Source organism: Corynebacterium suranareeae (genome assembly GCF_002355155.1).
GTDB lineage: Bacteria > Actinomycetota > Actinomycetes > Mycobacteriales > Mycobacteriaceae > Corynebacterium > Corynebacterium suranareeae.
Window position 1 is genome coordinate 806,139 of sequence record NZ_AP017369.1, and the last position, 57,671, is coordinate 863,809.

At 51.2% G+C, this 57,671-nt stretch carries 52 protein-coding genes (2 of these 52 cut by a window edge); 20 read left to right on the plus strand and 32 right to left on the minus strand.

The window, feature by feature from the left end; translation table 11 throughout:
• A protein-coding gene (locus N24_RS03875) for a hypothetical protein (RefSeq protein ID WP_096454504.1) crosses the window boundary here: on the minus strand, nt 1-405 show its 5' portion. The gene continues 39 nt to the left of window position 1, outside the view; only the first 405 of its 444 coding nucleotides appear in the window; its start codon is at nt 403-405; its stop codon lies off the left edge, out of view.
• Between the two features lie 65 nt (nt 406-470).
• Nucleotides 471-1,439: a hypothetical protein gene (locus N24_RS03880; RefSeq protein ID WP_231910855.1), complete on the minus strand. Its 969-nt coding sequence runs from the start codon at nt 1,437-1,439 to the stop codon at nt 471-473.
• A gap of 224 nt (nt 1,440-1,663) precedes the next feature.
• Here N24_RS03880 and N24_RS03885 point away from each other — a divergent pair, with 224 nt between their 5' ends.
• Nucleotides 1,664-2,455, plus strand: coding sequence for a hypothetical protein (locus tag N24_RS03885; protein WP_096454506.1), 792 nt, complete (start codon nt 1,664-1,666; stop codon nt 2,453-2,455).
• Between the two features lie 8 nt (nt 2,456-2,463).
• Nucleotides 2,464-4,044 (plus strand): Y-family DNA polymerase, encoded by a 1,581-nt coding sequence (locus tag N24_RS03890; protein WP_096459683.1) that lies wholly within the window; start codon nt 2,464-2,466, stop codon nt 4,042-4,044.
• Nucleotides 4,045-4,048: 4 nt separating this feature from the next.
• On the opposite strand, the gene N24_RS03895 is transcribed toward N24_RS03890, so the two are convergent.
• Complete coding sequence (locus N24_RS03895) at nt 4,049-4,669, minus strand: AMIN-like domain-containing (lipo)protein (RefSeq protein WP_096454508.1); 621 nt, start codon at nt 4,667-4,669, stop codon at nt 4,049-4,051.
• Nucleotides 4,670-4,831: 162 nt separating this feature from the next.
• Between N24_RS03895 and N24_RS03900 the strand changes: the two genes are divergently transcribed.
• Nucleotides 4,832-5,695, plus strand: coding sequence for a sucrase ferredoxin (locus N24_RS03900; protein WP_096454510.1), 864 nt, complete (start codon nt 4,832-4,834; stop codon nt 5,693-5,695).
• A gap of 8 nt (nt 5,696-5,703) precedes the next feature.
• On the opposite strand, the gene N24_RS03905 is transcribed toward N24_RS03900, so the two are convergent.
• The 7 genes from N24_RS03905 to N24_RS03935 all read right to left on the minus strand — a co-directional run bounded on the left by N24_RS03905 (nt 5,704) and on the right by N24_RS03935 (nt 13,306).
• Nucleotides 5,704-6,567, minus strand: coding sequence for a prenyltransferase (locus N24_RS03905; protein ID WP_096454512.1), 864 nt, complete (start codon nt 6,565-6,567; stop codon nt 5,704-5,706).
• A 2-nt stretch (nt 6,568-6,569) separates the two neighbouring features.
• Nucleotides 6,570-6,953 (minus strand): lycopene cyclase domain-containing protein, encoded by a 384-nt coding sequence (locus N24_RS03910; protein ID WP_096454514.1) that lies wholly within the window; start codon nt 6,951-6,953, stop codon nt 6,570-6,572.
• A complete protein-coding gene (locus N24_RS03915) occupies nt 6,950-7,399 on the minus strand; it encodes a lycopene cyclase domain-containing protein (RefSeq protein ID WP_096454517.1) in 450 nt (149 codons plus the stop codon). Before N24_RS03915 ends, N24_RS03910 begins: the two co-directional genes overlap by 4 nt.
• Before the next feature lie 3 nt (nt 7,400-7,402).
• On the minus strand, nt 7,403-9,049 hold the full coding sequence (locus N24_RS03920; protein WP_096454519.1) for a phytoene desaturase: 1,647 nt from the start codon (nt 9,047-9,049) through the stop codon (nt 7,403-7,405).
• Nucleotides 9,046-9,963 carry a phytoene/squalene synthase family protein gene (locus tag N24_RS03925; protein ID WP_096454521.1) on the minus strand — a complete coding sequence of 306 codons (918 nt, stop codon included), beginning with the start codon at nt 9,961-9,963 and terminating at the stop codon, nt 9,046-9,048. Before N24_RS03925 ends, N24_RS03920 begins: the two co-directional genes overlap by 4 nt.
• Complete coding sequence (locus N24_RS03930; RefSeq protein ID WP_096459686.1) at nt 9,960-12,098, minus strand: MMPL family transporter; 2,139 nt, start codon at nt 12,096-12,098, stop codon at nt 9,960-9,962. Before N24_RS03930 ends, N24_RS03925 begins: the two co-directional genes overlap by 4 nt.
• 89 nt (nt 12,099-12,187) lie before the next feature.
• A complete protein-coding gene (locus N24_RS03935; RefSeq protein ID WP_167382020.1) occupies nt 12,188-13,306 on the minus strand; it encodes a polyprenyl synthetase family protein in 1,119 nt (372 codons plus the stop codon).
• A gap of 191 nt (nt 13,307-13,497) precedes the next feature.
• Here N24_RS03935 and N24_RS03940 point away from each other — a divergent pair, with 191 nt between their 5' ends.
• Nucleotides 13,498-14,085, plus strand: coding sequence for a MarR family winged helix-turn-helix transcriptional regulator (locus tag N24_RS03940; RefSeq protein WP_096454525.1), 588 nt, complete (start codon nt 13,498-13,500; stop codon nt 14,083-14,085).
• 17 nt (nt 14,086-14,102) lie between these two features.
• On the opposite strand, the gene N24_RS03945 is transcribed toward N24_RS03940, so the two are convergent.
• Nucleotides 14,103-14,753, minus strand: coding sequence for a lipocalin family protein (locus N24_RS03945; protein ID WP_096454527.1), 651 nt, complete (start codon nt 14,751-14,753; stop codon nt 14,103-14,105).
• Nucleotides 14,754-14,910: 157 nt separating this feature from the next.
• Here N24_RS03945 and N24_RS03950 point away from each other — a divergent pair, with 157 nt between their 5' ends.
• Complete coding sequence (locus N24_RS03950; protein ID WP_096454529.1) at nt 14,911-16,434, plus strand: SDR family oxidoreductase; 1,524 nt, start codon at nt 14,911-14,913, stop codon at nt 16,432-16,434.
• On the opposite strand, the gene N24_RS03955 is transcribed toward N24_RS03950, so the two are convergent.
• On the minus strand, nt 16,427-17,836 hold the full coding sequence (locus tag N24_RS03955) for a cryptochrome/photolyase family protein (protein ID WP_096454531.1): 1,410 nt from the start codon (nt 17,834-17,836) through the stop codon (nt 16,427-16,429). The two genes, N24_RS03950 and N24_RS03955, sit on opposite strands and share 8 nt — an antisense overlap.
• Before the next feature lie 65 nt (nt 17,837-17,901).
• Between N24_RS03955 and N24_RS03960 the strand changes: the two genes are divergently transcribed.
• On the plus strand, nt 17,902-18,657 hold the full coding sequence (locus N24_RS03960; RefSeq protein ID WP_096454533.1) for a glycosyltransferase family 2 protein: 756 nt from the start codon (nt 17,902-17,904) through the stop codon (nt 18,655-18,657).
• A 46-nt stretch (nt 18,658-18,703) separates the two neighbouring features.
• On the opposite strand, the gene N24_RS03965 is transcribed toward N24_RS03960, so the two are convergent.
• The 5 genes from N24_RS03965 to N24_RS03985 all read right to left on the minus strand — a co-directional run bounded on the left by N24_RS03965 (nt 18,704) and on the right by N24_RS03985 (nt 24,968).
• Nucleotides 18,704-21,010, minus strand: coding sequence for an ABC transporter permease (locus tag N24_RS03965; RefSeq protein ID WP_231910858.1), 2,307 nt, complete (start codon nt 21,008-21,010; stop codon nt 18,704-18,706).
• Nucleotides 21,011-21,129: 119 nt separating this feature from the next.
• The gene (locus N24_RS03970) at nt 21,130-21,849 is read right to left on the minus strand and encodes an ABC transporter ATP-binding protein (protein ID WP_096454537.1); all 720 of its coding nucleotides are present in this window, start codon (nt 21,847-21,849) and stop codon (nt 21,130-21,132) included.
• A 291-nt stretch (nt 21,850-22,140) separates the two neighbouring features.
• On the minus strand, nt 22,141-22,818 hold the full coding sequence (locus N24_RS03975) for a methionine ABC transporter permease (protein WP_053544230.1): 678 nt from the start codon (nt 22,816-22,818) through the stop codon (nt 22,141-22,143).
• Nucleotides 22,815-23,825, minus strand: coding sequence for a methionine ABC transporter ATP-binding protein (locus N24_RS03980; RefSeq protein WP_408607601.1), 1,011 nt, complete (start codon nt 23,823-23,825; stop codon nt 22,815-22,817). The genes N24_RS03975 and N24_RS03980 overlap by 4 nt, the downstream gene beginning before the upstream one ends.
• 243 nt (nt 23,826-24,068) lie before the next feature.
• Entirely contained in the window at nt 24,069-24,968 is a 900-nt protein-coding gene (locus N24_RS03985) for a MetQ/NlpA family ABC transporter substrate-binding protein (protein WP_096454541.1), read from the minus strand.
• Nucleotides 24,969-25,113: 145 nt separating this feature from the next.
• Here N24_RS03985 and N24_RS03990 point away from each other — a divergent pair, with 145 nt between their 5' ends.
• Genes N24_RS03990 through N24_RS04005 form a run of 4 tightly spaced genes read left to right on the plus strand, consistent with a single transcriptional unit; the run spans nt 25,114 to nt 30,875 of the window.
• Entirely contained in the window at nt 25,114-28,281 is a 3,168-nt protein-coding gene (locus tag N24_RS03990; RefSeq protein WP_096454543.1) for an error-prone DNA polymerase, read from the plus strand.
• A 60-nt stretch (nt 28,282-28,341) separates the two neighbouring features.
• A complete protein-coding gene (locus tag N24_RS03995; RefSeq protein ID WP_096459689.1) occupies nt 28,342-28,791 on the plus strand; it encodes a PH domain-containing protein in 450 nt (149 codons plus the stop codon).
• Complete coding sequence (locus tag N24_RS04000; protein WP_096454545.1) at nt 28,788-30,194, plus strand: PH domain-containing protein; 1,407 nt, start codon at nt 28,788-28,790, stop codon at nt 30,192-30,194. Before N24_RS03995 ends, N24_RS04000 begins: the two co-directional genes overlap by 4 nt.
• 9 nt (nt 30,195-30,203) lie before the next feature.
• Complete coding sequence (locus N24_RS04005) at nt 30,204-30,875, plus strand: metal-dependent transcriptional regulator (protein WP_096454547.1); 672 nt, start codon at nt 30,204-30,206, stop codon at nt 30,873-30,875.
• On the opposite strand, the gene N24_RS04010 is transcribed toward N24_RS04005, so the two are convergent.
• Nucleotides 30,859-31,653: a metal-dependent hydrolase gene (locus N24_RS04010; RefSeq protein WP_197702421.1), complete on the minus strand. Its 795-nt coding sequence runs from the start codon at nt 31,651-31,653 to the stop codon at nt 30,859-30,861. The two genes, N24_RS04005 and N24_RS04010, sit on opposite strands and share 17 nt — an antisense overlap.
• Before the next feature lie 158 nt (nt 31,654-31,811).
• Between N24_RS04010 and N24_RS04015 the strand changes: the two genes are divergently transcribed.
• The 3 genes from N24_RS04015 to N24_RS04025 all read left to right on the plus strand — a co-directional run bounded on the left by N24_RS04015 (nt 31,812) and on the right by N24_RS04025 (nt 34,181).
• Nucleotides 31,812-32,588 (plus strand): SIR2 family NAD-dependent protein deacylase, encoded by a 777-nt coding sequence (locus N24_RS04015; RefSeq protein ID WP_096454549.1) that lies wholly within the window; start codon nt 31,812-31,814, stop codon nt 32,586-32,588.
• Nucleotides 32,589-33,074, plus strand: coding sequence for a nucleoside deaminase (locus N24_RS04020; protein ID WP_096454551.1), 486 nt, complete (start codon nt 32,589-32,591; stop codon nt 33,072-33,074). It begins immediately after the preceding gene.
• 93 nt (nt 33,075-33,167) lie between these two features.
• The gene (locus tag N24_RS04025; RefSeq protein WP_096454553.1) at nt 33,168-34,181 is read left to right on the plus strand and encodes an iron-siderophore ABC transporter substrate-binding protein; all 1,014 of its coding nucleotides are present in this window, start codon (nt 33,168-33,170) and stop codon (nt 34,179-34,181) included.
• A gap of 114 nt (nt 34,182-34,295) precedes the next feature.
• Here the strand turns inward: N24_RS04025 and N24_RS04030 are convergent, their stop codons facing one another.
• Nucleotides 34,296-34,769 (minus strand): tRNA (cytidine(34)-2'-O)-methyltransferase, encoded by a 474-nt coding sequence (locus N24_RS04030; protein ID WP_096454555.1) that lies wholly within the window; start codon nt 34,767-34,769, stop codon nt 34,296-34,298.
• A 45-nt stretch (nt 34,770-34,814) separates the two neighbouring features.
• Between N24_RS04030 and N24_RS04035 the strand changes: the two genes are divergently transcribed.
• Both N24_RS04035 and N24_RS04040 read left to right on the plus strand, forming a co-directional pair.
• Nucleotides 34,815-35,669, plus strand: a complete 855-nt coding sequence (locus N24_RS04035; protein ID WP_096459694.1) for a bifunctional methylenetetrahydrofolate dehydrogenase/methenyltetrahydrofolate cyclohydrolase — start codon at nt 34,815-34,817, stop codon at nt 35,667-35,669.
• Nucleotides 35,670-35,674: 5 nt separating this feature from the next.
• Nucleotides 35,675-36,025 carry a DUF3017 domain-containing protein gene (locus N24_RS04040; RefSeq protein WP_096454557.1) on the plus strand — a complete coding sequence of 117 codons (351 nt, stop codon included), beginning with the start codon at nt 35,675-35,677 and terminating at the stop codon, nt 36,023-36,025.
• 22 nt (nt 36,026-36,047) lie between these two features.
• Here N24_RS04040 and N24_RS04045 read toward each other — a convergent pair whose 3' ends face one another.
• From N24_RS04045 to N24_RS04060, 4 genes are all read right to left on the minus strand, one after another.
• Nucleotides 36,048-37,418, minus strand: coding sequence for an SPFH domain-containing protein (locus N24_RS04045; RefSeq protein ID WP_231910861.1), 1,371 nt, complete (start codon nt 37,416-37,418; stop codon nt 36,048-36,050).
• Nucleotides 37,419-37,608: 190 nt separating this feature from the next.
• A complete protein-coding gene (locus N24_RS04050) occupies nt 37,609-38,433 on the minus strand; it encodes a DUF3500 domain-containing protein (RefSeq protein WP_096459697.1) in 825 nt (274 codons plus the stop codon).
• Nucleotides 38,434-38,664: 231 nt separating this feature from the next.
• Nucleotides 38,665-39,798 carry a homoserine O-acetyltransferase MetX gene (gene metX, locus N24_RS04055; RefSeq protein ID WP_096454559.1) on the minus strand — a complete coding sequence of 378 codons (1,134 nt, stop codon included), beginning with the start codon at nt 39,796-39,798 and terminating at the stop codon, nt 38,665-38,667.
• Nucleotides 39,799-39,938: 140 nt separating this feature from the next.
• Complete coding sequence (locus tag N24_RS04060; protein WP_096454561.1) at nt 39,939-41,252, minus strand: O-acetylhomoserine/O-acetylserine sulfhydrylase; 1,314 nt, start codon at nt 41,250-41,252, stop codon at nt 39,939-39,941.
• A gap of 346 nt (nt 41,253-41,598) precedes the next feature.
• On the opposite strand from N24_RS04060, the gene N24_RS04065 reads away from it, so the two are divergent.
• From N24_RS04065 to N24_RS04085, 5 genes are all read left to right on the plus strand, one after another.
• Nucleotides 41,599-43,875, plus strand: coding sequence for a carbon starvation CstA family protein (locus N24_RS04065; RefSeq protein WP_096454563.1), 2,277 nt, complete (start codon nt 41,599-41,601; stop codon nt 43,873-43,875).
• A gap of 3 nt (nt 43,876-43,878) precedes the next feature.
• On the plus strand, nt 43,879-44,082 hold the full coding sequence (locus tag N24_RS04070; protein ID WP_096454565.1) for a YbdD/YjiX family protein: 204 nt from the start codon (nt 43,879-43,881) through the stop codon (nt 44,080-44,082).
• Between the two features lie 490 nt (nt 44,083-44,572).
• A complete protein-coding gene (gene prpD, locus N24_RS04075; RefSeq protein ID WP_096454567.1) occupies nt 44,573-46,087 on the plus strand; it encodes a 2-methylcitrate dehydratase PrpD in 1,515 nt (504 codons plus the stop codon).
• Nucleotides 46,087-47,010, plus strand: a complete 924-nt coding sequence (prpB, locus tag N24_RS04080; protein ID WP_167382022.1) for a methylisocitrate lyase — start codon at nt 46,087-46,089, stop codon at nt 47,008-47,010. Before prpD ends, prpB begins: the two co-directional genes overlap by 1 nt.
• Before the next feature lie 29 nt (nt 47,011-47,039).
• The gene (locus tag N24_RS04085; RefSeq protein WP_096454569.1) at nt 47,040-48,191 is read left to right on the plus strand and encodes a bifunctional 2-methylcitrate synthase/citrate synthase; all 1,152 of its coding nucleotides are present in this window, start codon (nt 47,040-47,042) and stop codon (nt 48,189-48,191) included.
• Here N24_RS04085 and N24_RS04090 read toward each other — a convergent pair.
• The 9 genes from N24_RS04090 to N24_RS04130 form a co-directional block, all read right to left on the minus strand.
• On the minus strand, nt 48,188-49,255 hold the full coding sequence (locus N24_RS04090) for an Ldh family oxidoreductase (protein WP_096454571.1): 1,068 nt from the start codon (nt 49,253-49,255) through the stop codon (nt 48,188-48,190). The genes N24_RS04085 and N24_RS04090 overlap by 4 nt on opposite strands.
• 81 nt (nt 49,256-49,336) lie before the next feature.
• Nucleotides 49,337-50,059, minus strand: a complete 723-nt coding sequence (locus N24_RS04095) for a GntR family transcriptional regulator (protein ID WP_096454573.1) — start codon at nt 50,057-50,059, stop codon at nt 49,337-49,339.
• A 143-nt stretch (nt 50,060-50,202) separates the two neighbouring features.
• Nucleotides 50,203-50,907, minus strand: a complete 705-nt coding sequence (locus N24_RS04100; protein WP_096454575.1) for a hypothetical protein — start codon at nt 50,905-50,907, stop codon at nt 50,203-50,205.
• 76 nt (nt 50,908-50,983) lie between these two features.
• Nucleotides 50,984-53,200, minus strand: a complete 2,217-nt coding sequence (locus N24_RS04105; RefSeq protein ID WP_096454577.1) for an NADP-dependent isocitrate dehydrogenase — start codon at nt 53,198-53,200, stop codon at nt 50,984-50,986.
• 83 nt (nt 53,201-53,283) lie between these two features.
• On the minus strand, nt 53,284-54,183 hold the full coding sequence (locus N24_RS04110; protein WP_096454579.1) for a siderophore-interacting protein: 900 nt from the start codon (nt 54,181-54,183) through the stop codon (nt 53,284-53,286).
• 14 nt (nt 54,184-54,197) lie between these two features.
• On the minus strand, nt 54,198-55,004 hold the full coding sequence (locus N24_RS04115; protein ID WP_096454581.1) for an ABC transporter ATP-binding protein: 807 nt from the start codon (nt 55,002-55,004) through the stop codon (nt 54,198-54,200).
• Nucleotides 55,001-56,029 carry a FecCD family ABC transporter permease gene (locus tag N24_RS04120; RefSeq protein WP_096454583.1) on the minus strand — a complete coding sequence of 343 codons (1,029 nt, stop codon included), beginning with the start codon at nt 56,027-56,029 and terminating at the stop codon, nt 55,001-55,003. Before N24_RS04120 ends, N24_RS04115 begins: the two co-directional genes overlap by 4 nt.
• Nucleotides 56,026-57,021: a FecCD family ABC transporter permease gene (locus N24_RS04125; RefSeq protein WP_096454585.1), complete on the minus strand. Its 996-nt coding sequence runs from the start codon at nt 57,019-57,021 to the stop codon at nt 56,026-56,028. Before N24_RS04125 ends, N24_RS04120 begins: the two co-directional genes overlap by 4 nt.
• 6 nt (nt 57,022-57,027) lie before the next feature.
• Nucleotides 57,028-57,671: the 3' portion of an iron-siderophore ABC transporter substrate-binding protein gene (locus N24_RS04130; RefSeq protein WP_096454587.1), read on the minus strand. The gene runs 403 nt beyond the window's last position; only the last 644 of its 1,047 coding nucleotides appear in the window; its start codon lies off the right edge, out of view; it ends in the stop codon at nt 57,028-57,030.

Genomic DNA, 57,671 nt, shown 5'->3' on the forward strand with positions numbered 1-57,671 from the left:
CCTGCTGCCATCGACATGGGGGAAGGTTAAATACATCCAGCCGGTCGCAGCTAAGAAAACGAGGATGGTTGCCCACAGTGGAGCGCCTGAAATAATCGGGGCAATCATTAGCGCTAGCCATGTGAAAAATAGTGGAATGACCTGGCCAATAGTGGGGACGGGTGAAATATTATTTTGGAAGCGGTACATTCTCATCTCTCCGCGGTAAGGATGCGCGAAAGCGATAAGCAGTGCGAGCGCCAGGCCACCGCCGGTGATGGAAAATTTCACTGCTGGGGCCAGATCAGTGGTCAAAGAAGCGATGGCAGCACCTACTAAAACAGAACTACTTAACCTCACGCTCATTGGCGTTGGGATTGGGGTGACGTGGGACTTCATATCGTTGTAGCTGCTCATCGGATCCATAAGTTCTAGAGTATCGCCTTCTGAAATCTCATATGCTGTAGGAGTGCATTCTTTGCAATATCGGCTTATGGTCCGTAGACCCATTGGCCACCTGAACACATCATCATGTTTCCCGATGCATCTTGTCCACCAGCTTCGTATCCTTCGCATACTCCACCTGGCGAAGCAGTTCCTATTCCGAGTGGTTCTGGACCATAGACCCAGATAGGGTTGGGAGTACCAGCATAAATGCAGACCAAAGTTGAACCATCTGCTGCTTGGCTTGGCTGCTGGAGCATTGAGGCAGGGCAAGATGCGCCATAAGCAGGTGCTGCGGGAGCTGGCGCTATAGCAGTATCAATGGTGTTCTGTGAGATTGCAGTTTCCTGTACTGGAGCTTGTTGAGGGGTGCTCGGATCGATTGGTGCTTCTTCTTGTGGGGTAGTTGTTCCAGAGGTCGGTTCTGAATTGTTTAAATCATTGAGTTCAATCCAAGTTAGTTTTCCTTCGCCAAGTTCACTATGAGTGAATCCAAATTGCTCCGCAGTAGCATCTTTAGGGATTTGGAATACCCAGGTCATTGGTGCGTCGAAACCTGATCCCAAATTATGGTTACATTCTGGATTGCCAGGGATTAGGAATAAATCCCTGATGGGTTGGTATACAGCCTCTTGATTAGTGGAGATTTCTGCGTGGACAGTTGAACCTGTGTGAGCACAAGTGATGTCCATATCTGCCCCACTCTCGTTTTTTAAGGTGGTTTCGATTACGACGAAGATTCCGTCTTCTCTAGACATCTCGGGTTGGATATCGCCAGAAGGTCTGTCTAGAGATTCCATCTCTACAGAGTTTGTTGTGAAGGCGGAATTGATAGTGATCGTCACACCGTCTGCTGATACTGCGGAATTCATTTGAGGTAGAGATGAGGTTGTTTCTGGTGTAGCACTCGACACTGTAGTTTCCGGTACATCAGTGTCTACCGTAGAGGAGCACGCAGATAAGCCTAGACCCAAGGCGATTAGTGCCGTGGCGAAGGTACGGGAGTGCTTAAACATGATTCGACTTTTTCCTCAGCCTTTATTTGATTTCGTTCAAGTAAAAATTCAATCTAACAGGTTTCGCTTCCATAGAAGTTGAAATGGTTTTTGAAAAGTAGATAAGGGGGTAAGGCTTGATTTGGGGGCGGTTGTGCATACTTAACAACCGCCCCTTTTCTCACATCTGCCCCTCTCGAACAGGGCTGTTGCGAACCGCTGAAGATGAGTGTTTACTAGAACTCATGAGTGGAACAGGTGTTCGAAAGATGTGGGGAGATGGCGCTCCAGTGTCGCTCCCTGACCTTTCGGATTTAAGCAGAGCGGAGCGCATTGATGCGTTGCGTTCACGCATGTCCACCATGGGTGCTGCGGTGCCAAAGTTTGAGTCCTCGGTGGAGGAAAGTCTTTCACAAAAGCAGGACTTCCTGGCTGATAAGCAGGGCATCGTTGCAGTTCCTTCCACTTTTTCTGATCTTTTCCCTGGAGGTGGTTTGCCGCGTCGTGCGGTTACTCAATTGGTTGAACAGCCACTCGTGGTGGTTGAGTTCCTGGCTCATATTACTGCCCATGGTGGACACGCTGCGGTGATTGGGTGGAAGGATTTGGCTTATGCTGGGGTGATTGATTCCGGAGGTGTGTGCGAGAACATCATTGCCATTCCAGATCCTGGTACAGAGCCGCTGAATGTGGCAGCGGTGCTGTGCGAAGGGCTAGACATCGTCGTGTATAAAGGCCCAGAGATTTCACTGTCACCAACCAGGGCTAGGCCACTGCTGGGAAAGTTAAGGCAGGGGACTGCCGCGTTGGTGATGGTGGGCACGAAGGTAGCATCGCCGGCGGTATCGGTGGATGCGGAGATCATTAATTATGTTGGAATTGGTGCAGGTCGTGGGCGTATTCGTGGGGTTGAGATGCAGGTGCGGACTGTGTCGAAAACTCACGGTGCGCGCAGCAGAAAGGTGATGATCAGCAGACCTCAAGATGCGGCATTGCTTGAACCTGAACAGCCGACAACACTGCGGGCGGTTCCATGACGCGGGTGATGGCATTGTGGTTTCCGGATTGGCCTGTGCAGGCGGTGCATTTGGACGATGATGTCCCTGCACACAACAAACCTGTGGCGGTTGCTGCGCATTATCGCATCCAGGTGTGTGGCGTGGCTGCGCGTAAGCGTGGGGTGCGTCGTGGGATGAAGATTCGGCAAGCGCAGGCTTTATGCCCTGAGCTGGATGTTGTTGATGCGGATGCTGATCGTGATGCGCGGATGTTCGAAGGCATCGTCGCATCGCTTGGTGAGGTCGCCTCCAGCGTCGAGGTGCTTCGCCCAGGCCTCGTGGTCATCGATGCGGGAGCCGCCGCGCGCTACCACGGTTCAGAGGATATTGCGGCACGCATGCTTATCGACGCCGCCCTTCGCCAAGGCATCGACGTTTTCGCCGGAGTTGCCGATGACATCACGACAGCCGTCATCGCGGCGAGAGCGAATGGTGGGACGGTGGTGAAGAGGGAGGCGTCGAAAAGCTTCTTACAACAGCAACCCCTGGGCGTGCTGGTGGCCGAGGAAGCGCTGGGTTGTGATGCGGAGGTGGTGCGTGCGCTGGCAGATCTGGGTATGCGCACGCTCGGTGAGCTGGCGGAACTACCGGTGGAAGCGGTGGCGACGCGTTTTGGCAACGCCGGTTTGCGGTGCCACAACATTGCTCGCGCCAGGCACGCGCGCAACGTCGCGCCGCCGATCACGCACGCGGATTGGGAGGTGTCGCATGTGCCGGAGGAGCCTATTTTGCGTATCGACGCCGCCTCCTTCGTTGCGCGAAAGCTTGCCGCGCGCCTTCACCAACTGCTGAGCAAAGGTGGTGTGGTGTGCCAATTACTCAAGGTCACAGCAGATTTCAGTACGGGCGATACGGTGAGCAGAATTTGGCGTACTGGTGAACCTTTAACGGAACAAGCAACCGCTGATCGCGTGCGTTGGCAATTGGACGGTTGGTTGACTGCGCGCGGTGCGCATGCCGATGATGTGAATGAACAGGATGGGATTGTTGCGCTGTGGCTGATTCCTTTGGAATGCGTGCCACCGGATATGGCCAGCGGTGGGTTGTGGGATACAGGGCACAGCCAGCAACATGTGGCCAAACAAGTCATTGAACGTGTGCAATCAAGCTTGGGTGTGGATGCAGTGTTGCAGCCTGTTCCAGCTGGTGGCCGGGGTGTTGAAGAGCGTATTCATTTTGTTCCCTATGGTGAAAAACGCGATGCTATCCGAAACCCCACAGGTTCGTGGCCAGGGAAAATACCAGGTCCGCTGCCTGCTCGGTTGGGTGGTGGAATCAATCACCCGGCCTCACAAGTAAGCATGATTGATACGGAAGGTCAGCGGATTTATGTCACCGCAGAGGCATTGTTGAGTTCGTCGCCGTATGCCTTGTCGTGGGGGCCAACCCGTTATTTGATCACCGCGTGGGCTGGACCGTGGCCGGTGGATGATAGGTGGTGGGAGAAAACAGGCACAAAATATGCCCGCCTCCAAGTGGTGGGGCGGGCTGTATCTGAAGAAAGGCAGTTGAGCGCGTGGTTGCTGATGTGGAAAGAAAATAAGTGGCGAATTGAGGCCACATATTAGAAAACTACTGCGCTAGAACATCCACAACGAGGCGGTGAGGATCCTGCAGCTCCGTGATGGAGTAGGGGTGCTTGCCGTTTAGGCCGATGACAAACTGGGAGCGGCCCTCAAAAGTACCGGCGCTGACAACCTGGGTGACAATGCTGCCGGAACCATCCACGGTGCCGATCTCTGGATCCTCAAGGCCCAAATCGAAAGGATAAACAGTGCCGTCGATATTCACGTTCAGTGCAGTATCGCCCGTGAAGTTGATGGTGTTTCCGCTGCCCTGCTGGGTGGGGTTGGAAGTGTAATCAATAAACCAACCAGGGCTGCCTTCACCGGTGAGATCAAACACCACGCGGTCAAAACCATTGTGGGAACCAATCCGAACACCAGTGACCATGAGCTGTGCAGGGGCCTCAGGTCGAAGAGTTTTCATAGCAACATCGGCTTCACCCAAAGCAGTTGGGCCGGTGGAAGCTTCATTGGACAATTGTGCGCCATCCGCAGTTGCGGACATGGTTTGGGTAACAGAAGAAGCATCGTTGGTGGTGGAGTTGGATGTTCCACAACCCACAAGTGCTAAAGCACTGGCGCCCACGATGGCTAATGTCTTGAATAGAGAACTCGGCTGCACAATCATGCACACACCCTAACCCTGGTTCACCCCCGAAACCTAAGCAAGAAGGCCAATTTAGCGTAATCGTGAACGAATTGTTGTAATTCGTCTCAAAAACACCAGGATTCACAGAAAAACAACACGGTCGGGGATTGCCACGACGGCAACAATACTAGGGTAGAAGATATGACTGTTCGCTGTTCTGATGTCAAAGTTGAACCCCTACCCGGTACCGCAAAAACAGGATCCGGGTTTGTTCTCCTCGAGCATGCTGGGCCGTGGAGCCGCGATGTTTTAGACGGTGGAACCTTTGATCCAGATCTAACCGCCCAGTTAAAGAAGCATTTGAAAGCTTCGCGCATGGGTTTGCAATTAATAAGGAAGCCGGGGAGGGAGGGAAGAAACGTCGAAAAGCATAATCTTTTTCTCGTTTTTTCTGAGGCCGCAATCATCGAGCACCTCGAGCTTGACGCCCCGGCCGGTATTTTGGACCTTGATTTAAGTGGCCCGGGCAAAAATAATGCGCAACGCATGGATGATCCGATGTTGCTGATCTGCACGCACTCTAAGCGCGATGCGTGCTGCGCGATCAAGGGACGCCCCCTGGCTGCTGCTGTGGAACCGCAATTTGGGCCACTGCATGTGTGGGAGGCTTCGCACACCAAGGGCCACCGCTTCGCGCCATCAATGCTGCTCATGCCATGGAATTACTCCTATGGACAACTTGATGAGGAAGAAACTGTGCAGCTTTTCCAGGGGGCAATGGATAATAAACTCTTTTTGCCAGGAAACCGTGGTCGTGGAATCTACGATGAGCGCGGACAAGTCGCAGAAATTGCAGTAGCGGAGGCTTTTGGAGATGCGGTAGCCCCTGCTAGTTTGCAGACTGAGGTTGAAGAAAATTCTGTACTGGTCACCCATGTGGATGGGCGCTCGTGGGTGGTAGAACTCGAGCGCATTGAGGTTGAAGGCCTAGTGTCATCATGCGGTGATCAACCAAAAGTCGGAAAAGCTTGGGTAGTTAAGCAAGTTATGGAAAATAGCGGTTAAAAGCAGAATTAAATCTGATGAACGGCCATTAGCAGTATCGTTATAACGGCACCGACCAAGTAATTTAACCAGAGGAAAACTTTCCAGCTGCGATTGGCCTGTTCACAACTGGCATCTGTAATGTTCCAAAATCGTGCGGCATTAAATACGTAAGTTAAAACCGCAATCCCGATGATCCATGCCGGATTAGGCAAAGTAGTGACTAAAACAGCAGCTAGTAAATAAAGTACTACTGAAAGCCGAATGGCTCCGCGAGCCCCAATTACAGTGGCAATTGAGTTCAGATTAGCTTCCCGGTCTGCATTAACATCCTGCACTGCGCCAAGGATCTGACTGGCCATGCCCCACAAGAAAAAGGATCCCAGTGCTATCCACATCGCTGCTGAAGGAGAGGTTCCAGTGATCGTTGCACCGATTAATGCAGGTGACGTGAAGTGAGTAGAAGATGTTAGAGCATCGAGAAAGGGGCGTTCTTTAAAACGCAATTTCGGTGCTGAATAAGCAATCACTGCTAGCACTGAAATTGTCAGCCATAGAGACGACATCCAGGTGCCAAATATGAAAAGAATAACTAGGAAAGGAATTGTTGAAATAGCCGAGGCCCATAACAGTGTGCTGTGGGAACTTTTCGGTAGTACGGCCCCCTCGACGCCGCCTTTGCGGGGATTACGTATATCAGATTCGTAATCAAAAACATCGTTGATGCCATACATGGCGATGTTATACGGGATAAGAAAAAACACGATGCCTAGCCAAAACAGCCAGTCAATCTCTCCTGCATTTAAAAGGTACGCCAGGCCAAAAGGGTAGGCAGTATTGACCCAGCTAATGGGGCGAGATGACAAAAGAATTAGTCTTATTTTTTCCATCATGACTACGGCTTTTCTGGCTCAGATTGCGTGGTGGCGGATCTAGGACTGATGCTTCGGTTGGGTAAGGAACGGTGTGGAGGTTTTTTCCTGCGTTTAAACATATTTCCAGGCAACCATAGGGCAGGAATCAGAAGTGCTGCGAAGAGCGGATAGAAAAGATCCTCTAGGGGGATTAAGCCGAGCCAAATGCCAAGATGCTGGGTATCGCCATATCCAAAGAGATCAGCCCAAACCATGAGGTTATCAAATATGATAGTTAGGGAACATAGGGTAAGGGCACTGACAGCGGTGATTGGTAGAAGTTTAGGTGTTCCAGACTTCAGCTTTAAAGCAAATAGGACTATGGCTATTGCTAAAAAAGGAATGCTTATAAAAACATAAGTCATGGTTCAACCTCGGGAGTGGTAGTTGGTTGGAAAGTATCGCGCTGTGGAGTGAGGGGAGACTTTTTACCGGGTTTCTTAGGCAGTGACGCTTTAAGCCATAATGCTGCTGCCGAAGTAAGGTTGAGGGTGATGTAGCAAAGGAAGAATAGGAAAAAAAGTTCTTCAATGGGCATATGGGGTGCAAGGTTAATACCGGACATAAACGCTGAGTCTCCGCGATAAAAAGTGCCAGTAGCAATGCCAAATATATCCCATAAAAGAAATCCAATATATGCAGCACCTACCGAAACCATTGCTCGTAACGGATGGCGGAAGAATGCTAGCTTCCAACGGTGGTCGCACAAAGCCATGCACCCAATGAGAACTAGGAGAGTCCCTAGATAAATAAAGGCCATAAAAATATCGCTATCTTGCTCATTGTGGGAAATATCGATGATAGGGGTCAAAATTTAATGATCGTACGAGGTCTTTTGAGATGGTGTCGTTTTAGGTGGCAAGGGTTCGGGCAGTGGTCCTGCACTGGCATCGCCATGTAAACGCTTAATAATATTCTCGGCAGAAATTAAACACATGGGTATTCCTACGCCCGGGACGGTGGTGGCACCGGCATAGAAGAGGTTCTCGACCTTGCGGGAGCTATTGCGCCCTCTTAAGAAAGCGGACTGTCTGAGAGTATGTGCTGGACCCAGTGCACTGCCTACCCATGAATGGTAGCGGTGTTCAAAATCCGCAGGGCCAATGGTGCGTTTGACCACAATTCGGTCAGTGAGGTCAGGGATGCCGGCTTGTGTAGCAATTTGATTGATTGCATGTGACGCGATTGTTTCCACGGATGCTGAAGCTGACTGTGTATACGCATCGCCGTGGCCGATGCTGCTAGAGGCCTTGGTTGGAATTAAAACAAAAAGGTTTTCGTATCCAGCAGGTGCAACGCCGTCTTCGGACGTTGAAGGCTTGGAGACATAAATGGAATTTGATGCATTGTGGGGGCGGGTAAGTTGAGGCCCGTCGAAAACTACAGCAAAATCATCTGTCCAATCTTCACTGAAGAAAAGGTTGTGATGGTCGAGCTGGGGTAACTCTCCTTTTACGCCCAGGAGGATTAATACTGCTCCAATTCCAGGATTGCGATTGGACCAATATCGTTCGGGATAGGTTCGAAGTTCCCGGGGAAGCAGATTATTTTCTGTATGGTGTAGGTCGCCTGCTGAAACCACAAGATCCGCATCTAGATTTTGCACTTTCCTGTTGTGAAGGAAGCTCACACCTGTGGCGCTTGTGTTGCCCCTAGATGAAGCAGTGTTGATGGAAATGACCTCAGAATCGAGTTGAAACTCAACCCCGTTTTCCAGCGCTAACTGATGCAGAGCGTTAACCACTGCAGTAAAACCACCTATAGGGTATTTCACTCCCTGCACCAAATCGGTATGACTCATCAAGTGATACATCGATGGGGTAGTAGTGGGTCGGGAAGACAGGAAGACTGCTGGATAGGTTAGGATCTGGCGCAATACCGGGCTGCTGAATTGACTATTTACGTACTTTTGTAAAGAACGGGTCAGTAGAGAAAACAGCCGGCCAGCTCGGGTCAGTACATCCCGGTGAAGCAGCGGGCCTAACGTTGAGAAATTATTATAAAGGAATCTATCAATGGCAATGTCATAGGCGTCTGCCGCGCTATCAAGATAAATTCCTAGTTTTGCACCCGCGCCGGGTTCGATGGATTCGAATAGCGTAATTGCTTCTTCACGCCCAGTGGGGACATCGACAGCGTCATGTGTGCCGGAAAAAACTCGATAACCAGGCATTAATTCTACCAAGTCGAGATAATCAGAAGTACGTGCACCAAAAAGTGCGAAGAAATGGTCAAAGGCCTCGGGCATGAGGTACCAAGAAGGTCCGGTATCCCATCGAAAGCCAGGAAAGCCTGATATTTCCAGCGATCCAGCTCGGCCACCGACATCAGTGTTTTTTTCCAAAACAGTCACTTGCCAGCCATCACGTGCTAAAAGTGCAGAAGTGGCTAAACCAGCAACACCTGCGCCTATGACTACGGCGGTACCTGAGGAACGTGGAGTTGTAGTTGATGTCTTCATCGCAAATTCTTTCTGTAGATGCTCATAGATAGACCTTTCATCGTGGCGCTAGCGAGTATAGAAAGTTTGATATGAAGTGGAACCCTGATTCGCTCCCGCAATAAATCGGAGGTAGGAGTAGCCTCAATTCGGTCAGTGAGTTTTTGAAAGAGCAAATAGGCAGAGATCACTCCGATGCGAGCCTGCACTGGTATTTCTGGAAATGCATCGTGGGCAATTGCTAGGTCTTGACGAATATCAGCGATGAGATTTTCTTTTTGTTCTTTAGTAAGAGTTCCTTGGCTGGTTTCGGGGAAATAAAAACGGCCCAAATTTTGCTGATCTTCTGCCAAGTCACGGAGAAAGTTAATTTTCTGGAATGCCGCTCCCAATGAGCGGGCTCCGTTTTGCATAATCTCTAGCCGTTTTTTGCTAATCGTTCGACCTTGGTTGAAAACGCTGAGACAAAGTAGGCCTATAACTTCCGCGGAGCCATAGACATACGTTGTGAAGCTATCTGGGTCGTGTGTATTAGCTTTGAGGTCCTTACGCATTGATGCAAAGAAGGCTATTACATGCTCTTGTTCGAAATCACAGCGTCGGGCAGTTTCACCATAAGCTTGTAGAACAAGATCTGTGTTGAAGCGTTGTTGTGGTGCTGCAAGAACCGCAATTTCATAGGCATCGAGAATCTCTTCGATTTTGGCAGTTGAGCAACCAGCGGCATGTGCAGTGCCGTCGACAATTTCATCGGCGATACGAACTACTGCATAGAGATTTCGTATGTCATTTCGTATACGTGGGGATAGCAACCACGTAGACAGACTGAAGCTCGTTGAATATTCTTCGATCACTTTATGTGAAGCCTTGAATGAGGCCCGATTGTAAAGTCTCAGTGCGCTTTTAAGAAAGAGAGGCGAATTTTGGTGTGTCATAGCTGAGGCTGCTTCTGGTATTTCTGATTGGACAATTTTGAAGGCCACCAGATTTTCGGTCCGATGTCGTAGAACAAAGCAGGCACCAAGAAGGCGCGAACGATCAAGGTATCAATAAGAACTCCAAAAGCGACAATGAAAGCAATTTGTGCCAGGAAGAGAATTGGGATGACATAGAGTGCTGCGAACGTTGCAGCGAGAACTACTCCAGCTGAGGTAATTACTCCGCCGGTTACTGTCAGACCTCGAAGAATTCCAAGTCTTGTGCCGTGGGTTTTGGTTTCTTCACGGATACGGGTGACTAAGAAAATGTTGTAATCGATGCCCAAGGCTACCAAAAATACAAACCCGTAGAGAGGTACTGCGGGGTCTGCTCCGGGGAAACTGAAAACGTGATTGAAAAGTAAAGCAGCCACGCCTAAAGCAGTAGCAAAAGACACCACGGTGGTGACGACTAGCAGGAGTGGTGCGACAATAGACCGCAGCAACAGCATGAGAATAGCCAAAATGACCAGCAATACAATTGGGATGATCAGGTTGCGGTCGTGAATGGAGGCATCGATAGTGTCTACGGAAGTTGCAGTGACACCGCCTACTACCGCTGATATATTTTCATCTGCAAAAGTTTGGCGGATACTGCGAATAGTTTTTTGAGCTTCTTCGGAATCTGGTGCTTCGACAAGTGTTGCTTGTAAAAGGACTTGCCCTTCTACAACTACCGGGGCTGGAGCTGTACCAGCACCTAACGGCACAATACCGTCAGCAGTGATGGGGGCTGAGCCAGAGGGGGAGTCAGCACTAGTGACAGTTACTGTCTCGAAATTGTCATTGTTAAGGACTACGTCAGCAACCTGTGCTGCCTGTGCTTCATCAACAATAATATAAGCAGGACTGCCGGATCCACCGGGGAAGTGTTCACCTAAAGCCTGCTGGCCATCACGTGCTTCCGAGGAACCCAGAACTAAGTCGGATTGGGACACACCATCCGCTTTTAGCGTGGGAACGAAAGCCGCACCCAAGAGAAGCACAATAAGTGTAGATACCCAGATTGTACGAGGATGCTGCTCCACCAAATGAGCCACTTTTGACCAGATCCCGCTGGCGGGGATGTCGTTTTTGGCACGGGCTTTTTCAGGTTCGTATTTTGGTCGCTTGGGCCAAAAGGCCACCCGGCCGAATACAAATAGCAGGGCTGGTAGGAGAGTAAGAGCAGAAAGCATTGCAAAAATAATGCCCACCGAAGCTACTGGACCTAGCGTGGAGTTAGATTTCAAATCACTAAATAGCAAACAAAGGAGGCCTGCAATAACAGTGCTGCCCGAGGCAAGAATGGGTTCCACCGATGCCCGGATGGCTTTCCCTGTGGCTATCCCTTTATCTTGCTGAACGCGTAACTCTTCACGGAAACGAGCAACGTATAGCAATGAGTAATCGGTGGCGGCACCAATGACCAGAATGAAGAGGATGCCTTGAGTCTGACCCGAAAGCAGCAGGATCTCCCATTTTGCCAGCCACCACACCACCAATAGAGCTACAGTCAGCGCAAACAAGCTGGTAGCAAGCACTGCAATTGGCAGAATGAAAGAGCGATAGACGATGACGAGGATGATAAGTACGGCCGCTAAGGCGACTGCTAGGAGTAACCCGTCGATACCGGCAAAAGCGGCACTGAGATCGGCGGTAAAACCAGCCGGCCCGGTTATATAGGTAGACACGTAGTCCGGCGTTTGCTGGGTTAGGGTTTCAGAAAGCTTTTCGACGCTTTCCGCCAGCTCGGCAGACGGACTGAGAGGGACAAAAACTTGTACAGCTCTGCCATCCTCAGATGGAATAGCAGGGGAGACTTCATCGGAAACTATATCTAATTCTGGGAGCCCAGCTACAACTTCATTGAGTTGTGCGATATCTTGTTGCGTTAAGGGGTCATCGCTGACCATGACGACAATGGCTGGGATGGATTCAGAATCAGTAAAATCTCCCAACTGTTCCTGTACCTGAGTGGCATCGGCAGATTCTGGCAGATATGTGGTCTGGCTGTTGGAGGAGACCTCACTAACCTTGCCGAAATAAGGCCCGCCGATTCCAGCTCCTACCAGCCAAACTAAAATTAGCAAGGCGGGTAGAAAGATTCTCATCAAGCGAGTAGAACCAGATTTCTTCTTGCGCTCTGTTGTGATGCTAGTAGACATCAAATTCACTTCCGTTAAAGGCGTAAAAGCTAGATCTAAGATTTGCGGCTGGCTAGTTGCTCAACTTGTTTGAGTAATAACTTTTGAGCCTTGGGATATACCTGGGTGCTTAGTGTTTTGATCATCGAACGGCACATATTTAAGTGCTCGGAGATGGCATTCAAGGAGTGATTCTTTGCTCCGCACTGTATGAGAAGATGTTGAATTCGCTCTGCCTGAGAGGTGCTCAGATCTGCGGAACCGAAGTTGTCTTGAATATCATTCCATTTAGCAGTATTTCGAGCATAGGCGATGATTGTCGTTTCTTTTCCTTCTCGAAGGTCAGAAAAGGCATCTTTGCCGTGTTCGGCTGCGTCACCGAAAGTAGATAAGTAATCGTCCTGTAATTGGTAAGCGATGCCCAAGTTTGTGCCTATCTCACCTATCTTTGTTTCAATCTCGTGAGGTAGTTCCGCGAGAATTGCCGCTGCTCTCATTGGAAGTTCAAAAGTGTATGTGGCTGTTTTTAGCCGACTCATTTCTAGAGCAATGTCCATATTCGGGCTGATTGCTTTGCTGCTTAATCCCACATCAAGAAACTCACCCACAATGGTGTCATTCATCGTGTGGTTGAGTAAATCTAACAGCCGAACCCGTTGGGGATGTGGAAGGTCAAGGCGCGCGAAGATTTGATGGGTGGCAGCAAGAAAAAGATTTCCCATAAGTAGCCCATTAGATTGTGCCCAATCTAGGTGCTCTGGATCGCGCTGGGTTTGTGCAAAACTTTCAGGTGTGCGATGAATGAGAATCTGCCCAATAAAATTAAGTTTGCCTCGACGATAGAGGTCTCCGTCAATAACATCGTCATGGACCAAAAGGGAAAAATGTAGTAGTTCTAAAGCTACTGCCACCTGTAAAGCGGTGTTGAGTTTGACCTCAATATCATCGTCCACAAGCGCGTCGTATAGCCCTAATAGCATCCGAGGACGGATCAACTTGCCACCACGCAAAGCTTGGAAAGCAGCATCCAGGCATGTACGGAATTCTGGTGGATATGTGCTGCACTGTTGGGATAGCGAAGCGCAGATGCGATTTAGTTCCCGATAAATCTCATCATTGAAATCAAGATCAGGATGAGTTGAATGCTCTGTGGTGATTGTCATGCCATTGTCCATTCGAATATCGCACGGCCAGTTATGTCGCAAAAATTCCCAATCGTTGTAAATGGCGCATTATTTTAATGAAGTACGGAAAGTGTGAAATCAGGTTCATAAAAATAATGTGCCTACAAGAAATTTATACTATCCGATGAGTTAATATTTTTAAAAATAAACTTTATCTGACTTTGTAAAAAGAGGTGATTAAAATGCTGAATATGCAGGAACCAGATAAAATCCATCCGGCAGAATCTCCACTTCCTAATATTTATGACGTGAAAACTAGTGATCCCAAAAGTGAATTAGTTGATCGTTCTGGCATGTCGGAAGAAGACATTGCGCAAATCGGGCGGCTAATGAAGTCGCTGGCAAATCTTCGCGATGTGGAACGTAGTATTGGTGAAGCCTCGGCACGTTATATGGAGCTAAGTGCCCCTGATATGCGAGCTTTGCACTATTTGATTGTGGCAGGCAATGCGGGCGAAGTGGTGACTCCAGGAATGCTTGGAGCTCACCTTAAGCTTTCCCCGGCATCTGTAACAAAGACGCTCAATAGGCTAGAAAAAGGTGGACATATTGTTCGTAAGGTGCACCCCGTCGACCGCAGGGCTTTCGCCCTCACGGTCACTGATGCCACTCGTGGAGAGGCGATGCGGACGCTTGGTAAGCATCAGGCGCGTCGTTTTGATGCCGCTAAACGATTAACTCCACAAGAGCGTGAAGTGGTTATCCGATTCCTTCAGGATATGACGCAGGAGTTATCCCTTAGTAATGCACCATGGCTTAACACGGAGTAGATGACCATCTACGTGAATTAAAGTGTGCAGAGCGGAGTGGCGGTGTTTAAGCCACCTGTCGCTGGGACTGTAATGAATGCGCATGGCCACCACCCACGGTCCTCTGTAATGGTCCGAACGTGAGACCATTGGTCACTACTGAGTTGTGGCGTGCGGGATAGTATAAATCCTGAGGAACGGCTGGGGCTGCCGACGATTGCTAGTGAATAATCATCTTCGATATAGGTCACGCGGTAGTTTGCTTGATTGTCTTCACTCTGAAATGGAACACCTGGGAAGTTAACCTTTAGTGAAGCATTGGAAACTACTTTAGCGCTGCCTTCAATAACTGAAGGCCCAAAGAAAGTGCCACACTTATTTGTTACAGAGATTGTGTCCGAATCGATCACGCCGTAATCAGCGGTAACGTCATGTGAGCACTGTAAAGAGAATGGTTGGGGAATTGCTGCGACTTGATACCACGTGCCTTTGTAGCGTTCTAGGTCAATGCTATTTTCAACTTCGGGCAGCGCTAGGTTTTCAGGAACCGAACTTAGGTTAGATACCTGCGAGGAGCCACCTGTAAGTCGTCCGCCGTCAAAAATGTCTTGGGCTTGTGCTGTCGCTGTTGCTGAAAGTGAAACCACTGAGAGTAGAACCGCAGCGGCAAACTTGCTTAAAATTCGCATAAAGCTATTCCTTTATTTCTGTCGATATTAACCAAATGGTTAATATTGTTAAAAGCATAGTAGATAGTTGTGGCTGGGTGAACAGTTTCATTGAAATCATAAATGATTTCTCAGATCTGCGGGAGTGAAATCACGCGATTTATATATACTTGCGCTCATGGATAATCAACTTCCTCCCACTTTGCATTATCAAGCTCAAAACCCGCATCGGCGCGTACTGGTCACCGGTGCGACAGGCTACATTGGCGGCAGGTTGATTACTGAATTACTCGCTGCCGGTTTCCAAGTTCGGGCCACCTCCAGGAAAAAAACAAGTCTTCAGCGCTTTGACTGGTACGAGGACGTCGAGGCAGTGGAAGCGGATCTGACTGACGTGGCTGAGTTAGATACGTTATTTAAGGATGTAGACGTTGTTTACTACCTAGTGCATTCCATGGGCGGCAAGGATGTTGATTTTGAGGAGCAGGAGCAGCTCACTGCTGAAAATGTGATCCAAGCTTCTGATCAAGCCGGGATAAAACAGATCGTCTACCTTTCTGGCTTACACCCGCGTGATCGAGAAATAGAAGAGTTATCTAAGCACATGCGCTCACGGGAAAAGGTCGCCCAGATTTTGCTGGCTGGCCAGACGCCAGCTTTAATTTTAAGGGCGGCCACAATTATCGGTTCCGGCTCTGCATCGTTTGAAATAATCCGTCATCTCACGGAGCGTTTGCCTAGAATGATAGCGCCGCAGTGGATTACTAATCAGATTGAGCCTTTAGCAATACGGGATGTTTTGCATTACTTAATCTCGGCGGCTGATTTAATGGTTCCAGTTAACCGCTCCTGCGATATTGGGTGTGGAAAGTCATATGAATTTGCGGATCTATTGCGTATCTATGCAGATGTTCGGGGATTGAAGCGTCATGTAAATTCCGTTCCCCTCAACTTGCCCATGGACAGGCTATCCGGGCTCTGGATTAGTCTAGTTACACCTGTTCCATTTCAATTGTCCTTCCCTTTAGCTCAATCAATGGCTGAGGATGCCGTCACTGAAGAGCACAGCATTAGAGATATCATTTCAGATCCACCAGATGGTTTTATCGAATATCGGGAAGCGGTGGAGCTGGCATTAGCTGCAGAAGTTGATCGTGGAGTTCCTACGTCATGGGATCGAAGCTGGACCGTACAACAACCGTGGGCTAGCCAGCCTACTGATCCAGAGTGGGCGGGCAAAGCTGTTTATGAAGACGTCCGCACAGAAGATACTGATCTCCGAGCAGCGCAGGTCTGGCCGATCATTGAAGGTTTGGGTGGCGTAAACGGCTGGTATTCTGCACCACTGCTATGGCGATTGCGGGGTATCGCTGACAAACTCATCGGCGGTCCAGGTTTGGGCGGACGGCGGGATCCCCGTCATTTGAAACTTGGGGATCGCATCGATTGGTGGCGGGTTACTGAGATCGATCCACCACATAGATTAGTGCTCACCGCAGAGATGAAAGTAGATGGTGGCGCTTGGCTAATCCTGGAAGTCGAGGACAAGGAAAATGGCGGATCTACTTATACCCAGCGCGCAATATTTGAGCCCAAGGGTTTGCCCGGTTATCTCTATTGGTGGGTTGTTTCACCATTCCACGCGATTATTTTTCCTTATATGCGTTCCAATATTTTAAAAGCTGCTCGTAAACTCACTTAATCGCAGAGTAGGCGTCTAAAGCGATTTGACGGGATTCTTTCAGATCGACGATGGGATCCGGATAGGATGGTGTTCCATATTCGGGTACCCAGCGACGAATATAAGTATCATCTGGATCAAATTTTTTCGCTTGGGTGACTGGATTAAAAATACGGAAATAAGGCGAAGCGTCATCTCCGCTTCCTGCAGCCCATTGCCAGTTGAAAGCATTAGAAGCGGGATCAGCATCTACGAGAGTTTCCCAAAACCATTCTTCACCATGACGCCAATGGATCTGGAGATTTTTGGTTAAGAAACTAGCTACTACCATTCTGGCGCGATTGTGCATCGACCCAGTGGCCCACAATTCTCGCATGCCAGCGTCGACGAGCGGGATTCCGGTTTTCCCTGCACGCCATGCTGCTAAATCCTCATGGAATTGGTCAGCTTTGGTGGGGGTAAGAGGGGTGGATGGAGAGTTAAGTTTATCTTTTTCACTCGGGTCCCAAGACCATCCGAAACAATTAAATTGCGTACGAACGTTTTGCGTGTCCATGTGTGGCAGGGCATAAAGTCGATGCCACGCAAAATCTCTCCAAAGAAGTTCTTTGAGAAACAAATTAGTTCCTTGACTGTCTGCTGCTGCAGTTTCTGCCCACACGCGGTGGATGCTGATCTCACCAAACCTTAAATGAGCAGATAATTTACTCGTAGCGGATCGGGCTAAGCTGTCGCGAGCTTGCGGGTAGTCCTGTAGATTTTCCAAAAAATCAAAAAGTTTTTTCGAAGCATTTTTTTCACCCGGAGCACAGTTCTTGGCTAACTTCTTGGCCCAAAAAGGCTGTTTTATTTCTAGGATGCTTGGCATCTCTACATTCGCGGGTCCTGTTAAGTTTGAGGGGACAGGCTCACTAGTTGTAGCTATTTTAGAGACGTTTATTTCAGCTACATCCCATGCTGCCTTGGAAAAAGGTGTATAGACTTTGTAGGGAGTTCCGGCAGCTGTACTAACTTCCCAAGGTTCAGTGAGTAAAAATCCTGGGTGGCTATGAACTTCGAGTCCCATATTGCGGAGATTTTTTTTGAGAGTGGCATCTACTTCGCATAGTGGTTGATGATAGCGTCGATTCCACGTGACAGCTTTAATTTTCATCTCGGATACTATCTCTGGCACTATTTCAAGTGGATTACCCGCGCATCGTAGCAAAGGCACTCCATAGGAAGAAAGATCTTGAGCTAAGGCTTTTAGGCTCTGCTCCCGCCACCACCGCGCTGCGGCTCCAATACTACGATAACTGGTTTCGTCAATGAAAAGTCCAATTACGGGACCGTGATCAGCGGCCCATTTTAAGGCGACATTATCACTTAATCGGAGGTCATCGCGGAACCATAGAAGGGTGGGAGAGTTTTGTCGATCATGCATAGCTAACTAGCTTAAAATAAATACCCTGGCGTTTGCACTTATCTAACCTGGAGAAAGTCAGATCAATGACAATCGAAATCCACCGCAGTATCAGTATCGTGATTCCTTGTCTAAACGATGCGGTACTTCTGGAACAATGTTTAAGCTCAATTAGTGCTCAAACTGTTCAGCCTGAAGAAGTGATTGTCGTCGATAACGGTAGCACTGATAACTCAGTCGAAGTAGCAAATCGTATGGGGGCTAGAGTAGTTCATGAACCACTCAAGGGCATCACTTGGGCCAGCGCCGCTGGATACAATTCTGCACGAGGTGACCTCATCGTTCGTTTTGACGCAGATTGTGTAATTCCACCTGATTATCTTAGCCACGTTATCTGCATTTGGAATCGCAGTGAAAAGACGCCCGGTCGCACTGTAGTCGCTTTAACAGGCGCCGGCAATTTCGATATTCCTGGTCGTAGAGGTGAGTGGCTAGCTGCACTCTATCTGGGTGCCTATCGATGGTCTACGAAACAAGCACTAGGACACTATCCGATTTTTGGTTCCAATTCCGTTATTAGTCGGCAATGGTGGGAGGATGTAAAAGAAAGAATAACGTTATCAAAAACTTTTGTTCATGAAGATATGTATTTTTCTTTCTTTGTTCGCCCGCATGAGACTGTCTGGTTTCAGAAAAGTTTAAAAGTTTCTATGCATCCTCGTGCCTTGATGGGGGTTCGACAGTCTTTTATTCGATTGGTGCGGGGATTTTATACTATTAAAACTGCTTGGGAAAGAGAACCAGTTCAGCAGCGATTGAAATCTAGAAGAAATTGGTCCTGATTTTTCGAAAGTGTCTCAGTGAGAATATGATTTTTTACTTTTCTGATTAGACCACCCGACGCCAGGTTTTAGCCATTACGATGAGCGCGCACAGCACGGATCCAACCACCACCGCGAGTATCGTTCCTCCGAGAATTTCCTCTTGAAGTGGGCTCGACGTAGAGGTGCTACTAGTGGCGGAACTGGCAACGAATCTGCCTAAGAACCCTCCCGAAACTGCACCAACAATAGCGGCGGGTAAGGAGAGTGCGATCATTTCAATTGCCATCACAAGGATTTGACCAGGTGAAGTCAGGCCGATGGTGCGTAGCAGGTAGCGGTCGCGGGCACGTTCGGCAATGGTTAGCGCCACGGTGTTGATTAGTCCTACGGCGGCGATCGCTAAGGCAACAATGGCGAGCAGTGTGGACATCGTGGTGATACGCGAAACTAGTTCGAAAGTGTTTTGGCGGGCGGAGAAGCCCTCGGTGATGGAGTATCGTCCGTCGAAAAGCGAAATGGTCTTGCGTACTGCCTGCGCTGTGGCGTTGTCGGGGGCTTGGTTGGCGGGGCCGTCGAGAAGTATGAGCAGGTTGCGCGTGGTGCTGGGGCCGAGCTCGGCGGCGAGTGCGGGGTCGATCATGGAGAAATAGTTGTCGCTGTGGAAGATTTGTGCCTGCGTTGGAGTGTTGGCGACGGTGATGTCTGAGACCTCGCCAGTGGGGTAAGCGTCCTTCTCAGGGGCGTTTCTGCCCAATACGAGGCCGCCGGTTGGTGCGCCGGTATCGCCTGCACGCATGACGGAAGCGCCGTCTTCCTCGGAAACCATGAGCACGGATAAGCTGCCGGAGTCATCCAATTCGATTGCTGTGGTGGCGGGTGCGAGAGCGGTGTGCACGCCATCTATTGAGGAAATTTCTTCCAACATCCCGTCTGGAATTTCCCCGTCAAGCGCGGTGACCATCATGTCGGTACCGCCCATGCCCTTAGCCACGGAAACTAGATGCGAACCGATATGCGCTTGGCCGTGCAATACCGCAGAACTTAATGCGGAACCGGCAAGGATCACGGCGATCAGCGCTGCCGAGCGAGATTTCTGCTTCGCCGCAAACGCTAATCCCAGCTGGATCGTGGGGATGGTGCCGCCTAAAATCCTGGAGAAAACCTGCAACAGCCAGGGCACAATCACGGCCGTGGCGATCAATAATGCGCAGACCAAAGCTCCTGAAGCGGAGATGGATAAAGCAACCGCGCGCATACCTCGGTAATCAGCGGTCGCGCCATACGCCCACACCCCGGCGGCGCCGATTATGCCTCCAAGCAGCAACCACAGCGCGCTGATCCACGGTGAAGTCCGCGAAATAGCCGGCGTGCTCAGCGATGCCACCGCCGATTTCCGACACACACTCAACACCGCAGGAAGCGCGGCAGCAACAGACATCAGCACTCCGACACCGGCGATCAGCCACATCGTGGTCGAGGGTAGATCGATCACCTCAATGGGCACGCGAATCCCAAAACGCGACGCATTATCCGCCAACATCCGTGCCGCCAACAATCCAGCAGGCGCACCGAAACCAGCAGCAACAACACCTAATAGGCCAGCCTCAAAAATCACCGACCCCAAAATCTGTGGCGTCGACGCACCCACTGAACGAATCAGTCCAAACTCCCTGACTCGCTCACCCGTGAGCACCGAATACGCAGAAAACACCACCAAAAACGCCACCGCAGCAGCTACCACCACAAACGCTGCAAGCAGCAAAAAATAGCGATCCCGCTGACCCAAATAAGAATCAGCAAGCTTATCGACGTGCCCCTCCGCCGAATCAACCACCACCGTAGCGTCGGTAAAGCTTGCTGTTTCCAGAGCAGTTGGGTTAGTTGTGGCTACGCGGAATTCACCGCGCACGCTAGCAGAATTCCATTGCGCAAGCGCATCAGGGGAGGCGACAATAACAGGCGCACCACCTAAAGTTTCCTGTGCGGCGGGTTCGACCACACCAACAACCACGACATCAGTATCTTCAGTGTTTTGTGAAAGTCGAACAGCCACATGCTCACCAACTTCTGGTGCATCAGGTGCAGTGGTAACCGCAATTTCACCAGGCCCTTGAGGCAATCGACCTTCAATGATCGGCCGCCACTGCAAGGGACCTTCTGAAATCGACTGCACCGAAGTGCTGGCATAAATTCCATCAGATTGCTTTACCGAAGCTGCAAAGTTCTGGTCAAAAGCAAGGGCTTCAACGCCTGGTGTCGCAGCTAGTTGTTGTTCAAAGTCAGCAAAGACGTCTTCATTTTTTGCCGATACTGTAACTACAAGATCAGCGTTTTCATATGGCTTAGCAAAAAGATCATTGACACTAGACACCAAAGAATTTGTCAACGCAGTGGCACTAACCGTCAACGCAACCGAAGCGAAAATTGCAAAAAACAACGAAAAATAGCGCCCACCCCGACGTCGAAGTTGAGCAAAAGCAAGCCTGAACATTAACGATTCACCCGCAAATCCTCATGTCCGATGATCTTGCCATCACGCATCGTCACCAACACATCACCACGATGCGCTGCATCTTTATCGTGAGTGACAAACACAAGCGACTGTCCGAAATCATCAACAATGCTGCGAAACAAATCCAACACCGCGTTACTGGTGACAGAATCCAAACTTCCCGTCGGCTCATCCGCAATGACAATATCCGGCCGTGAAATCAACGCTCTAGCGATCGCTGCCCGCTGTTGTTGACCACCCGATAACTCACCAGGTAAATGACGCAAACGATTATCAATCTTCAAAACGCTGGTGATGTGTTCAAACCACTGCTTATCCACCTTGTTATGCGCAAGCCGCAGCGGCAACAAAATATTGTCCTTCACCGACAAAATGGGCACCAAGTTGAAATCCTGAAACACCATGCTGATGTGCGTGCGACGCAGCTTTGCGCGTTTATTTTCAGAAAGCGAACTCAACGTGATGTTGTCTTTACTAAGCGTCACCGTTCCAGACGTTGGCTGCGCCAAACCAGACAAGCACTGCAACAAGGTTGTTTTACCAGAGCCCGATTGGCCCATGATAGACGTCCATTTACCAGATGAAACCTGCAAAGAAATGCCATCAAGAGCCCGAACTTCTGTTGAGCCTTTCCCGTAGATCATTGTTAGATCCTGAGCTAAGAGCACTGGTGGGGCATTATCTGTGGCAGCGGTCAAGAGCATTCCTTTTGGCTTATCTGTGTGGGAACTAACGAGTCCACACTATATGTGCGCAGCAGTGTGTGGGTTCAAGTTGAGGTCGACTTTGAGGACCGATGTACATAAGACCACAAGATTTCTTGATTTTGGCCACCTTTTGCCAATATCTTGTGGTCTTATGTACGCAGGGAAAAATAGTTGTTGCTTGTGCAGCCGGGTGTCGGTGGGGAAACACACAAAATGTCCCTTAACCTGAAAACCCGCAGTGTCTACATCCCAGTAGACACTGCGGGTTTTAGGCCTGCGAATTTAGCGGCGCATGATCTTCTTGGATAGCCAGTTACCCAGGAGCTGGGCGGCTTGGACGATGATGACGATAACCAGAACGGCAACGTACATAACTTCATTGTCGAAGGCGCGGTAACCGTAGACGATAGCGAAGTCACCAAGACCACCACCGCCGATGTAACCGACCATCGCAGACATATCAACGATTGCGATGAACAGGAAGGTGTAGCCAAGGACTAATGGGCCAAGCGCTTCTGGAATGATCACTGTGCGGATGATCCTCATGGGGGATGCACCCATTGAGCGGGCAGCTTCGATAACTCCTGGATCAATGGAGACTAAGTTTTGTTCCACGATGCGGGCTACAGAAAATGTTGCTGCAACGACCATGACAAAGATACCGGCATCGCGACCAATGGATGTGCCCATCACTGAGACCGTGAGAGGTTTGATCGCTGCGATCAAAATGATGAAGGGGATGGGGCGAACAAAGTTCACCAGCACATTCAAAATGGTGTAGATCGGCTTGTTTTTCAAAATGCCACCGGAGCGGGTGGTGTAGAGCAACAAACCGACAATCAGACCCAGTAAGCCTGACACCACCATGGTGATGGCAACCATTAAGAGGGTGTCAATGATTGCCGTTTGGAATGTTGGGCCGAGGCGATCCCAGTCAGCGGCGAGAATCATCTCGTTCATCGGGTGATCTCCTTGATGGTGGTGGTCAGGGACAGTGAGTGGAAGAACTCTTCAATTGCTAGCGGGTCACCGGTGAGGCGGACGGTCATCTTGCCGAATGATTGACGCTGCAAGGTGGTAACGCCACCGTGGACAATATTGACAAATGCCCCCTTCTCGGCAGCGCGTGCAGTAGCTGCGAAGAAGCCGGAGGTCTCCGTGAGGTCGATGGTAAAAAGTCGTCCCTCATGGCTGAGCAGGTCTTCTGATTCCACCTGGTCTGGGGTGTTGCGCAGTGCGGTTGCAACAAATCGCTGTGCAACTTGTGTCTGTGGGTTAGAGAACACCTCATAGACGCTGCCGAATTCCACAACTTTGCCGGATTCCATCACTGCGACTTTGTCTGCGATGGAACGAACGACTTCCATTTCGTGGGTGATCACAACGATGGTGATGCCAAGTTCACGGTTTACTTTGCGCAGCAATTCCAAAACTTCATGCGTGGTTTCGGGATCCAAAGCGGAGGTGGCTTCGTCGGCAAGCAAAAGCGTTGGATTGGTGGCCAGTGCACGGGCGATGCCGACTCGCTGCTTCTGGCCGCCCGAGAGCTGCTCGGGGTAATTTTTGCCTTTGTCGCCCAGGCCGACGAACTCGAGCATTTCCTGCACGCGCGCCTTGCGGGCTGCCTTATCCATCTTGGCAACTTCCAGCGGGTATTCCACGTTTCCAGCGGCGGTGCGCGATTGGAAAAGGTTGAACTGCTGGAAAATCATGCCGATATTACTGCGCAGTTTACGCAGCTTAGACTCCGACATGCCAACGATATCGGTGCCGTTGAGCAGCAGCGATCCGCTGGTAGGGGAGTCAAGCCCGTTGATGAGGCGGACAAGAGTGGATTTTCCGGCGCCAGAATAACCGATGATGCCAATGACTTCACCAGGTTCTACGGTGAGGGTGACATTATCTAATGCGGTGGTTTTAGCAGACTTGTTGTTGCTAAAGACTTTGGTTATGCCGCGGAACTCCACGCGAGTGCCCTGGGTGCTGGGATGGTGCGCGGGATTTCCTTCTGGCGTCGGTGTGGACGCGGTGTGTGACACGACGGTGTCCTCGATTCGTACAAAAGTCGGGGGACAAAAGCTGGAAGACAAATATTTTAACGCCCCGAGGAAATACGCGCGACGTGGTGTTCGTCAAAGGATTCCAAACGGGGCGTTAAGTTCACAGCAGATCTAAACTGTGATGGGTAAAAAGCGGGTGAGCGTCAAGATTTAAGAGTTTGCCTGGTCTGCCTCGAGGCGGTCAAGGATCTCCTGGAGCTCAGCTGCTGGACGATCAACTGCGACGGAGGTGCCCTCAGAATCGCGGTCTACTGCAGCTAGAACCTCTGGGTCGTGCCATAGCTCTACGAGGCGAGCGATGTTTGCGTCGTCCTTATCTTCAGCCTTGGTGACGAAGACGTTGATGTATGGCTCTGCTTCTTCAGACTCTGGGTCATCTTCGAATACTGCGAGGTTTGGATCAATACCTGCGCGGTCAAGGAAGGAGTTGTTGATGATGGCAGGGCGGCCTTCTTGGTATGCGGTTGGGGCCTGAGCAGCGTCAACTGGGATGACAGAAACCTTGGAGTTTGCCTCATCGATATCAACTGGAGCTGGGGTGACCATGCCTGGGGTCTTCAGGGTGACAAGACCTGCCTGGACAAGCACGTTGATGGCGCGGCCCTGGTTGGAAGGATCGTTAGGGATCGCAACGGATTCGCCTTCGATGCCGTCGATGGAGTCATGGTCCTTCCAGAACAGTGCCAAAGGCACGATTTCACTGGAGCCAACTGGGGTGAGTTCTGCACCGGAACCAACGTTGTACTCAGCCAGGAACTTCAGGTGCTGGAAGAGGTTAACGTCTAGCTGGTCCTGAGCAAGAGCTTCATTTGGGGTGGAGTAGTCGGAGAAAGGAACGATGTCCAGGGTGATGCCCTCATCTGCTGCCTTTTCTTCAAATACGGTCCAGGCTTCCTTCGCTGCGTCGGTGGTGCCGATGCGAATGGTGACGCCGTCGGTGCCATCGGCAACGGTGGTGCTGCTTCCGTCAGAGTCAGAGCCACAGGCAACAAGTGCTGTTGCCGCGAAGAGGCCGGCGATGGCAGTGGTAGTGATGCGATGAAGTTTCATCTTTAGATACGTCCTTGTTCGAGCTGGTGCGTGAATTTTCACTTAAGTATTTAGGAGGTTAGCACCCTAGACCGACTTCTGTACAGCTTGGTCTATTTGCGCCAATGAAAAACGGTTAAAATCTATTGGAAAACTTGTTCTAAAACTGTATTCTATCACTATGGAATGGAATGGTGGGGGCAGCTTCAATGGGAAGCCATTGTCGTGGTCGAAATTGGAAAGAATTCTCTCGGGTCAAAAGGTGGAACCGCTTCGTCCGGTGTTGCATGAGCCGGATCTGGGCGTTCAAGCAGGCGCGGAAGGTGCGGGCTCAGGTGTTTTGTTTGCCGAGCTTCATGTAGCCAGTAGTTATAGCTTTTTGCACGGCGCTTCGGATCCGCGTGATGTGGTTTCACGCGCAAAAAAGCTAGGTCATGTTGCGCTATCTCTCATGGATAGAGATGGTTTTTATGGTGCAGTCAGATTTGCTGAGGCTGCCGCAGAAATAGGCATGCATACTGTTTATGGTGCGGAGCTGAGCCTGCAAGAAGGTGTATTAACCGTGCTGTGTAAAAACCCCGAAGGTTATAAAAAACTCAGCCATTTAATTAGTGATGCGAAAATGGTAACAGGGGAAAAGGGGGAGGTGCGTTATCCTGCGCTGCCCATGGTTGCTGCACATGCTGCTGGGGATTGGGTGGTGCTTGCAGGTTTTGCATGGATGGATCAAATCGATTATTTGATCGAATGCTTTAAACGGGAAAATATCGTGCTGGAATTTGGCTCCACCATGATGCCGGAAGATGCAGATCGCAATGAATATCTCAGAAGAATACAAGCAAAATACCAACTTCGAGGAATCTTGAGTACCAACCCAGCATCAGCTGCTCGGGATGGTGCACGTCTTGCCGGAGCCAAGCATGCGTTAGCGCGGAAAATGTCTTTAGCGGACGCTGAAAGTGAATTGCATCCCATGGGAGCATCCTGGCTGCGCAGCGGTGAGACGTTATTAAAAGCACACCCGGAATACGCTGATTTGATAGAGACAACTGTTGATTTAGCTGCAGAATGTGCTTTTACTTTAGATCTTGTTGCACCCAATTTGCCTAAGTGGGATACCCCAGAAGGGCACACTGAGATGTCCTGGCTTGCCCATTTGGTAGCCACGCGAACAAACCAGAGATACACCGGGCGCTCGGACACGATCAAAGCAAAGGCCTCCCAACAAATTGACTATGAATTAGGAGTTATTGAGCAACTGGGTTTCCCAGGCTATTTCCTCATTGTTTTCGATCTGGTGGAATTTTGTCGCCGATCTAATATTTTGTGCCAGGGCAGAGGATCGGCCGCGAACTCAGCAGTGTGTTTCGTGTTGGGTATAACTAACGCCGAGCCCATTTCAGCTGGATTGCTGTTTGAAAGGTTCCTATCGCCAGATAGAGATGGCCCGCCAGATATTGACATTGATATTGAATCCGGGCGGAGAGAGGAAGTAATCCAATACGTCTATCAAAAATATGGCAGGGATAATGCTGCTCAAGTAGCCAATGTTATTACCTACCGGACTAAAGGGGCTATGCGTGATGCTGCTCGTGCATTGGGCTACCCGCAAGGTGCTGCCGATGCCTGGGTAAAAGGAACTTCTGAACCCCCTGATGACGTGCTGGAATTGGCCGCACAATTCAAAGGACAACCCCGACACTTGGGCATTCACTCAGGTGGCATGGTGATTTGTGATCGTCCCATCGCTGATGTCGTGCCAATGGAATGGGCGAGAATGGATAATCGCTCAGTGGTGCAATGGGATAAAGATGATTGCGCTACAGCGGGGCTCGTTAAATTTGATCTTCTAGGTTTGGGCATGTTGGAAGCCATTCACCACATGATGGATTTGGTGGAACAACACAGCCATAAAAAGGTGAATTTATGGGAATTGGACCTGGCGGAACCAGAAGTCTATGACATGCTTTGCAAAGCGGATGCCGTGGGCGTGTTTCAGGTGGAATCACGCGCGCAGCTTTCCACACTGCCGAGATTAAAACCGCGGACCTTTTTTGATCTGGTGGTAGAAGTAGCTTTGATTCGTCCGGGGCCTATTCAAGGTGGATCAGTGCACCCGTATTTGCGGCGACGCTCGGGTGAGGAAAAAGTAACGTATGACCATCCGGTGTTGGAGAAATCTTTAGGCAAAACTTTAGGCATTCCGTTGTTTCAGGAACAGCTCATGCAGATCGCTGTTGATGCCGCAGGTTTCAGCGGTGGGGAAGCGGATTCTTTACGCAGAGCCATGGGGTCCAAGCGCTCACCAGAACGCATGGCAGCATTGCGGTCAAGGTTTTTCCAAGGCTTAAAAGATACCAATGGGATTGTTGGTGACACTGCAGAAAAACTGTGGAACAAAATTGTTGCCTTTGCTGCCTATGGGTTCCCTGAATCGCATTCTCAGTCTTTTGCCTCCTTGGTGTATTTTTCCGCGTGGTTTAAATATCATTACCCAGCAGAATTTTGCGTGGGGTTGTTAAGAGCGCAACCGATGGGGTTCTACTCTCCGCAATCTCTCATCAGTGATGCCAGAAGACATGGGGTAAAAATCCTGCCGATTACCGTGAATGATTCCGGTGTGGAAGCTGACGCCCCACACGGCGCTATTCGGTTGGGGCTTAATCTTGTCAAAGGTCTAGGCAAAGATGCAGCTCAACGAATAGAAGATAACGCTCCCTTTGAATCGATTCCAGATTTATCCCGTAGGGCAGATCTGAATGTGACGCAGGTTGAGGCCTTGGCCCGAGCTGGGGCGTTGGATTGTTTGGGGGTCGGGCGTCGAGAAGCATTATGGCAGGCCGGGGTAGCGGCGACGGAGAAGCGTGGCATGCTACCTGGGCTATCGGCGATCGAATCACCGGCGTTGCCGGGGATGAGTGCGTTTGAGCTGATGGCGACCAATATTTCCGCCACGGGTGTGACCGCGGATTATCAGCCGATGGCGTTGATCCGGCAACGGATGGATGCGTTAGGAATTGTCACTGCGGAGCAGTTGCGTGAGGTAGAAGACGGCACCAGGCTGCGGGTCGCGGGGATTGTCACGCACCGTCAGCGTCCGCAAACTGCTTCAGGACTGACGTTTTTAGGGATGGAAGATGAGACCGGATTGATGAATGTGATGGTGTCGGTGGGTTTGTGGGAGCGGCAGCGAGTCCTCGCCAGAAATGCTAAAGCGTTGATTATTAGAGGGATTGTGCAAAACGCCCAAGGGGTAGTCACGATTGTTGCTGACCGCCTAGAACCTTTGGATATGGGGGAGTTTCTCAGCCGAGGTTCCCGTGATTTTCGATAGTTTGGCAAAGTGGAGCCCATGACATATAAGCACGGCCTAACCCCAGAACCACATGAGGGCATGAATCCTGTCTCGCCAAAACTGACCATGTCCAGGTATCTCACCCGAATTCCCTGGCTGCTGGTGTTCGCGATTGTGTTTGGTGTGCTCGGATTTTTTGTGTTTTCGTGGTTGTATATCGGAACGGCCGTGTTTGTCGCTATTTTAATTTGGCAATTGTGGCTTATTCCGCAACAAGTTAAACGTCTCGGGTGGCTAGAAACCACCGATGAGCTGCTGATAACCAAGGGAAAGCTGTGGCATACGTTCACCGTGGTGCCTTATGGGCGCATCCAATTTGTTGATGTCACCGCAGGCCCGCTTGATCGTTATTTCGGCATGAAAAAGGTGCATCTGCATACCGCCTCTGCCACCTCGGATTCCACGATTGCAGGTCTACCTGCTGCTGAAGCTGATGCCTTGCGCGGGCGACTGGCGGAAAAGGCGCGTGAGAGGATGAGCGGGCTGTGAAAACTTCAGAAGAATTCCGCCGAGTCCACCGCGCCACACCATTTTTACGCATTTGGACATTACTGGTTGCCATGATCGCAGCTTTTGCGTTTAATTCCGGCGCCTCAGTGTTCACATTTATCTGGGGTGCAGCCACAGGCGAATACGGATACGCGCTAATCCCGATCCTGCTTACCCTCGTCGGCACGGTGGTAGTTGTGGCTTTGATCTGGGGAATCACCGGAATTTGGTGGAAAGCAGTCGGTTTTCGCATCACCGATGAAGAAGTGCAATTAAAACGCGGTGTGATCAGCAAAGACCTTCGTACCGCACGTTTTGATCGCATTCAAGCCGTTGACCTGGTGGAATCATTCATCGCGCGAGTCTTCCGCCTTGCCGAAGTGCGCGTGGAAACCGCCGGTGGCAGCAACTCCGCCATCAACATTGGGTTTTTAAGAAAAAGCGAGGCCGAGGCCTTAAAAAAGGAGCTTATCGACGCCTCCCACCACTCACCACGAGACGCCTCCAGGGAGGCTGAAGAAGATGCGGGGGTTTCTGACGAGGTGCTTGGGGTTTCTGGCGAGGTACTTGTTCCAACCATTCCTATTAAGCGAACCCTTGCCAGCACAGCGCTGACATTGACCAGCATCATCACCATCATCGGCGTGATCTTATTATTCTTCATTCCTTTTGGAGTAAGTGTTGCCGTGCCATTTTTAGCCGGTATGGTTCCAGCTTTGTGGCGCCTTATTGATCGATCGTGGCAGTTTAACGCCCACCTTCGTGGCGATATTTTAGACGTCAGTTATGGGCTGGCTAATCGTCGAAAGCAATCAATTCCTTTGGAACGAATCCATGCAGTACACCTCGAACAACCCTTGCTGTGGCGTTTTGTTGGCTGGTGGACGGTAACTGTCACAGTTGTTGGCTACGGTGCCACCACTGGAGGCGGAACTTCAAAAATATTGCCGGTAGGGTCCAAAGAACTAGCGCTTAAAGTTCTAGAAGCAGTAGGTCCACTAGATAGCACGGACATTGCAGAATCTGCAGATCCGGCGCATATAAGCAGACCTCAATACACACCACCAGCTTCTGCGCGGATGTTGACACCAATCGATCTCACCCGGCAGGGAGTGACACTTATCGGTGAACAACCACATGCAGTGATTGTTCATGAAGGCCGGTTCATCCCACGCATGTCAGTTATTGAAACCTCACACATCCAAGAACTCACCTTAAGTCACGGGCCACTCCAACGACTGATGGGACTATCAACCGTGGTATTCAACTTGGTGCAAGGGCCGGTATCCATGTCCGCATCTGACCTTCGAGCCGAGGATGGCAAAGAGCTCTTAGATATTTTGCGCCGTCGACAATTACCAGCATTAGAATCCACCCCGCTGGGACAAATCAGCCTCGACTAAGGTGTAGGCATGCACATCTCAGATCTTCCCGATAGGTCCCAGGACTACCTGAAGACAATCTGGGACATCACCGAACTTCTTGATGATAAACCAGCAGCACTCGGCGACATCGCCGAAAAGATGAACCAGAAAACTCCCACTGCCTCTGAAGCAATCAAAAAACTAGCGGCACGCGGACTGGTTAACCACGAAAAATATGCTGGCGTCACGCTTACAGAAAAAGGCAAAACCCTGGCCATCGATATGGTGCGACGCCACCGCTTGCTGGAAACGTTCCTCCACGATGTTTTGGGCTACACCTGGGATGAAGTGCACGCCGATGCGGATCTTTTAGAACATGCAGCTTCAGACAAACTCATCGAACGCATCGATGCGCACCTAGGCAGACCCCGCAAAGACCCGCACGGTGACCCGATTCCAAACGCCGAAGGTGTGATCGAAGAAGTCCCTCGAACCACACTCGCAGCAATTAAAGCAGGAGAGACGGTGACAATCTCCCGAGTGCAAGACATCGATCCTGAACTGTTGCGATACTTAGCCCAATACAATGTCGCGCCGGGATCTCGCATTACTGTGAATTCTGGCCCTCTAGCTGGCATGGTGCACATCGTTGTGGAAGAGACCAACACCAGCTTCCCACTTGCAGAAACACAATTGCCATTAATTACAGTGCAGGACTAAGCAGATCCATCATGATGGTGCTCATATTTCCCGAAGACACCAACCCAATTTGAATAATCACCGCCACTGAGAAAGCGAACAACAAAAATTTATCTGCAGGACCATTGGCGCGAATACTTAAAAACTTAGGCAATTTAAGGTTCCACCAGCGTTTCCCCTTCAGCGGTATCACTGGGGCAAACGCTGGAATACCTGCCTTAGTGGCCATATCGCCAGCCAAATGCGTAAGACACCCAACGGTAATGGCAGATCCTAAGACAATGCCGAATGAACTTTCGGGAGCATAATTCCAAACTCCCACAGCCAACGCAGCAGAAGCTCCAGTAACCAAAAGCCAATCAGCTTTCTTAGACCACTCCGGCATAAGACCACGGATAGCAAGACCAAGGAAGAAAAACAGCAACCCAATCACGGCAGGTTTTCCGTATGCACCAATTAATGCCGCCGCACCAGCACCTGTAGCAACCGCACTCCACACAGTATGAGTCAACGTGCGGTGCCCATTATTGCAGTGCTTATCTTTACGACCCCGAGTGACGTTGACAAACATCTGACACGTGTTTTCTGTAAAACGAGAAATCACCTGCGTAATAGGGCCGAAGGAACGAGAAACCGTAGCCGAAGGGGAATCCAAATCTGGAAGCAACGCGGCACCCGCAGCTAGCCCCGCATAAAGGAAGGCCTCCGTGGCGGTGTTAACCCCACCCCACTCCTCGGGGAGAATTTGAGCAACAGCGAGCCCAACGGCTGCGCCGCTCATAGCGTGGGTTGGCCCCATAACCACTTGTGCATCAACTACTTTCACAAACAAGAAAACAAAATAAGAGTGGCCTTAAGAATAAACTAAAGGGTGGACATTTATTCGAACGGGTGCTTGATTTACACAACTTGAGCGAAATCCTGCCATTTCACCTCAAATCGGGCTAGTTTTGAACTATGAGCGAACGTCAGCTGGAAAAGTCCATTGAGCATGCAGTCGAATTAGCCCGCGAAGCCCGGAACATAGAAGTATTTACCGGCGCTGGAATGAGCGCCGATTCTGGATTAGAAACGTATCGCGATGACAAAACCGGGGTGTGGAGCAAAGTTGATCCGCAAGCCATGGCCAGCATTGATGCCTGGTTGAAAGATCCAGAGCCCATGTGGGCTTGGTACAGGTGGCGCGCCGGGGTAGCGACACGGGCGGAACCCAATGCAGGGCACCGCGCTATTGCCTATTGGGAGGGAAGTGACACCGTTGATCATGTTCACGTGACCACTCAAAATATTGACAATTTACATGAGCGTGCCGGCTCTAGTGATGTCACGCATCTTCATGGCAGCCTTTTTGAATACCGGTGCACCGACTGTGCAACACCGTGGGAAGATGACAAAAACTATCCAGTAGAGCCAATCGAGCGTCTTGCCCCGCCACAATGCAAGGAGTGCGGTGGGCTGATCCGGCCAGGAGTAGTGTGGTTCGGTGAAAACTTACCGATGGACGAGTGGGATATCGCAGAACAACGCATCGCGGAAGCTGACCTGATGATCATCGTGGGCACCTCCGGCATCGTGCATCCAGCAGCAGCACTCCCACAACTTGCCCAACAACGTGGCGTGCCCATCGTAGAAATCTCGCCACAACGCACAGAACTAAGCCGAATCGCTGATTTCACCTGGATGTCCACAGCAGCCCGAGCGTTGCCAGCACTGATGCGAGGCCTGAGTGCATAAATGACTGAAGATGATTTAGACCTGCTGCATCGTACAGTAGAACTTGCCACGCAAGCATTGAAGCAAGGAAACAGCCCTTATGGATCCTTGCTTGTCGATCCCCATGGTGCGGTTGTTTTTGAAGACCACAACCGAGACGCAGATGGGGATCTTACTAAACACCCTGAGTTTGCTATTGCCAAATATGCGATTGAAAACTACAGCGAGGAAGAACGAGCGGCGTGCACCGTGTACACCTCAACGGAACACTGCGCAATGTGTGCGGGTGCTCATGCTTGGGCAGGCTTAGGCAAAATTTACTGCGCTACCACCGGAGATCAAGTATCGAACTGGTATGCCCAGTGGGGTGCCACAAATGGACCACTGAATCCTCTTTCTGCTGAAGAAATTAGCCCCAATATCACCGTGGAAGGTCCTGCCCCTAAATTCGAAGAAGTGCTATATGAGCTGCACAGATGGTTCTATTTAGGAGAGTCTGAAAGCTAATTCTTTGAAAGCTTAATCAGATCTTTAAAAACAGCTGAAAATATGGATAATAGGTTAGGTTAACCTGACCAGTTCTAGGAATGGAGATGCACAATGCACTCTCGCTTGTCCAGATTTCTGCGCCCCAGCATCATCGGTGTTGCAGTCGTAGCCCTTCTAGCTGGATGCACCAGTACTGCTGATGAAGCTGATACAAATTCAACATCCGCCGAAAACGCAGCGTTCCCTGTCTCGATTGAACATGAATTTGGAACAACCACTATAGAAAGTGCACCTGAGAGAGTTGTCACACTTGGTGTTACAGACGCAGATATTGTTCTTGCACTAGGAACCGTCCCAGTGGGGAACACGGGATACACTTTCTTTGAAAACGGACTAGGCCCCTGGACTGATGATCTAGTTGGCGACCAAGAATTAACCCTCATTGATTCTGACTCCACCCCGGACCTTGAGCAGGTAGCGGCTCTAGAACCAGACCTAATCATTGGTGTGAGTGCAGGTTTTGACGACGTAGTCTATGAACAATTATCAGATATTGCGCCAGTGGTTGCTCGCCCTTCCGGAACAGCTGCCTATGCAGTGGATAGGGAAGAAGCCACAAATATTGTCGCCACAGCGATGGGACAAGCAGAAAAAGGTCGCGAGCTCAACGAAGAAACCAATGCCCTGATCGAAGCTGCACGTGAAGAAAATCCCTCATTTGCAGGCAAAACAGGAACCGTTATTTTGCCTTACCAAGGAAAATACGGTGCATACCTACCAGGTGATGCCAGGGGTCAATTCCTAGAATCATTAGGCATCACCCTGCCAGAGGCAATTCTTTCACGAGACACAGGAGACAGCTTCTTCGTCGATGTACCAGCTGAAAGCGTTGCGGACGTAGAGGGCGACCTTTTGCTAGTTCTTTCCAATGATGAAAATCTCGATATAACAGCAGAAAACCCACTTTTTGAAACACTAAATGTTGTTCAAAATGATGCGGTCATCGTAGCCACGATTGAAGAACGCGGTGCGATTACCTACAACTCCGTGCTCTCTGTTCCCTTCGCACTAGATCATCTGGTCCCACGTTTTGCTGAGGCGCTGAGTCAAAAACAGTTGAACTAAATCCGCAATCCGCGCGCAAACAACAGCACTCCACCGACCATTTGTGGAGTGCTGTTGTTGCATATCCGACTTAAGGCGCTTGCAACAACTGTTATTTCAACTATCGGTAAAAACCTACACCCCACCAATAAACCCAAGTTGGCGCCAGGCTTCATAGGTAGCAACTGCAGCAGAATTGGAAAGATTCATAGAGCGTCGGCCAGCAAGCATGGGGATCCGAAGCACGGTGGTGATACGGGGATGCTCCACGTGTTCTTGGGGGAGCCCGGTTGGTTCCGTGCCAAAAAGTAGAGCATCGCCATATTCGAAGCTGATGTCAGTAAACCGGGTCGTTGCGGAAGTAGTAAAGGCAAACACTCTTCCAGGTACTGCGTTCATTGCTTCATCGAAGGTGGGGTGCACTGTGACATCGGCTAAGTCATGATAATCAAGGCCTGCTCGGCGAAGGTGTTTTTCAGTTAGTTCAAACCCTAAAGGTTCAACAAGGTGCAGGTGAGCGCCTGTTCCTGCGCACATTCGGATGGCGTTTCCAGTGTTGGGCGGGATGACAGGGTTGTCAAAGATAACATGAAGTGGGTGTTCCGGCATGTGTTTGATTGTAAGGCCTTGGAAAAGGGTGGAATAATGGCGGTCGTGACTGCAATCAAACTTGATGGAAACTTGTACCGCGGGGAAATCTTCGCAGACCTTGAGCAGCGTGTTGCTGCGCTGAAGGAGAAAGGGATTGTGCCGGGGCTTGCCACTGTGTTGGTTGGTGATGATCCGGCGAGCCATTCGTATGTGAAGATGAAGCACCGTGACTGTGAGCAGATCGGTGTGAATTCGATTCGTAAAGATCTTCCTGCTGATGTCACGCAGGAAGAGCTTTTCGCTGTTATTGATGAACTGAACAACGATGATGCTTGCACTGGCTACATTGTGCAGCTTCCTTTGCCTAAGCATTTGGATGAAAATGCGGTGCTTGAGCGCATTGATCCTGCAAAAGACGCCGATGGCCTGCACCCTGTGAACTTAGGCAAATTGGTGCTCAATGAGCCAGCTCCTTTGCCATGTACTCCTAATGGTTCGATCAGCTTGTTACGTCGTTTCGGCGTTGAGCTAAATGGTGCGAAGGTCGTGGTCATTGGCCGTGGTGTGACAGTTGGTCGCCCCATTGGTCTGATGCTAACGCGTCGTTCTGAGAACTCAACTGTCACTTTGTGCCACACCGGAACCAAGGATTTGGCTGCAGAAACTCGCGCGGCGGATGTGATCATTGCAGCAGCAGGCCAGCCACATATGCTCACTGCGGACATGGTCAAACCAGGTGCAGCGGTGCTCGACGTCGGCGTCTCCCGCAAGGACGGGAAGTTGCTTGGCGACGTCCACCCCGACGTATGGGAGGTAGCCGGCGCGGTGTCTCCAAATCCTGGTGGAGTGGGTCCTTTGACTCGTGCATTCTTGGTGCACAATGTTGTTGAGCGAGCAGAAAAGCTGGCTGGACTGTAAAACACATGACTAATCCCGGCAAACGGCGTTTTAATGAAGAGCAACTTCTGGCTAATCCTCATGATGGGGGATTAGCTCCATCGAAGTTGCCTCATGCCGTGCAAAGAGCCGGGATTGTGGTGTTTATTTTTGCAGTGGGCGCGGCCTCTGTGTTCGCGCTGACAGAACATTGGCGCCGGGCTACATTTACCCTCGGCGCATCGTTGCTATTTTTGTCGCTGTTGCGCCTTAGTTGTGATTCAAAGGTGTTGGGTGTTTTGTCAGTAAGATCAAGACGCTTTGATGCCACTTACACTGCTATTTTAGGTGGGCTGATGACATTTTTAGCTATCTCAGTAGATGCACTAGGTAGCTAAAAATTTCAACAAGCCTCGAGTGCTAGTTTTCAGTTTCTCTTTCGGTTTCTACAGGTCCACCTAGCTTTTCACCTAATGCTTCACCTAGTGCAGAACCAGTTGCTCGGCCTTGAATGATTTCGGCTAGATCAATGCCGGTGGTCTGTTTGACGGATTCAATAATTGATTTCAAGCTCAGTGCTTGTTCACCAGCAAAACGTGAACCCATAGAATCAGCAGTTCCATCGCCACCAGACAGCACAGTCATCGAGCCAATATTTGCGTATCCTGCAGCAAAGTTACTCATGAGCTCTGGCAGGATTTCCATTGCTTGCTGAGCCAGAAGTGCTTCTTGGTTTTCTCGGTAGGCTTCCGCTTTTGCTTTGATGGCGTCTGCCTCTGCTTGACCCTTTAACCTCACAGCTTCAGCTTCTGCCATGGCACGAACTTTGGCAGCGGTGGCTTCTGCTTCGGCGATTTCTACTTGTGCCTGTGCGCGCCTAGTTTGTTCGAAGGTGTCTGCTTCAACTTGTTGTTTACGGCGGTAGCGTTCGGCGTCAGCAACTTTATTAACTTCTGCTTCCAGCTCAATTTGTTTGTTTTCTGCTTGCTGGCGTAGAACTTCCAGTCGAGCCTTTTCGTCGGCTAGGCGTTCTGCCTGCAGTGCCTGAGCGCGAGCTTCACCGACTCGGGCATCGGCAGCAGCTTTGTTGGAATCCAGTTGGGTTTGCTCAACCAGATCAGCTTCTTGAGTGGCGATGCGTGACTTAGCAATAGCACGGGCTGCTTCCGTCTCAGCGATCTCAGCAGCTTGCTTCTTTGCCTGAATTTCTGGCGCGCCGAGGGACTTAATATATCCCACATCGTCAGTGATGCCACGGATTTGGAAGGAATCGAGGATCAAACCCTGTTTTTCCAGTTCAGGGATAACGGTTTCTGCGATTTGTTCGGAGAATTTCTTACGTTCGCGCATTAACGAGGTTACGGTTTGCTGCGCGACAACGCCACGGAGGACACCTTCGAGTTGGTCTTGGGTGAAGCGAACGATTTCTTTATCGCTAGATGCAAATCGCTGGGCTGCACGTCGAATGAACTCAGCATCAGAGCCAATTTTTACTAAGGCTACAGCTTCAACATTTAGGGTAACGTTGTCATCGCTTTGCGCAGTGACCTGCATATTTACCTGGCGGGAGCGCAAAGAGATCTTTTGGTGCGTTTGCGTAATAGGCATGACCACAGCTTTGCCGTGGACAATAACTTGGGATTCGCCCTTTTTCTTGGCTGAGACGATGAGTGCTTCATCAGCTGCTGCAACCTTGATCCATGCCCTGGAGACTAGGAAGAAGATTCCTGCGACAATGGCCAAGATAGCTAGTAATACTGCAACGGCGACGACAATGGCAATTCCTGTCATTTTGTCACTTGCTTTCTATGACTGTTGGTTTTATATATGGACTGGGCTGGTTTGGGCGGTCGATTAAAATGCAAGAGCAACACTCTTTGCCCCACCCAAACTACTACTATCCATTTATAAATCACCCGCAGTTTATAAAAAGGGTGCCCCTGTTTATGTCACTGTTACTATCGTCACAACATTTTTAGGCTTAAGGCGCTTGAAACGTTGATTGAATATTTGGAACTCCCTGTGCCGAAAGTTCCTCACCTTCATTCAGGCTTTCTTTGTAGCTAAATTCCACTTCCGGGCCTTTGACCTCGAAGTATGCAGAGCCATCGTCTTCTTCATCCCAAATGATGTAAGTATCGTCGATGGTATCGGCGATTTCTTCTTGTTGCACGGAGCCGGAATCACCATTAGCTGGCGCAATCCAATTGGATGTCATTTTCATGAACATGTTTTTCTGCAGTTCACTCAGCTGCGATCCGCGCAGTCCGGAACCTTCAAGTGCTGCTTGCTGCGTATCGTTCAAGCTGCCGATCAGTTGTTCTGCAGTTTGTTTGATTGGCGACCGCGAATAATCAGTATCTAGCGCCTCTGAAATGCTGACAACCTCAGCAGGACTTAGACCCAAATGGGCATCTTTGAAAGAGATTTGACCACTGGGATCAAAACTCACGCGCAGGCCAACGGTTGGGCCATCCAAAGTCATTTCCCAAGAATTCTCGGTAGAAGGCTCAGTTGAGAATTTAAGGAAATGGTGCGGGTCATCGCCAGGTTCTTGCGCGACGTGCTGAATGACAGCAGATACCAGCTGATATGCATTTTCGTTGAAGAGTGATTCCAACACTCGCAGTGCGGTGAGCTGGTTGGCCCAAGATAGCGTGCTGATATCGAGGCCATCTCCGAGCAACGCGGCGCGTTGCTCTTCATCGAGATAGTCCATAAACCCCAGCGCCGTCAGCGAGGTTTCACGTGCGGCGTTAAACGAGGGCTCATTGCTTATCGACGTCTCCCCATTCGTTGTTTGCATCGCCGCCGCAACTCTCGCAGGCGGTTCAGAGGAGCTCGTGGCACTGGAGGTAACGGAGGAGCATCCGCCTAAACCAAGTGTGCTTGCCACCAGTGTGGTGGCAAAGGCACCGGCGGCTCGACGAGAATTCAACAAAGTCACACTGAACAATGTAGATACAGTTTTTTGGTTTATCCGGTAGATTGCCTGTGAGTTCTTTAGAGATCTTTAGCTATATGTCGGTTATTCCTATTAGATGAAGAATTCAATGTAGGTCGAAGGGTTGTCTTCATCAGGGGAGATTAGGCTAAAGAAGTTTCTGATGATGCGATCCATTTGGCGGCTTTCGGTGAGGAAGGCGTCGTGGCCAACAGGCGATACGATCTTAGCCATCGCAAGAAGGTTGCCTAGGTTCCTGGAAAGGTGTTCTTGCTGGTGGTAGGGGTACAAAATGTCGGTGTCTACGCCTGCGACAAAGACTGGAATTTTGATAGCTTCAAGTGCTTTGTTTAACCCACCTCGGTCGCGGCCAATGTCGTGGCGGTTGAGAGCGTCGGTGAGCAAAACGTAGGAGCCGGCGTCGAAACGCTTTACTAGTTTGTCTGCCTGGTAGTCCAGGTAGGATTCCACGGCGAAGCGCTGATCGGGCCTGCGGTAGGGGCCAAGCGGGTTTTCATTTTTTTGAGCTTTGGTGCCGAAGCGTTCGTCGATCTCTAATTCGCCACGGTAAGTAAGGTGCGCGATGCGCCGAGCAGCACTTAATCCGGTGGAAGGGTTGCAACCGGATTCGTAGTAATTGCCTTCGTGCCAGTGGTGATCATTCTCGATGGCTTTAATTTGGGCAGATTGAATGCCAATCTGCCATGCGCTGGCGCGTGCAGATACTGCAAGGACTGCTGCTGCTCCAACGACGTCTGGATACATTGCTGCCCATTCGAGGGTGCGGGCACCGCCCATGGATCCACCGAGTACGGCGGTTATGGTGGTAATTCCCAGGGAGTCGAGGAATTGTTTTTCAGCGTTTACTTGGTCGCGGATGGATGTTGCAGGGAAGCGATTTCCCCAGAAATTTCCATCCAGATGTTTGGAACCAGGGCCTGTGGAACCGTTGCATCCGCCGATAACATTGGTGCAAATTACGCAATAGACATCTGTGTTGATTGCTTTTCCGGGCCCGACAAGGTCAGCCCACCATTCGGCGGCGTTAGAATCGCCGGTTAGTGCATGCTCGATGAGCACAACGTTGCTGCGTCCATCTTCATTAACGCGGTATTCTCCCCAGCGGTGGTAGGCGATTTCAGCATTGGTGATGGTTGCTCCGGCTTCGGTTGCGACATCACCGATTGGTTGGATTGCAAGTTGACCTGTAGGCGCGAGGGTGGGCATGTAAAACCGCCTGTTCTGGGTGGACAAGACTAAAACTTCGTCCAGTGTATCTGGACAGCTCTGTCTAGTCTAGTTTGGATTCCCGAGATGATGAAAATGAAAAACCCCAGTGCATAAGCACTGGGGTGAGCGTTGTCAAACTAGATTGCAGCGAATCCGGCTTCAAGGTCGGCGATGATGTCATCAATGGTCTCGATGCCTACGGATAGGCGTATCGTGGACTGGGTGACACCTGCTCGTGCAAGGCCTGCTTCATCAGACTGTGAGTGGGTGGTGGTGGCAGGGTGAACAACCAGGGAGCGGACGTCACCGATATTGGCCAGGTTGGAGTGGAGTTTAAGGGCGTCGATAAACGCCCATGCTTCATCCTTGCCGCCCTTGATCTCAAAGGTCAGGACCGATCCGGTGTATTTCAGGCCGAGCTTCTCCTTGGTTGCGTACCATGGGGAATCCTTCAGGCCTGCGAAGTTAACCTTTTCAACCTTGTCGTGGTTGTTGAGGAATTCTGCAACCTTAACGGCGTTTTCATTGTGGCGTTCCAGGCGCAACGACAGAGTGTCGATTCCTTGAACTGCTGCCCATGCGTTGAATGCGGACAGGGTGGAACCGGTGTCACGCAAAAGACCCACGCGTGCTTTTAGGCCGAATGCTGGTGCACCAAGATCGGCGTACTTTAAGCCGTGGTAAGCAGCATCTGGGGTGACGAAGTAGGGAAATACTGGCTTTCCATCCCGCTCGACAGTCCAATCAAACTTTCCTCCGTCGATAAGCACGCCGCCAAGTCCTGAGCCGTTGCCCGTGTAGAACTTGGTCAGGGAAGCAACCACGATGTCTGCGCCGAGCTCAAGCGGGCGCACGAGCGCTGCGGTAGCGATGGTGTTATCGATAATCAGCGGAACGCTGTTGCGGTGTGCAACCTCAGCGATTGCTGGGATATCCAGCACGTCAGCTTGAGGGTTGGCGAAGGTCTCGCCGAAAAACGCCTTGGTGTTGGGCTTGACTGCGGCCTGCCAGGACTCAGGATCGTCTGGGTTTTCCACGAAACCGACCTCAATGCCCAGGCGGTTGAGGGTAATCAGAAACAGGGTTTCGGTGCCGCCGTACAGGCGAGGGGAGGTGACGATGTGATCACCGGCACTTGCCAAGTTCAGAATTGCGTTGGTGGTTGCAGCCTGGCCGGAGGAGAACGCGACCGCGTGGACGCCACCTTCTAGGGAAGCAATACGGTTTTCCAGTGCCTCAACTGTTGGGTTGGTGAGGCGAGAATAAACCGGACCTAAGTCCTCTAGCGCAAAGCGCTGCTTGGCGTGCTCTGCGGAATCGAAGACGAATGCCGTGGACTGGTAAATAGGGAGGTTGCGGGCGCTGGTTTGTTCATCTACTGATTGGCCTGCGTGGATGGAACGGGTTTCAAAGCCCCACTGGTCTGCATTTGAATTGTCATACTTAGGCATTGGAAAAATCCTTAACTTTCTTCAAGTGGAAAATTGTTCTTCCAAGCACCCTACTGAACAACTTGGTCTATTTCAATAGACAGAGTGGTTTAAATTTATTCTCTGGAATTGTGCGATGAAAACGATTCCGTGCAGCTTATGTGGACGGGGGTGTGATTAACCCCGCTCCTGAGGTGTTTAGGTGGTGTAAATCATGATCTGATGTTACGTTTCCACTGATAAGGAAATAATAATTTCCGGGGATTTGTCGCACACCCAGCGGTTAAAGATCCACTATTCGGCATGCAGATACACCCATCTGGCCGAGCTTTTCCTTTTTCTGCCCAAAGAGAAAGTTATAAAGATCGTGACCATAAAACAGACTGATAACACCAGAGATGACTTGGTGTATAGCGACGCCACCGATTTGCCGGTAGGTGTAAAAAAGTCCCCGAAAATGTCGCCGACCGCCCGCGTTGGGCTCCTAGTATTCGGTGTTCTTGCCGCATTAGGTTGGGGTGCCATCGCATTTTCCCGCGGTGAATCAATCAACTCGGTATGGCTAGTTCTAGCTGCAGTGGGTTCTTACATCATTGCTTTTAGCTTCTACGCCCGCCTAATTGAGTACAAGGTTGTCAAGCCCAAGGATCAACGCGCGACACCTGCTGAATATGTCAATGACGGAAAAGATTTCGTTCCAACTGATCGGCGCGTGCTTTTTGGCCACCACTTTGCAGCTATCGCAGGTGCCGGACCACTAGTTGGCCCTGTCATGGCAGCTCAGATGGGTTACCTTCCAGGCACGCTGTGGATTATCCTCGGTGTGATCTTTGCCGGTGCCGTACAGGATTACCTGGTGCTGTGGGTATCAACCCGCAGGCGTGGACGTTCCCTAGGTCAGATGGTTCGCGATGAAATGGGCACCGTTGGTGGTTTTGCTGGCATCTTGGCCACCATCTCCATCATGATCATCATCATTGCCGTGTTGGCACTGATTGTGGTTAATGCCCTGGCGGATTCCCCTTGGGGAGTTTTCTCCATCACCATGACCATCCCAATTGCGCTATTCATGGGTGTTTACCTGCGCTTCTTGCGTCCGGGTCGGGTCACTGAGGTGTCGATTATTGGTGTCGCCCTGCTGCTGTTGGCAATTGTTGCCGGTGGTTGGGTTGCAGATACCTCATGGGGTGTTGAATGGTTCACCTGGTCCAAGACCACCCTGGCTCTGGCTTTGATTGGTTACGGCATCATGGCAGCAATCCTGCCAGTATGGCTGCTGCTTGCTCCACGTGATTACCTGTCTACCTTCATGAAGATCGGCGTCATCGCACTTTTGGCAGTAGGTATTTTGGTTGCTCGCCCAGAAGTGCAGATGCCTTCCGTTACTACCTTCGCGCTTGAAGGAAACGGGCCGGTGTTCTCTGGAAGCCTGTTCCCGTTCCTCTTCATCACCATCGCCTGTGGTGCACTTTCTGGATTCCATGCTCTGATTTCCTCCGGCACTACGCCAAAGCTGGTGGAAAAGGAATCCCAAATGCGCATGCTCGGCTACGGTGGCATGCTGATGGAATCATTCGTGGCGATTATGGCGCTGATTACCGCTGTTATTTTGGATCGTCACCTGTACTTCTCCATGAACGCACCGTTGGCACTAACTGGTGGAGATCCGGCAACTGCAGCTGAATGGGTAAATTCCATTGGTCTTCCTGGTGCAGATATCACTGCTGATCAATTAGCTTCTGCTGCAGAAGGCGTTGGAGAATCCACTGTTATTTCCCGTACTGGTGGCGCGCCAACCTTGGCCTTCGGTATGTCAGAGATTCTGTCTGGCTTCATCGGTGGTGCTGGCATGAAGGCGTTTTGGTACCACTTCGCCATCATGTTTGAAGCACTGTTCATCTTGACCACCGTTGATGCGGGCACCCGAGTTGCACGTTTCATGATGACAGACACCCTTGGAAACGTTCCAGGTCTGCGCCGCTTCAAGGACCCAACATGGACCCTCGGCAACTGGATTTCAACTGTGTTTGTGTGTGCTTTGTGGGGTGCCATTTTGCTCATGGGTGTTACAGATCCACTCGGTGGCATCAACGTGTTGTTCCCACTGTTTGGTATCGCAAACCAGCTGCTTGCCGCCATCGCACTGGCTCTTGTCTTAGTGGTTGTGGTGAAGAAGGGGCTATACAAGTGGGCATGGATCCCAGGTGTTCCTTTGGTGTGGGACCTTATTGTCACCATGACCGCTTCGTGGCAAAAGATTTTCCATTCGGATCCTGCTATTGGCTACTGGGCTCAAAACGCCAACTTCCGTGATGCTAAGGCCCAGGGACTTTCCGAGTTCGGTGCAGCTAAATCACCTGAGGCAATTGATGCAGTTATCCGAAACACCCTGATCCAGGGCATTCTATCCATTCTGTTTGCCGTCCTTGTTCTGGTTGTTGTCGGTGCTGCAGTAGCTGTGTGTATCCAGGCGGTTCGTGCTCGCTCGGCTGGAACGCCGCTTGCGCTGACTGAAGAGCCTGACACCGATTCTGAGTTCTTCGCCCCAACCGGATTTATGGCCTCCTCTAGGGATAAAGAAGTGCAAGCAATGTGGGATGAGCGTTACCCTGGAGGTACACCTATTTCATCAGGATCGCATTAAATCATGACAACTCTTGTTCGTAGCCTATGGAAAATCCCGCGTGCAGTGTGGTGGTATCTCACTGAGCTGATGGGGGACACCGCATACTCAAAGTATGTGGTGCACCTGAAGCATCACCATCCAGATGCTCCGATTCCTACTGAACGGGAATATTGGCGGGCGCGCTATGCGGAACAGGATGCCAATCCTGGCGCTCGCTGCTGCTAACTAAAGTTAAATGACAAAGGCACGTTGATTCTTTATTGAATCAACGTGCCTTTGTTATTAAGGGGGCAACGGATTAAGCAGCTGTGCGTACATAAGACAACAAGATTTCCTGATTTTGGTCACCATTTTGCCGATATCTTGTGGTCTTATGTACAGACGGAGAATCACAAACACATTTTGTGGACGCTCCACGGGCGGTCCACCAAAACCGTGACGCTCGTCTTGTGGATTCCCGGCCTTGGATGATGCTCATTGCACCTGGAAAATTGCCCCCGCGCGCTAAAGGGACCGCAACCACTCCACCAAAAAATGACCTCTGGCCTGCGGATTTCACACAATTTACTAAAATAGTAAGAAATAGCCACAACAATACACAATATCTACAGTGACCGCGATCTCTTTTTTGGGCGTAGCGTGATGTGAAGCATAAGTAATGCATAGTCCTTGCATGGCCCTTGTACAAGCTTCCGAGAAGGAGTCACATTCCAACATGATTACCCATGAAGTTCGCACTCGTCGTTCTGCAGAACCGTTCCCATATGAGGAGCACTTGGCTTACAAGATTGCTCGCGTTGCGGTTGATCCAGTGGAAGTTTCCGATGAAACCCAGGAAATGATCATCAACCGGATCATCGATAATGCGTCAGTTCAGGCAGCATCTGTGCTGCGTGGTCCAGTAACATCTGCCCGTTCCATGGCGCAGGTTAGACCAGTGACTGACGGTCGAGGTGCTTCGGTATTTGGTTTGCCAGGACGTTACGCAGCTGAGTGGGCAGCGTTGGCCAATGGTACGGCTGTGCGTGAGCTAGATTTCCACGATACGTTTTTAGCTGCGGATTACTCCCACCCGGGTGATAATATTCCTCCGATTTTGGCGGCAGCACAGCAGGCTGGAAAAGGTGGAAAGGATCTGATCCGGGGTATCGCTACTGGATATGAGATTCAGGTGAATTTGGTGCGTGGTATTTGTTTGCATGAGCACAAGATCGACCACGTGGCTCATCTTGGACCATCGGCAGCTGCTGGTATTGGAACGTTGCTTAATCTCGATGTGGATACCATCTACCAGGCAATTGGTCAGGCTTTGCACACCACGACGGCTACGAGGCAGTCGCGAAAAGGTGCGATTTCTTCATGGAAGGCTTTTGCTCCTGCCTTTGCTGGAAAGATGGCCATTGAGGCGGTTGATCGCGCAATGCGTGGTGAGGGGGCACCGGCACCAATCTGGGAAGGTGAAGACGGCGTGATCGCATGGCTGCTGTCTGGACCTGATCACATCTACTCGGTTCCTCTGCCCGAGGAGGGTGAGGCCAAGCGCGGAATTTTGGATACCTATACAAAGGAACACTCTGCGGAATACCAGTCACAGGCACCGATTGATTTGGCGCGCAGCATGGGGGAGAAGCTGGCAGAACAAGGTCTGGATCTGCGCGATGTTGAATCCATTGTGCTGCACACCTCCCACCACACTCACTATGTCATTGGTACGGGATCGAACGATCCGGAGAAGTTCGATCCAGACGCAACGCGTGAAACACTCGATCACTCCATCATGTACATTTTCGCCGTCGCCCTGGAAGATCGTGCGTGGCATCACGAGCGTTCTTATGCTCCAGAGCGTGCCCACCGCCCACAGACCATCGAGTTGTGGAACAAGATTTCCACGGTGGAGGATCCTGAGTGGACTAGGCGCTATCACTCTACTGATCCTGCAGAAAAGGCATTTGGAGCGCGTGCAGTGATCACGTTCAAGGATGGAACCGTGGTGGAAGATGAGCTTGCTGTTGCTGATGCACATCCACTTGGAGCACGGCCTTTTGCGCGGGAGCAGTACATCGAAAAATTCCGCACTCTCGCCGAAGGTGTTGTTTCTGACAAGGAGCAGGAGCGTTTCTTGGATGCAGTACAACGCACACATGAGCTTGAGGATCTTTCAGAGCTCAACATTGAAATCGATGCTGATGTTTTGGCAAAGGCTCCTAAGATTTCGGAAGGACTGTTCTGATGGCGGGATTGTTTTCCTCTGCTGTTGCACCAACGGAGCGTCGAAAAGCTTTAAGGGCGGCACTTGCTGCACCTGAAATTGCCCGCATGCCTGGTGCGTTTTCCCCGCTCGCTGCCCGCGCAATCCAGGAAGCTGGATTTGAAGGCGTGTACGTCTCCGGCGCCGTCGTAGCCGCTGACCTGGCGCTACCCGATATCGGGCTGACCACATTGACCGAAGTGGCCGGCCGATCCAAGCAAATTGCGCGGGTCACGGACTTGCCTGTGCTTGTCGACGCCGACACCGGCTTCGGCGAACCCATGTCCGCCGCGCGCACCGTCGCAGAACTCGAAGACGCAGGCGTTGCCGGATGCCACCTTGAAGACCAAGTCAACCCGAAACGCTGCGGGCATTTGGACGGCAAAGAAGTGGTGAGCACCGACATCATGATCCGGCGTATCACCGCAGCCGTCAATGAACGCCGCGATGAGCAGTTTGTCATCTGCGCGCGCACCGACGCCGCGGGAGTGGAAGGCATTGACTCCGCCATCGAGCGCGCCAAAGCCTATGCGGATGCGGGCGCCGACATGATTTTCACCGAAGCGCTCTACACCCCGGCAGATTTTGAAAAATTCCGCGCAGCAGTAGACATCCCACTGCTGGCCAATATGACAGAGTTTGGCAAAACCGAACTTTTACCAGCACAGCTTCTAGAAGATATTGGCTACAACGCAGTGATCTATCCCGTGACTTTGCTGCGGATTGCGATGGGCCAAGTGGAACAAGCACTGTCCGATATCGCAAACACTGGAACCCAAACTGACTGGGTAGACCGAATGCAACACCGCTCCCGCCTGTATGAGCTGCTGCGCTACAACGAATACAACGCCTTTGACCAGGAAGTATTCACCTATTCCGCCGACAACTACAAACCCACCTTCTAGCCCACACCATTTTTAAGGAGTGAATTACCATGTCACACACCCAAAACGTAGAAGTTCGCAAAGGACTCTACGGTGTCATCGCCGATTACACTGCCGTATCCAAGGTCATGCCAGAAACCAATTCATTAACCTACCGTGGCTACGCGGTGGAAGATCTGGTGGAAAACTGCAGCTTCGAGGAAGTCTTCTACCTGCTGTGGAACGGTGAGCTTCCCACTGCAGAGCAGCTTGCAGAATTCAACGAGCGCGGCCGATCCTACCGCAGCTTGGATGCCGGATTGATCTCACTTATTCACTCCTTGCCTAAAGAAGCGCACCCCATGGATGTCATGCGCACCGCCGTTTCCTACATGGGTACTAAGGATTCTGAGTACTTCACCACCGATGCTGATCATATCCGCAGGGTAGGACACAACCTGTTGGCGCAGCTGCCGATGGTCCTGGCCATGGACATTCGTCGCCGCAAAGGCCTTGATATCATCGCACCTGATTCGAGTAAATCGGTCGCCGAAAACCTGTTGTCCATGGTGTTTGGTACCGGCCCGGACTCACCTGCATCCAACCCAGAGGATGTGCGCGACTTCGAGAAATCTCTGATCCTCTACGCCGAGCACTCCTTCAATGCTTCCACCTTTACCTCCCGCGTGATCACCTCCACCAAATCGGATGTGTATTCCGCCATCACCGGCGCGATCGGTGCGCTCAAGGGTCCGCTGCACGGTGGCGCGAACGAGTTCGTCATGCACACCATGCTGGAAATCGACGACCCAGATAAGGCCGCCGACTGGATCAACAATGCCTTAGACAACAAGAACGTGGTCATGGGCTTTGGCCACCGCGTGTACAAGCGCGGCGATTCCCGCGTGCCATCCATGGAGAAATCTTTCCGAGAACTAGCTGCTCGCCACGACGGCGAGAAGTGGGTTGCCATGTATGAAAACATGCGCGACGCCATGGATGCGCGCACCGGCATTAAGCCAAACCTCGATTTCCCAGCAGGCCCTGCCTACCACCTGCTTGGTTTCCCGGTCGATTTCTTTACCCCGCTGTTCGTCATCGCCCGCGTCGCTGGTTGGACCGCGCACATCGTGGAACAGTTTGAAAACAACTCGCTTATCCGCCCGCTGTCCGAGTACAACGGCGAGGAGCAGCGCCAAGTGGCGCCGATTGAAAAGCGTTAAAAGATTTTTGCTTTTCGACGCCCCGACCCACCCGTTTCGATAGCTAGCTCTTGAAGTTCCACCCAGGTTTTTCTAGGCAGTGAGATACCGTGCGCAGAGTTTTTACGATGCGCACGGTCTTCTAATTCACCGGGGTAAAAAATCTCCTCGGTGTTGTGTGCTTTTGGAGTGGTTTTTACTTGCCTAACCAATGCGCTTAGTGCTTCATCGAAATCACCTGGATCACGAAACGCTGCAACATCCAAAGCAATGAATAAGTGGCCAACGCCACCAGGGGGAGTGGGCTCATAAGGTCCATGAACCTTTGTGCTGTGCTGTGAACCGGTGAGAACTCCAGACAACACATCCATCATGAAGCTGATCGCATAACCTTTATGACCCGCCATGGGAAGGATGACACCATTGATTGCCTCTGAAGGATCAGTGGTGGCAGCACCCTCACTTGTAATTGCCCACGTTTCGGGGATCGGCATATTCTGCTGACGTGCCTGATAGATCTTTCCACGAGCAACAGCTGTATTAGCTATATCGACCACCGCCGCAGAATCACCAAAAGGTGCCGCAATGGACCACGGATTAGTACCAATGCGTTTTTCTTTACCACCCCATGGAGCTAGCGCAGGAGAGGCATTGGTGGTGAGGATTGAAACACAGCCTTGTTCTGCAGCTTTGCGGGTGTAATACATTGCAGTTCCGAAATGATTGGAATTTCGTACTGACACCGCACCGATACCGAACATCATTGCTCTGGTTACTGCTTCTTTACGAGCATGATCAGCAAGCACTTGTCCGATACCGTCGTGTCCATCTAAGACCAGTACAGCACCCAAATTGTTAAGAACCTCCACATGTGAATGAGTGGTCATTGCACCACTTTGGAGCCTGCGCACATACCAAGGAAGCCGAAGTACTCCATGGGAGGGGTGTCCCCACAAATCTGCCTGTACCAAACTATCTGCAACAAGCAAGGCGTCTGCTGCTGGAACGTCAACTTCGGTGAGAATCTTTGTGCAGAGTTCGATTAGTTGTTGCGCGTCGATCGTGACTGTGTGATTGTCAGGCATCAATTCCTCAATTCATTCTTGGTATACCGAAATGTATACCAATCCTAGGTGTGAGTGCAAGATGCGGCTACTTCATTTGCCTTAAGGCCTGAAGTCTATATTTTGTGTGCTGGCAGAATCTGCATTAACCAGCGCATTCAAAATGCTTTTTTCCACATGAATAAGATGCTGCCTGCATGCAGTACCCGCCGACCTTAAATCTCCCGAGGTTATCGCCTCACACATATCAATATGCTCTTGAACCGATTGGTGCAGACGCACATGATCGGAATGAGCAATGATCCGAAGCCTCGTGGTGTGCGGTTTAAGACCTAAGAGGCTGCGCTTTAGAAACTGATTGTGCGTATAAGTGGCAACAAGTTCATCAAATTTACTGGTTAACGCTCTAAATTTGGCCAAGAACTCGGTATCTTCTAAAGCGTTCTCGATGTCCCGAAAATCTTCAGCCAACGTCGAAAAATAGCCAAAGATGCGGGATGATTTTCCTGCCTGAATCGCGATCTCTTCAAGCGCTGCGACCTCAACGATTCGACGAAACTCAAACAGATCCTTAATATCGCGAAGCGACAATGGCGACACCATGGGCGCTTGTCGAGGTTCCAAAATGATCAACTCATCAGCAGCTAACCTGCGGAGAGCATCCCTAACAGGCGTTCTTGACGCTCCAGTGTGTTCAACCAGCCAAACTTCTGACATGCGCTGACCCGGCTTCAGGCTTCCATCTTCGATTTCACTGCGAATCTGTGTGTATACCTGATCGGCTTTTCTTGTAGCAGGGGAGGCCGGAACATCTTTTTGAACCATGCCCACACTTTAGTACACCGATATTTAGTCACTTGGGGATACTGTGTGCAGGGTGTCGAGGCACGGGAAGGGGCGTCGATAAGCAATCTTTGCTTGTCTTGCTTGAGCCTTAAAGTCCGGGCCTAGGCCGAGGCGGAAAGTGGCTACTGGCTGTGCTTAGATGTTTTCCTTGAGTTACTCCACGCCCTGATCGCAAGGACAATTACTGCCAAGGCGATGGCGCCCCCGAGCAGAATGTATTGCAGGGGGATGGGGCGGGCGTCATCGATGGCATCGACGCAGTTTTGGAAATCCTCTTTTAGAGCGGTTTGCGATTCGTTGTAATCTGGGGCGCGATCGGCGAACACTTCGGCTCGGATTTCTGCGGTGCGGGTGCCGGTGGTGGCTGCTTGTTGCAGTTGGGTGAGCACGCCACTTGCTGGATCGTCGGAAAATCCGTTGATTATGTCGACTGCTTCGTCGTAAGTGTATTCAGTTTTGAAGCTTTGTTCCGCGTTGGGATCAGCCAGGGTTGGATCATTAGGAAGCAACATGGCTAGGCCTTCGCCGGACCCGATGTTGTCCAGGCGTACTTGTAGCTCAGCCGCTGTTGGCGCATCAGCGTCTTGGGCGATGTAGCTCTCAATTGCTGCCTTGAGGCCAGGGTCTAGGGTGTCTAGTTCGTCGAGTCGTTGTTCGCGCACCGTGTCTTCGAGGGAATTCCAAAATGAAACCACGGCGGAGTTTTCGGTGTTGTTGGCAACGCACATCTCCCTTTCGGTATCAGCACTTAGTGTGGCGGCTGAAGCAGTAGGAATACTTAAAGCAGCAGTGATGAAAAGTGCGGGGAGGACTCGAGAATAGCGCATGTGCCTATTATGGCAAGGAAAATAACAAAAGCGCTGTGCTTCCATGTGAGGAAGCACAGCGCTAATTGTGAAGATGCTACTTCTTCAAAGCGTCAACGATGTCGTTGAACTGTGCAACTGGGCGCATGATTGCAGAGGTCTTCTCATCGTTAGGGGAGTAGTATCCACCAAGATCAGTTGGGTTGCCCTGAACTGCGATGAGTGCAGCGTCGATGTCTGCAGCGTTTGCGTTTAGTGCTTCTGCAACTGGTGCGAAGGTAGCAGCCAGGTCTGCGTCCTCGGTCTGTGCAGCAAGCTCATCTGCCCAGAACTTGGTCAGCCAGAAGTGGGATCCACGGTTGTCGATCTCACCAACCTTGCGGGATGGGGACTTCTCTTCGTTCAGCAGCTTCTCAGTTGCCTTGTCCAGAGCGTCAGCCAGAACGCCGGCCTTTGCGTTGCCGTTGTTGTTGAGCTCGTGGCGGAAGGACTCAGCCAGTGCGAGGAACTCACCGAGGGAATCCCAACGCAGGTGGTTTTCTTCCTGAACCTGCTGGACGTGCTTAGGAGCAGATCCACCAGCACCGGTCTCGAAGAGTCCGCCGCCAGCCATCAAAGGAACAACGGAGAGCATCTTTGCAGAAGTGCCGAGCTCAAGGATTGGGAAGAGGTCGGTGTTGTAGTCACGCAGCACGTTACCGGTAACGGAAATGGTGTCCTCACCGCGACGGATGCGGTCGACGGAAAGCTGGGTTGCCTCAACAGGGGAGAGGATCTGGATGTCCAGGCCTTCGGTGTCGTGGTCGTCCAGGTACTTTTCAACCAGGGTGATCAGGTTGCGGTCGTGTGCGCGCTCTGGATCCAACCAGAACACTGCAGGCATACCGGAGAGACGGGAGCGGGTAACAGCAAGCTTGACCCAGTCCTGGATTGGGGCATCCTTGACCTGGCATGCACGCCAGATGTCGTTTGCCTCAACGTCGTGCTCGATCAGAACGTCACCGTTGGAGGCAACAACCTGAACCTTGCCGTCTGCTTCGATGCGGAAGGTCTTGTCGTGGGAGCCGTACTCTTCAGCCTTCTGAGCCATCAAACCAACGTTTGGAACGGTACCCATGGTGGTTGGGTCGAATGCGCCGTTCTTACGGCAGTCATCGATAACAGTCTGGTAGACGCCAGCGTAGGAGGAGTCCGGGATGATAGCCAGGGTGTCCTGCTCCTGGTCGTCCTTGTTCCACATGTGGCCAGAGGTGCGGATCATGGCTGGCATAGAAGCGTCAACGATGACGTCGGAAGGAACGTGCAGGTTGGTGATTCCGCGAGCGGAGTTAACCATGGCCAGATCTGGGCCGTCTTCCAGACCCTTTTCAAATGCAGCCTTGATTTCTTCGCCGTTGTCCAGGGACTCCAGGCCAGAGAGGATGGCAGCCAGGCCGTTTTCGCCGTTGAGGCCAGCAGCTAGAAGCTGATCGCCGTACTGTGCAAATACATCAGCAAAGTAAGCGCGCACAACGTGGCCGAAGATGATGGGGTCGGAGACCTTCATCATGGTGGCCTTCAGGTGAGCGGAGAAGAGGATGCCTTCTTCCTTTGCGCGAGCAACCTGCTCAAGAAGGAATGCGTCCAGTGCCTTTGCAGACATGACGGTGGCGTCAAGAACTTCACCCTGCTGCAGCTTGAGGCTGTCCTTCAGGATGGTTTCGGTGCCGTCAGCTGCGATGTGCTTGATCTGCACTTCATCGGCTGCATCTAAAATGATTGACTTCTCGTTGTGACGGAAGTCATTTGCACCCATGGTGGCAACGTTGGTCTTGGAATCTGCAGACCACTCGCCCATGCGGTGAGGGAACTTCTTCACAAAGTTCTTCACTGCAATTGGTGCGCGGCGGTCAGAGTTGCCTTCACGCAGCACTGGGTTCACAGCGGAACCCTTAACAGCGTTGTAACGAGCGAGGATGTCTTTTTCCTCGTCGGTGGTGGCAGTGTCAGGCAGGTCTGGGATGTCGTAGCCCTGATCCTGCAGTTCCTTAATAGCAGCCTTCAGCTGTGGAACGGAAGCAGAAATGTTTGGAAGCTTAATGATATTTGCTTCAGGAGTCTTAGCTAGCTCGCCGAGTTCTGCGAGTGCATCTCCTACCTTCTGCTCGTCGGTGAGGCGCTCCGGGAACTGGGCGAGGATGCGTCCAGCGAGTGAAATGTCCCGGGTCTCGACCTCAATGCCCGCGGTAGCAGCAAATGCCTCGACGACCGGCTTCAGCGAGTAGGTCGCGAGCAGCGGTGCTTCGTCGGTGCGGGTCCAGATGATCTTAGCCATGAGTCTCCTTGGTTGATGGGCTCTTTTGTTCAGCTACCTAGAATACAGTGTTATAGCAATTGCTGGTGCCTTCGGTGGCAGTTTCAGCCCCGCATGGCAACACCATGTTTCCAATACCCCATGAATGCCACCTGGGAACGATCAAGGCCCTTCTCCTTGACCAATGAGCGACGGATGCTTGTGACAACGCCACTTTCACCAGCAATCCAGTAGTAATCACCTGAGCGCGGGTTAGATTCTGTGATTTTTTCGCCGGTGGCAGAGTACACAGGGGTCTCCCACACCAAGTCATCTTCGGTGGCAGCTGCTGCTTCAGTTTCTTCGTGGTGCAGTGCCATGGCTTCCATTAGCGCCTCACCGTGTTTCCGGCCGTTGCGGGGAAGCCATTTGACCTCGATGGAGGAGGGGCCAAAAATATCCAAGGCATCTTCATCGGTGGGGATTTCAATCATCGCAGTGCCTGGAATATCAGAATCGACTAGATCTTCTAGGATGCGTGCGATGGCTGGAGCTGCGGTTTCATCACCAGCAAGAATGACTTTGGTGGCGGCACCTGGATCAAACTCGATGCCACCCATGAACTCAGCATCTAGACGCGGTGCCACAATGAGGATTTCATCGCCGGCTTGAGCCTGAGCTGCCCACGTTGAGGCTGGCCCGGTGAGACCCGGCGCGATGTGAAGGACGAAGTCAACTGTCATGCGGGTAGCTTCTTCGGTGCGCTCTAGGGATCTAATGGAGTAGGTGCGCATGACGCCGCGGGAATCTTCAGGGAGTTTGGCCCATTCTTCGTACCACACTCCGTTTTCAGGAAATGTGGGGAGTGGTTGGCCTGGGTTGGGGAAGATTAGTTTGATGCGCTGATCATAAAGAGGAGAATTGCTGCCCACGACCTTCATTTCTGGGCCGGTGAATACAACTCGGATGAAGTTGGGGCTGATCTGTGTAGCAGATTCAACGATGGCGGTTACTGGTGCGGGCATAGCGTTTCTCCTAGTTAAGGTGTGGTTATGTGGTGTCGTCCCATGGGCATGACCAAAGGTGCGCCAGAGACGGGGTCGGGGATGATGCGTGCTTTGGTGTGGAACACGTCGCTCATCATGGTTTCTGTAATAACTTCTGCGGGGTTGCCCTGGGAATAGATTTCTCCGCCATTCATGGCCACGAGATGGTCGGAATAGCGGGCGGCTAGACCTAGTTCGTGCAGCACCATGACGATGGTGGTGCCGTGGTTGCGGTTGAGATCGGTTAAAAGATCCAAAACCTCGAGTTGGTTGGCGATGTCGAGGTAGGTGGTGGGTTCGTCGAGAAGCAAAATATCTGTTTCTTGGGCAAGCGCCATGGCGATCCACACGCGTTGGCGTTGGCCGCCGGAAAGTTCATCGATGGAGCGTTCTGCAAGCTCGGTGGTGTTTGTTCTTTCCAAAGATTGTGCAACTACTTCATAGTCGCGTGCAGACCACCGGCCCATTAGTCCTTGGTGGGGGTGGCGTCCACGACCGACCAGGTCGGCGACAACGATGCCTTCAGGTGCAGTTGGGGATTGTGGCAACAGGCCCAACATGCGGGCTAGTTCTTTGCCGGGCAGTGAGTGAAGGGGGGTGGCGTCGATAAGCGCTTGCCCGGCGCTGGGTTTAAGGAGGCGCGCAAGGGCGCGCAGCAACGTCGACTTGCCGCATCCGTTGGGGCCCACGATGGAGGTGATTTTGCCGGGAACAATGTCGAGGCTGAGCGAATCAATGATGGTGCGATCGCCGTAGGACAGCGAAATGCTGTCGGTGGAAAGCTGATGGTTGGTGGTCACAGGGTTACTCCCGCGCGATTGGAACGAACAAGCAAATAGATCAAAAATGGTGCGCCGAACGCGCCGGTGACAACGCCGACGGGGTAGCGGGTGCCCAGGAAGTATTGGCCAATAAGGTCTGCGATCAGCACAATCAACCCGCCGATTAGAGCGGATGGGATGATAAGGGATCCGCCAGAACCTAAAATCCGGGCTGCAATGGGGCCGGACACAAACGCCACAAAAGAAATCGGGCCGCACGCAGCCGTGGCCACAGCAATCAGCGCGACTGCCGCGATAATGGCAATGATGCGCGTGCGATTTGTTGCCACACCTAAGCTGACGGCTGAATCATTACCCAAACGCATTAAATCCATGTTGCGCGCATTGGCAATCAGCAGCGGAATCAACACAGCCGCGGTGATAATCAACGGCATGGCACGATCCCACGTGGCACCATTCAGCGAACCAGTCAACCAGCGAGTCGCAGTTGGCAAATCCCAAGAATCAGCCTTAGACAGCGAATAGGACACCAAAGAATTCAGCATCGCAGCAATACCAATACCCGTTAAAATCAAGCGGGTAGCGGAAAAACCACCACGGTAGGCCACTAAATAAATCACCAATGCCACAGACAACGCAGCAACCAGCGCAACCGCTGAAACCGCCGACTGCGACATGCCGAAAAACACAATGCAAATCACACCAGCAGCCGAAGCGCCAGAAGAAATACCGATAATATCTGGCGACGCCAATTGATTACGCAGCAACGTCTGAAAAATCACACCCGCTGCGCCGAAAGCCAAGCCGGCCGTCAGCCCCATCACAGCCCGCGGCAAACGCAACACACCCACGGAATAACTCGCGCCGGGAACCTGCTGCCCAGACAACACCTGAATCACCTGAGCAGGGCCATAAAACACTTCACCCCACATCAAAGAAAAAGCAAAAACACCAAGCGTTACGACGCCCAATGCCGCAATAATCAGCCACCTGCGGGAGTTGCGCGATGCGCGCTGGCGCTTGAGTTGATGGCTAAGACTCATAGCTCCTTGACTTTCTGACGACGAATAATCCAAATAAATAGTGGCGCTCCAATAATCGGCATGATGATGCCCACCGCAATTTCACTCGGGCGAGTCACAACACGACCGAACGTATCTGCAGCAACAATCAATACCGCACCAGCCAGGGCCGAACACGGCACCAACCAGCGGTGATCTGTGCCCACAATCAGGCGGGTAATATGCGGAACCACGAGCCCCACAAACGCGATCGGGCCGGCCAACGCCGTAGCCACGCCGCACAAAATAACTGCGCCTATCGACGATACGATCCGTGTTCTCAGCACATTTTCACCCAAACTGGTGGCCACATCATCTCCCAACGCCAACGCATTAAGCCCGGTGGAAGTAAGCAAACAGATTAAAAATCCAACGGTTAAAAATGGTGCAGCTAACGCCATCCGATCCCATTCCGCGCCACCAACGCCACCGATCTGCCAAAAACGGAACTTATCCATGACATCGACACGAGGCAGAAGTACAGCACTGACCAAAGACGTCAACGCAGCAGTAGTTGCCGCACCGGCAAGAGCCAGTTTGAGCGGTGTTGCACCTCCGCGGCCTAAAGAACCGACGGTGTAGACAAACACAGCAGCCGCCGCAGAACCAATAACCGCAACGATCATGGTTAAAACAGCCCCCGACATATCAAAAAAAGAAATGCCGATGACTACTGCCAAAGACGCACCGGAAAGCACACCGAAGATACCCGGATCAGCAAGAGGGTTTCTAGTCACTGCCTGCATGGATGTCCCCGCAACCGCCAACGCAGCGCCAATGACGATGCCAAGTACGGTGCGGGGAATTCTTTTCAAGGCAGCTGCCTGCTCTGTAGTGTCCGAACGTCCAAGCAACGCCTGAATTGCATCATCAGTGCTGATGGAACGAACGCCGAATTTCACAGAACACACGCAAGCAACTACGAGAAGGATCAGTGCGGCGCCGAGAAATAAAAGTTTTTTAGTTGTCGGCATCAAAACTTACTTCAGTGGTTCAGCGATTTTTGCGAGGTATTCATCAATACCCCAAGAAATGGACAATGGGGACTGATTAGCAGATGCAGCCAAAGGATTTGCGCCTAAGAACACAACCTTGCCATCTGCAATCGCTGGAATACGAGACAGCAATGGATCAGCCTGCATCTTGGACAACAGCTCAGCGTTGGCTGCCTCGTCCTCGGTGCCATAGGTGACAATGACATCGACGTCGTCGAAAGTTTCAGGGTTTTCAGCTGAGACCTGCTCGTAGAAGCTGTCCGATCCGCTGAATTGCTTCAGCACCTCAGCTTCTTGCACACCTGCATCAAGCAGGAATCCCATGCGAGGGTCAACGCTGGTGTACACACCGATCTGGGAGAAATCGCTTTCATCAAAGAATGCAAAGACTGGCTTTGCGTCCTTCAACTCTGGGTTTGCATCCATGGCAGCAGCGACCTGTTCATCTAGATCAGCAATGAGGTCTTTGCCTTCTTGCTCCAGACCCATGGCCTTGGAGTTCATTTCAATCATGTCATCCAAAGACGTGCCCCATGCAAGCTCGGGGTAGGCAACCACAGGAGCGATCTGAGAAAGCTGGTCGTAGTCTTCCTGGGTGATGCCAGAATAGGACGCCAAAATGACATCTG

Bases quoted from the DNA above. Each gene is read 5' to 3' on its own strand.
- N24_RS03880 (WP_231910855.1), bottom strand. From the start codon at position 1,439: ATGTTTAAGCACTCCCGTACCTTCGCCACGGCACTAATCGCCTTGGGT.
- N24_RS03885 (WP_096454506.1), top strand. From the start codon at position 1,664: ATGAGTGGAACAGGTGTTCGAAAGATGTGGGGAGATGGCGCTCCAGTG.
- N24_RS03890 (WP_096459683.1), top strand. From the start codon at position 2,464: ATGGCATTGTGGTTTCCGGATTGGCCTGTGCAGGCGGTGCATTTGGAC.
- N24_RS03895 (WP_096454508.1), bottom strand. From the start codon at position 4,669: ATGATTGTGCAGCCGAGTTCTCTATTCAAGACATTAGCCATCGTGGGC.
- N24_RS03900 (WP_096454510.1), top strand. From the start codon at position 4,832: ATGACTGTTCGCTGTTCTGATGTCAAAGTTGAACCCCTACCCGGTACC.
- N24_RS03905 (WP_096454512.1), bottom strand. From the start codon at position 6,567: ATGATGGAAAAAATAAGACTAATTCTTTTGTCATCTCGCCCCATTAGC.
- N24_RS03910 (WP_096454514.1), bottom strand. From the start codon at position 6,953: ATGACTTATGTTTTTATAAGCATTCCTTTTTTAGCAATAGCCATAGTC.
- N24_RS03920 (WP_096454519.1), bottom strand. From the start codon at position 9,049: ATGAAGACATCAACTACAACTCCACGTTCCTCAGGTACCGCCGTAGTC.
- N24_RS03925 (WP_096454521.1), bottom strand. From the start codon at position 9,963: ATGACACACCAAAATTCGCCTCTCTTTCTTAAAAGCGCACTGAGACTT.
- N24_RS03930 (WP_096459686.1), bottom strand. From the start codon at position 12,098: ATGAGAATCTTTCTACCCGCCTTGCTAATTTTAGTTTGGCTGGTAGGA.
- N24_RS03935 (WP_167382020.1), bottom strand. From the start codon at position 13,306: ATGGACAATGGCATGACAATCACCACAGAGCATTCAACTCATCCTGAT.
- N24_RS03940 (WP_096454525.1), top strand. From the start codon at position 13,498: ATGCTGAATATGCAGGAACCAGATAAAATCCATCCGGCAGAATCTCCA.
- N24_RS03945 (WP_096454527.1), bottom strand. From the start codon at position 14,753: ATGCGAATTTTAAGCAAGTTTGCCGCTGCGGTTCTACTCTCAGTGGTT.
- N24_RS03950 (WP_096454529.1), top strand. From the start codon at position 14,911: ATGGATAATCAACTTCCTCCCACTTTGCATTATCAAGCTCAAAACCCG.
- N24_RS03955 (WP_096454531.1), bottom strand. From the start codon at position 17,836: ATGCATGATCGACAAAACTCTCCCACCCTTCTATGGTTCCGCGATGAC.
- N24_RS03960 (WP_096454533.1), top strand. From the start codon at position 17,902: ATGACAATCGAAATCCACCGCAGTATCAGTATCGTGATTCCTTGTCTA.
- N24_RS03975 (WP_053544230.1), bottom strand. From the start codon at position 22,818: ATGAACGAGATGATTCTCGCCGCTGACTGGGATCGCCTCGGCCCAACA.
- N24_RS03985 (WP_096454541.1), bottom strand. From the start codon at position 24,968: ATGAAACTTCATCGCATCACTACCACTGCCATCGCCGGCCTCTTCGCG.
- N24_RS03995 (WP_096459689.1), top strand. From the start codon at position 28,342: ATGAATCCTGTCTCGCCAAAACTGACCATGTCCAGGTATCTCACCCGA.
- N24_RS04005 (WP_096454547.1), top strand. From the start codon at position 30,204: ATGCACATCTCAGATCTTCCCGATAGGTCCCAGGACTACCTGAAGACA.
- N24_RS04010 (WP_197702421.1), bottom strand. From the start codon at position 31,653: ATGGGGCCAACCCACGCTATGAGCGGCGCAGCCGTTGGGCTCGCTGTT.
- N24_RS04015 (WP_096454549.1), top strand. From the start codon at position 31,812: ATGAGCGAACGTCAGCTGGAAAAGTCCATTGAGCATGCAGTCGAATTA.
- N24_RS04020 (WP_096454551.1), top strand. From the start codon at position 32,589: ATGACTGAAGATGATTTAGACCTGCTGCATCGTACAGTAGAACTTGCC.
- N24_RS04025 (WP_096454553.1), top strand. From the start codon at position 33,168: ATGCACTCTCGCTTGTCCAGATTTCTGCGCCCCAGCATCATCGGTGTT.
- N24_RS04030 (WP_096454555.1), bottom strand. From the start codon at position 34,769: ATGCCGGAACACCCACTTCATGTTATCTTTGACAACCCTGTCATCCCG.
- N24_RS04040 (WP_096454557.1), top strand. From the start codon at position 35,675: ATGACTAATCCCGGCAAACGGCGTTTTAATGAAGAGCAACTTCTGGCT.
- N24_RS04045 (WP_231910861.1), bottom strand. From the start codon at position 37,418: ATGACAGGAATTGCCATTGTCGTCGCCGTTGCAGTATTACTAGCTATC.
- N24_RS04050 (WP_096459697.1), bottom strand. From the start codon at position 38,433: ATGCAAACAACGAATGGGGAGACGTCGATAAGCAATGAGCCCTCGTTT.
- metX (WP_096454559.1), bottom strand. From the start codon at position 39,798: ATGCCCACCCTCGCGCCTACAGGTCAACTTGCAATCCAACCAATCGGT.
- N24_RS04060 (WP_096454561.1), bottom strand. From the start codon at position 41,252: ATGCCTAAGTATGACAATTCAAATGCAGACCAGTGGGGCTTTGAAACC.
- N24_RS04070 (WP_096454565.1), top strand. From the start codon at position 43,879: ATGACAACTCTTGTTCGTAGCCTATGGAAAATCCCGCGTGCAGTGTGG.
- prpD (WP_096454567.1), top strand. From the start codon at position 44,573: ATGATTACCCATGAAGTTCGCACTCGTCGTTCTGCAGAACCGTTCCCA.
- prpB (WP_167382022.1), top strand. From the start codon at position 46,087: ATGGCGGGATTGTTTTCCTCTGCTGTTGCACCAACGGAGCGTCGAAAA.
- N24_RS04085 (WP_096454569.1), top strand. From the start codon at position 47,040: ATGTCACACACCCAAAACGTAGAAGTTCGCAAAGGACTCTACGGTGTC.
- N24_RS04090 (WP_096454571.1), bottom strand. From the start codon at position 49,255: ATGCCTGACAATCACACAGTCACGATCGACGCGCAACAACTAATCGAA.
- N24_RS04095 (WP_096454573.1), bottom strand. From the start codon at position 50,059: ATGGTTCAAAAAGATGTTCCGGCCTCCCCTGCTACAAGAAAAGCCGAT.
- N24_RS04100 (WP_096454575.1), bottom strand. From the start codon at position 50,907: ATGCGCTATTCTCGAGTCCTCCCCGCACTTTTCATCACTGCTGCTTTA.
- N24_RS04105 (WP_096454577.1), bottom strand. From the start codon at position 53,200: ATGGCTAAGATCATCTGGACCCGCACCGACGAAGCACCGCTGCTCGCG.
- N24_RS04110 (WP_096454579.1), bottom strand. From the start codon at position 54,183: ATGCCCGCACCAGTAACCGCCATCGTTGAATCTGCTACACAGATCAGC.
- N24_RS04120 (WP_096454583.1), bottom strand. From the start codon at position 56,029: ATGAGTCTTAGCCATCAACTCAAGCGCCAGCGCGCATCGCGCAACTCC.
- N24_RS04125 (WP_096454585.1), bottom strand. From the start codon at position 57,021: ATGCCGACAACTAAAAAACTTTTATTTCTCGGCGCCGCACTGATCCTT.